This is a genomic window from Paraburkholderia elongata (assembly GCF_013177735.1).
Lineage (GTDB): Bacteria > Pseudomonadota > Gammaproteobacteria > Burkholderiales > Burkholderiaceae > Paraburkholderia > Paraburkholderia elongata.
The window spans coordinates 1-57,671 of the sequence record NZ_WOEZ01000150.1; the positions used below are offsets into that span (position 1 = coordinate 1).

50 protein-coding genes and 1 pseudogene (1 of these 51 running past the window's edge) are annotated in these 57,671 nt (G+C 61.0%); 30 read left to right on the top strand and 21 right to left on the bottom strand.

Features of this window, described 5'->3' with window-relative positions:
- From GNZ13_RS27215 to GNZ13_RS27240, 6 genes are all read left to right on the top strand, one after another.
- Nucleotides 1-604: tyrosine-type recombinase/integrase (locus tag GNZ13_RS27215; protein WP_172170348.1), on the top strand; the 604-nt coding region annotated here is incomplete at its 5' end.
- Nucleotides 605-1,043: 439 nt separating this feature from the next.
- Nucleotides 1,044-1,988, top strand: coding sequence for a tyrosine-type recombinase/integrase (locus GNZ13_RS27220; RefSeq protein WP_172170350.1), 945 nt, complete (start codon nucleotides 1,044-1,046; stop codon nucleotides 1,986-1,988).
- A complete protein-coding gene (locus GNZ13_RS27225) occupies nucleotides 1,985-2,989 on the top strand; it encodes a tyrosine-type recombinase/integrase (protein ID WP_172170352.1) in 1,005 nt (334 codons plus the stop codon). The genes GNZ13_RS27220 and GNZ13_RS27225 overlap by 4 nt, the downstream gene beginning before the upstream one ends.
- Nucleotides 2,990-3,216: 227 nt before the next feature.
- Nucleotides 3,217-3,345 carry a transposase domain-containing protein gene (locus GNZ13_RS54375; RefSeq protein WP_172170354.1) on the top strand — a complete coding sequence of 43 codons (129 nt, stop codon included), beginning with the start codon at nucleotides 3,217-3,219 and terminating at the stop codon, nucleotides 3,343-3,345.
- A 14-nt stretch (nucleotides 3,346-3,359) separates the two neighbouring features.
- Nucleotides 3,360-3,848: a hypothetical protein gene (locus GNZ13_RS27235; protein ID WP_172170356.1), complete on the top strand. Its 489-nt coding sequence runs from the start codon at nucleotides 3,360-3,362 to the stop codon at nucleotides 3,846-3,848.
- 529 nt (nucleotides 3,849-4,377) lie between these two features.
- Entirely contained in the window at nucleotides 4,378-5,295 is a 918-nt protein-coding gene (locus tag GNZ13_RS27240; RefSeq protein WP_172170358.1) for an NAD(P)-dependent oxidoreductase, read from the top strand.
- Nucleotides 5,296-5,379: 84 nt separating this feature from the next.
- Here the strand turns inward: GNZ13_RS27240 and GNZ13_RS27245 are convergent, their stop codons facing one another.
- The 3 genes from GNZ13_RS27245 to sauS form a co-directional block, all read right to left on the bottom strand.
- The gene (locus GNZ13_RS27245) at nucleotides 5,380-6,762 is read right to left on the bottom strand and encodes an MFS transporter (RefSeq protein ID WP_172170360.1); all 1,383 of its coding nucleotides are present in this window, start codon (nucleotides 6,760-6,762) and stop codon (nucleotides 5,380-5,382) included.
- A 170-nt stretch (nucleotides 6,763-6,932) separates the two neighbouring features.
- Nucleotides 6,933-8,600 (bottom strand): AMP-binding protein, encoded by a 1,668-nt coding sequence (locus GNZ13_RS27250; RefSeq protein WP_172170362.1) that lies wholly within the window; start codon nucleotides 8,598-8,600, stop codon nucleotides 6,933-6,935.
- Complete coding sequence (gene sauS, locus GNZ13_RS27255) at nucleotides 8,597-10,042, bottom strand: acylating sulfoacetaldehyde dehydrogenase (RefSeq protein WP_172170364.1); 1,446 nt, start codon at nucleotides 10,040-10,042, stop codon at nucleotides 8,597-8,599. Before sauS ends, GNZ13_RS27250 begins: the two co-directional genes overlap by 4 nt.
- Before the next feature lie 201 nt (nucleotides 10,043-10,243).
- Here sauS and GNZ13_RS27260 point away from each other — a divergent pair, with 201 nt between their 5' ends.
- Together GNZ13_RS27260 and GNZ13_RS27265 are read left to right on the top strand one after the other, a co-directional pair.
- Entirely contained in the window at nucleotides 10,244-11,008 is a 765-nt protein-coding gene (locus GNZ13_RS27260) for an IclR family transcriptional regulator (protein WP_172170366.1), read from the top strand.
- A 138-nt stretch (nucleotides 11,009-11,146) separates the two neighbouring features.
- A complete protein-coding gene (locus tag GNZ13_RS27265; RefSeq protein WP_172170368.1) occupies nucleotides 11,147-11,899 on the top strand; it encodes an IclR family transcriptional regulator in 753 nt (250 codons plus the stop codon).
- A 76-nt stretch (nucleotides 11,900-11,975) separates the two neighbouring features.
- Here the strand turns inward: GNZ13_RS27265 and pdxR are convergent, their stop codons facing one another.
- Complete coding sequence (gene pdxR, locus GNZ13_RS27270; RefSeq protein ID WP_172170370.1) at nucleotides 11,976-13,502, bottom strand: MocR-like pyridoxine biosynthesis transcription factor PdxR; 1,527 nt, start codon at nucleotides 13,500-13,502, stop codon at nucleotides 11,976-11,978.
- Between the two features lie 300 nt (nucleotides 13,503-13,802).
- Here pdxR and tauA point away from each other — a divergent pair, with 300 nt between their 5' ends.
- The 6 genes from tauA (at nucleotide 13,803) to pta (ending at nucleotide 21,420) form a co-directional block, all read left to right on the top strand.
- Nucleotides 13,803-14,861: a taurine ABC transporter substrate-binding protein gene (tauA, locus tag GNZ13_RS27275; RefSeq protein ID WP_172170372.1), complete on the top strand. Its 1,059-nt coding sequence runs from the start codon at nucleotides 13,803-13,805 to the stop codon at nucleotides 14,859-14,861.
- A 32-nt stretch (nucleotides 14,862-14,893) separates the two neighbouring features.
- Nucleotides 14,894-15,709, top strand: a complete 816-nt coding sequence (locus GNZ13_RS27280; RefSeq protein WP_172170374.1) for a taurine ABC transporter ATP-binding protein — start codon at nucleotides 14,894-14,896, stop codon at nucleotides 15,707-15,709.
- Entirely contained in the window at nucleotides 15,702-16,622 is a 921-nt protein-coding gene (locus GNZ13_RS27285; protein WP_172170376.1) for an ABC transporter permease subunit, read from the top strand. The genes GNZ13_RS27280 and GNZ13_RS27285 overlap by 8 nt, the downstream gene beginning before the upstream one ends.
- A gap of 208 nt (nucleotides 16,623-16,830) precedes the next feature.
- Nucleotides 16,831-18,288 carry a phosphonoacetaldehyde dehydrogenase gene (phnY, locus tag GNZ13_RS27290; protein ID WP_172170378.1) on the top strand — a complete coding sequence of 486 codons (1,458 nt, stop codon included), beginning with the start codon at nucleotides 16,831-16,833 and terminating at the stop codon, nucleotides 18,286-18,288.
- A 170-nt stretch (nucleotides 18,289-18,458) separates the two neighbouring features.
- Entirely contained in the window at nucleotides 18,459-20,261 is a 1,803-nt protein-coding gene (gene xsc, locus GNZ13_RS27295; RefSeq protein WP_172170380.1) for a sulfoacetaldehyde acetyltransferase, read from the top strand.
- Between the two features lie 121 nt (nucleotides 20,262-20,382).
- A complete protein-coding gene (gene pta, locus GNZ13_RS27300; RefSeq protein ID WP_172170382.1) occupies nucleotides 20,383-21,420 on the top strand; it encodes a phosphate acetyltransferase in 1,038 nt (345 codons plus the stop codon).
- A gap of 102 nt (nucleotides 21,421-21,522) precedes the next feature.
- On the opposite strand, the gene GNZ13_RS27305 is transcribed toward pta, so the two are convergent.
- From GNZ13_RS27305 to GNZ13_RS27320, 4 genes are all read right to left on the bottom strand, one after another.
- On the bottom strand, nucleotides 21,523-23,280 hold the full coding sequence (locus GNZ13_RS27305; protein ID WP_172170384.1) for a cobaltochelatase CobT-related protein: 1,758 nt from the start codon (nucleotides 23,278-23,280) through the stop codon (nucleotides 21,523-21,525).
- Complete coding sequence (locus tag GNZ13_RS27310) at nucleotides 23,280-24,269, bottom strand: AAA family ATPase (RefSeq protein WP_172170386.1); 990 nt, start codon at nucleotides 24,267-24,269, stop codon at nucleotides 23,280-23,282. The genes GNZ13_RS27305 and GNZ13_RS27310 overlap by 1 nt, the downstream gene beginning before the upstream one ends.
- A gap of 144 nt (nucleotides 24,270-24,413) precedes the next feature.
- A complete protein-coding gene (locus tag GNZ13_RS27315) occupies nucleotides 24,414-25,718 on the bottom strand; it encodes an MFS transporter (RefSeq protein ID WP_172170388.1) in 1,305 nt (434 codons plus the stop codon).
- A 23-nt stretch (nucleotides 25,719-25,741) separates the two neighbouring features.
- On the bottom strand, nucleotides 25,742-27,409 hold the full coding sequence (locus GNZ13_RS27320; protein ID WP_172170390.1) for a GMC family oxidoreductase: 1,668 nt from the start codon (nucleotides 27,407-27,409) through the stop codon (nucleotides 25,742-25,744).
- A 217-nt stretch (nucleotides 27,410-27,626) separates the two neighbouring features.
- On the opposite strand from GNZ13_RS27320, the gene GNZ13_RS27325 reads away from it, so the two are divergent.
- Nucleotides 27,627-28,472, top strand: coding sequence for an IclR family transcriptional regulator (locus GNZ13_RS27325; protein ID WP_172170393.1), 846 nt, complete (start codon nucleotides 27,627-27,629; stop codon nucleotides 28,470-28,472).
- A gap of 98 nt (nucleotides 28,473-28,570) precedes the next feature.
- Here GNZ13_RS27325 and GNZ13_RS27330 read toward each other — a convergent pair whose 3' ends face one another.
- The 7 genes from GNZ13_RS27330 to GNZ13_RS27360 all read right to left on the bottom strand — a co-directional run bounded on the left by GNZ13_RS27330 (nucleotide 28,571) and on the right by GNZ13_RS27360 (nucleotide 36,513).
- Nucleotides 28,571-29,998: an amino acid permease gene (locus GNZ13_RS27330; RefSeq protein ID WP_172170395.1), complete on the bottom strand. Its 1,428-nt coding sequence runs from the start codon at nucleotides 29,996-29,998 to the stop codon at nucleotides 28,571-28,573.
- Nucleotides 29,999-30,240: 242 nt separating this feature from the next.
- On the bottom strand, nucleotides 30,241-31,656 hold the full coding sequence (locus GNZ13_RS27335; RefSeq protein WP_172170397.1) for an NAD(P)/FAD-dependent oxidoreductase: 1,416 nt from the start codon (nucleotides 31,654-31,656) through the stop codon (nucleotides 30,241-30,243).
- Between the two features lie 19 nt (nucleotides 31,657-31,675).
- Nucleotides 31,676-32,080 (bottom strand): nuclear transport factor 2 family protein, encoded by a 405-nt coding sequence (locus GNZ13_RS27340; protein ID WP_172170399.1) that lies wholly within the window; start codon nucleotides 32,078-32,080, stop codon nucleotides 31,676-31,678.
- A 155-nt stretch (nucleotides 32,081-32,235) separates the two neighbouring features.
- The gene (locus GNZ13_RS27345; protein ID WP_172170401.1) at nucleotides 32,236-33,201 is read right to left on the bottom strand and encodes a CobW family GTP-binding protein; all 966 of its coding nucleotides are present in this window, start codon (nucleotides 33,199-33,201) and stop codon (nucleotides 32,236-32,238) included.
- Nucleotides 33,194-34,855: an amidohydrolase gene (locus tag GNZ13_RS27350; protein ID WP_172170403.1), complete on the bottom strand. Its 1,662-nt coding sequence runs from the start codon at nucleotides 34,853-34,855 to the stop codon at nucleotides 33,194-33,196. Before GNZ13_RS27350 ends, GNZ13_RS27345 begins: the two co-directional genes overlap by 8 nt.
- 44 nt (nucleotides 34,856-34,899) lie before the next feature.
- Nucleotides 34,900-36,285, bottom strand: coding sequence for a sodium:solute symporter family protein (locus GNZ13_RS27355; RefSeq protein WP_172170405.1), 1,386 nt, complete (start codon nucleotides 36,283-36,285; stop codon nucleotides 34,900-34,902).
- 18 nt (nucleotides 36,286-36,303) lie between these two features.
- A complete protein-coding gene (locus GNZ13_RS27360; RefSeq protein ID WP_172170407.1) occupies nucleotides 36,304-36,513 on the bottom strand; it encodes a DUF3311 domain-containing protein in 210 nt (69 codons plus the stop codon).
- A gap of 490 nt (nucleotides 36,514-37,003) precedes the next feature.
- Between GNZ13_RS27360 and GNZ13_RS27365 the strand changes: the two genes are divergently transcribed.
- Nucleotides 37,004-37,804 (top strand): PhzF family phenazine biosynthesis protein, encoded by an 801-nt coding sequence (locus GNZ13_RS27365; protein WP_172170409.1) that lies wholly within the window; start codon nucleotides 37,004-37,006, stop codon nucleotides 37,802-37,804.
- 246 nt (nucleotides 37,805-38,050) lie between these two features.
- On the top strand, nucleotides 38,051-38,566 hold the full coding sequence (locus tag GNZ13_RS27370) for an AAA family ATPase (RefSeq protein ID WP_172170411.1): 516 nt from the start codon (nucleotides 38,051-38,053) through the stop codon (nucleotides 38,564-38,566).
- A gap of 679 nt (nucleotides 38,567-39,245) precedes the next feature.
- Here the strand turns inward: GNZ13_RS27370 and GNZ13_RS27375 are convergent.
- The 3 genes from GNZ13_RS27375 to GNZ13_RS27385 all read right to left on the bottom strand — a co-directional run bounded on the left by GNZ13_RS27375 (nucleotide 39,246) and on the right by GNZ13_RS27385 (nucleotide 41,378).
- Entirely contained in the window at nucleotides 39,246-39,623 is a 378-nt protein-coding gene (locus GNZ13_RS27375; protein WP_172170413.1) for a hypothetical protein, read from the bottom strand.
- Nucleotides 39,624-39,818: 195 nt separating this feature from the next.
- Nucleotides 39,819-40,157 carry a hypothetical protein gene (locus GNZ13_RS27380; RefSeq protein ID WP_172170415.1) on the bottom strand — a complete coding sequence of 113 codons (339 nt, stop codon included), beginning with the start codon at nucleotides 40,155-40,157 and terminating at the stop codon, nucleotides 39,819-39,821.
- Between the two features lie 108 nt (nucleotides 40,158-40,265).
- Nucleotides 40,266-41,378 (bottom strand): integrase core domain-containing protein, encoded by a 1,113-nt coding sequence (locus GNZ13_RS27385; protein WP_172170417.1) that lies wholly within the window; start codon nucleotides 41,376-41,378, stop codon nucleotides 40,266-40,268.
- A 429-nt stretch (nucleotides 41,379-41,807) separates the two neighbouring features.
- Here GNZ13_RS27385 and GNZ13_RS27390 point away from each other — a divergent pair, with 429 nt between their 5' ends.
- The 4 genes from GNZ13_RS27390 (at nucleotide 41,808) to GNZ13_RS27405 (ending at nucleotide 47,240) form a co-directional block, all read left to right on the top strand.
- Nucleotides 41,808-43,418 carry a S10 family peptidase gene (locus tag GNZ13_RS27390; RefSeq protein ID WP_172170419.1) on the top strand — a complete coding sequence of 537 codons (1,611 nt, stop codon included), beginning with the start codon at nucleotides 41,808-41,810 and terminating at the stop codon, nucleotides 43,416-43,418.
- 213 nt (nucleotides 43,419-43,631) lie between these two features.
- Nucleotides 43,632-45,176: a S53 family peptidase gene (locus GNZ13_RS27395; RefSeq protein ID WP_172170421.1), complete on the top strand. Its 1,545-nt coding sequence runs from the start codon at nucleotides 43,632-43,634 to the stop codon at nucleotides 45,174-45,176.
- A gap of 29 nt (nucleotides 45,177-45,205) precedes the next feature.
- A complete protein-coding gene (locus GNZ13_RS27400) occupies nucleotides 45,206-45,778 on the top strand; it encodes a hypothetical protein (RefSeq protein WP_172170423.1) in 573 nt (190 codons plus the stop codon).
- A gap of 13 nt (nucleotides 45,779-45,791) precedes the next feature.
- Complete coding sequence (locus GNZ13_RS27405) at nucleotides 45,792-47,240, top strand: alkaline phosphatase family protein (RefSeq protein ID WP_172170425.1); 1,449 nt, start codon at nucleotides 45,792-45,794, stop codon at nucleotides 47,238-47,240.
- Between the two features lie 366 nt (nucleotides 47,241-47,606).
- Here GNZ13_RS27405 and GNZ13_RS53915 read toward each other — a convergent pair whose 3' ends face one another.
- Nucleotides 47,607-48,413, bottom strand: coding sequence for an integrase core domain-containing protein (locus tag GNZ13_RS53915; protein ID WP_328807297.1), 807 nt, complete (start codon nucleotides 48,411-48,413; stop codon nucleotides 47,607-47,609).
- Between the two features lie 1,124 nt (nucleotides 48,414-49,537).
- Here GNZ13_RS53915 and GNZ13_RS27415 point away from each other — a divergent pair.
- Nucleotides 49,538-49,729 (top strand): hypothetical protein, encoded by a 192-nt coding sequence (locus GNZ13_RS27415; protein ID WP_172170427.1) that lies wholly within the window; start codon nucleotides 49,538-49,540, stop codon nucleotides 49,727-49,729.
- Nucleotides 49,730-50,066: 337 nt separating this feature from the next.
- On the opposite strand, the gene GNZ13_RS27420 is transcribed toward GNZ13_RS27415, so the two are convergent.
- Both GNZ13_RS27420 and GNZ13_RS53920 read right to left on the bottom strand, forming a co-directional pair.
- A complete protein-coding gene (locus tag GNZ13_RS27420) occupies nucleotides 50,067-51,467 on the bottom strand; it encodes a hypothetical protein (RefSeq protein ID WP_172170429.1) in 1,401 nt (466 codons plus the stop codon).
- Between the two features lie 280 nt (nucleotides 51,468-51,747).
- A complete protein-coding gene (locus GNZ13_RS53920) occupies nucleotides 51,748-52,560 on the bottom strand; it encodes a peptidoglycan-binding protein (RefSeq protein WP_172170431.1) in 813 nt (270 codons plus the stop codon).
- Nucleotides 52,561-52,811: 251 nt separating this feature from the next.
- Here GNZ13_RS53920 and GNZ13_RS27430 point away from each other — a divergent pair.
- The 8 genes and pseudogenes from GNZ13_RS27430 to GNZ13_RS27465 form a co-directional block, all read left to right on the top strand.
- Nucleotides 52,812-53,021: pseudogene (locus tag GNZ13_RS27430) on the top strand (penicillin acylase family protein); the annotation flags it as partial.
- A 55-nt stretch (nucleotides 53,022-53,076) separates the two neighbouring features.
- Entirely contained in the window at nucleotides 53,077-53,340 is a 264-nt protein-coding gene (locus GNZ13_RS27435; RefSeq protein WP_172170433.1) for an ArsR/SmtB family transcription factor, read from the top strand.
- A gap of 377 nt (nucleotides 53,341-53,717) precedes the next feature.
- Nucleotides 53,718-54,749 (top strand): alpha/beta fold hydrolase, encoded by a 1,032-nt coding sequence (locus GNZ13_RS27440; RefSeq protein ID WP_328807298.1) that lies wholly within the window; start codon nucleotides 53,718-53,720, stop codon nucleotides 54,747-54,749.
- A gap of 10 nt (nucleotides 54,750-54,759) precedes the next feature.
- Nucleotides 54,760-55,644, top strand: a complete 885-nt coding sequence (locus GNZ13_RS27445) for an acetoacetate decarboxylase family protein (RefSeq protein ID WP_172170435.1) — start codon at nucleotides 54,760-54,762, stop codon at nucleotides 55,642-55,644.
- Nucleotides 55,641-56,132, top strand: a complete 492-nt coding sequence (locus tag GNZ13_RS27450) for an anthrone oxygenase family protein (RefSeq protein ID WP_172170437.1) — start codon at nucleotides 55,641-55,643, stop codon at nucleotides 56,130-56,132. The genes GNZ13_RS27445 and GNZ13_RS27450 overlap by 4 nt, the downstream gene beginning before the upstream one ends.
- Nucleotides 56,120-56,497, top strand: coding sequence for a hypothetical protein (locus GNZ13_RS27455; RefSeq protein ID WP_172170439.1), 378 nt, complete (start codon nucleotides 56,120-56,122; stop codon nucleotides 56,495-56,497). Before GNZ13_RS27450 ends, GNZ13_RS27455 begins: the two co-directional genes overlap by 13 nt.
- A 2-nt stretch (nucleotides 56,498-56,499) precedes the next feature.
- A complete protein-coding gene (locus GNZ13_RS27460; RefSeq protein ID WP_172170441.1) occupies nucleotides 56,500-56,910 on the top strand; it encodes a DUF4345 family protein in 411 nt (136 codons plus the stop codon).
- Nucleotides 56,907-57,671: the beginning of a patatin-like phospholipase family protein gene (locus GNZ13_RS27465; RefSeq protein WP_172170443.1), read on the top strand. The gene runs 780 nt beyond the window's last position; only the first 765 of its 1,545 coding nucleotides appear in the window; its start codon is at nucleotides 56,907-56,909; its stop codon lies beyond the right edge, outside the window. Before GNZ13_RS27460 ends, GNZ13_RS27465 begins: the two co-directional genes overlap by 4 nt.

Sequence of the window (57,671 nt, forward strand, 5' to 3'; positions counted from 1 at the left end):
GCGCCTCGCCGGACTGCCCGAGGTTCTCACGCCTGTCGAGACCGGGCAACTGCTCAACGCTTTCGATCGCGACAGCGCCACGGGCATGCGCGACTTCGCAATTACGCGCTGCCTGCTGGACCTGGGCTTGCGACGAGCGGAGGTCGCGCACCTGCGCCTGGATGACATCGACTGGCGCGCTGGAGTGTTGAGGATTCGCGGCAAGGGCAAGCGAACCGACGTCGTGCCGCTTCCACGATTGACCGGCCAGGCGATCGCAACGTATCTGGAACACGGACGTCCGCAGACCACACGGCGCGAGGTCTTCGTCCGCCATCGGCCACCGCTCAATGCCGCGGCTAACGTGGACATCGTCCGAAGCGCCGTTCGTAACGCTGCCGAACGCTGCGGTCTGCAGCAGCGCGTGCGCGGCACGCATATATTCCGACACACCATGGCATGCCGGATGGCACAAGGTGGTGCGCCGTTCAAGGAGATCGCCGACCTGTTGCGTCACCGCAGCCTCAACACGACGACGATTTATTACCGGCAGAAAATTGTTATGTGCAGTCTCGATTCAAGCTCGCTGATAGCAAAGGCTTCCGGGCGTAGGAACTCGACATAAATGTTTGAGCGGGATGTGGAGGGCCGCAGCTAACAAACGGCGTGCGTGGCCTCCGTGACCCTACAGCGAATGTAGCCAATCGAGCAAGGACTTGTTCTGCTGCAAGGACGGGATCTTCGGAAGCGGCGCATCGTCCGCCACTTTCTCGAGTGCATTCCGCTTCAGTTGCGCGAGCATAGATCTCAGTCGTCTTCACATCCTCGTGACCCAGGAAGTCGCGGATGATGGCGATCCCGATGGCCGCTAGGAGCCCCATCAGGAATCTTTATGTGCAGTAACCCAAAGCTGACGCTTTGCTCACGAAGCGTTTGCCTTGGCTACTCTACATAACAACTTTCTGCCGGTAATAGAGGAAATGTGCTGCAGCACATTTACTCTACGCGAAGGTCGATCTTCCCGCGCTTCGGCGCGTGGCTCTCCCATGGCCAGGGAGGCGGCCATGAACGCACGTACATCATTCTCGACTTGGATCGACGATTACCTGGCCGTTCGCCGACGTGCAGGCTTTCGGCTTGAAACTGAAGGCACGCAGCTCAGGCAATTTGCGCGCTTCGCCGAACAGGTTGGCCATTCTGGTCCGCTGACGGTACGACTTGCCGTTCAGTGGGCCAGCAGTTCACACACTGGCCGACGGCTAACGGCTGCACGCCGGATCGAGGTGCTTCGGCCCTTTGCCTCCTATTGTCGGCAGTTCGATCCCGCAACCGAGATTCCGCCGCGAAGCCTGTTCGGAGGTGCCCATCGGCGGTTGACACCGCATGTTTTTACAGACAATGAGATCCTTGATCTGTTGGCTGCCTGCGATCACTTATGTCCGCCCGATGGCCTGCGCGGTGCGAGCTGTAAGACAATCTTTGGATTGATCGCGGCAACAGGCCTGCGCGTCTCGGAAGCGACGGGGCTAACCCGTTCGGATGTCGATCTCGAGCAACAACTGCTACACATTCGATGCGCCAAGTTTGGCAAGCCGCGTTGGGTGCCGATACACCCCACCGCGGCAGAAGCGTTACGCAGCTATGTCAGGAAGCGCGACCGCGATCCTCTCGCTGGTAACACCGACGCATTCTTCGTGTTCGATTACGGTCGACCTGCCTCGACACGAAGCGTCGAGCGTGCCTTCAAGGTATTGCGGACAGCCTTGAAGTGGCGCGCTCGAGGGGACCATCCCGCACCGCGGCTGCAGGATCTCCGACATTCGTTCGTCTGCCATCGATTGCAGGAGTGGCATGCGCGCGGATTGAACGTGGATCGCAGCATTCTAGCCCTGTCGACCTACCTTGGACACGCCAAGATCACGGACACGTATTGGTATGAAACAGCCACGCCCGAGCTGCTGGCGATCGCAGCCCGGCGCTTCGTGCACTGTTATGGAGGTACATCATGAGCCATTCCGCCACACAGCCCTTTGCCGTCCTGGTACAGAAGTTCTTTATGCAGCGTTTGCAGCAGCAGCGGCACGTGAGCCCTTGCACTATGACGGCGTATCGCGACAGCTTCCGATTGCTCCTGGCCTTTGCTTATCAACGCTTGCACAAACGGCCCAGCGATATCACCATCGAAGACCTGGACGCGTCATTCATCCTCGACTTTCTCCGGTACCTCGAACAGGACCGGCGCAATTCCATCCGCAGCCGGAACGCGAGGTTTGCCGCCATCCGGTCGTTCATGGAATACGTTTCATTCGAGGAGCCGTCAGCCATGGCGATAGCGCAGTCGGTACTGGCGATTCCCATGAAGCGGTTTGAGCAACCACTGGTAGGATTTCTGTCCCGTGAACATATCGAAGCGATTCTCGCGGCTCCAGATACCAGAACATGGACGGGGCAGCGAGACCACATCATGCTGGCAACGCTTTACAACACGGGCGCTCGTGTTTCGGAACTCATTGACATGCGCGTGTCCGATCTCGTGCTCGGGCCCACCGCATGGGTTCGTATCCATGGCAAGGGCCGCAAGGAGCGCTCAGTCCCGCTGTGGCCCGACACCGCCAAAGACCTCAAGCGCTGGCTACGGCAATATCCACGTGCCCCTCAGGAACCGCTATTTCCCAGTCGATCTGGCGCTGCGCTCACACGCATCGGTTTCACTGACCGGTTGAAACTCGCTGCCCAGATCGCCTCACGCCAATTTCCGGAGCTCGTCCGGCGTCGGATATTTCCGCACCTCGTTCGCCATTCCGTTGCCATGCACATGCTGCAGTCGGGCGTTCCCGATACAGTCATCGCGCTGTGGCTTGGACACGAAAGTCCCACTACCACCCATCACTATGTCGAAGCGGACCTGCAGATGAAAGAACGGGCATTGAAGGCACTCCAGGCACCATCACGCAAACCCCTTCGATACCGACCGAAAGATGATCTCCTTCGGTTCCTGGAGACTCTATAGTTATGGATGGTTCGTAGCTGGCGCACCACAGATCACGCATTCACATTGATGCCGTTGTCCCGCAAATACAGGGCTCCGGCATCGATCGTCGGTTGTTCACTCGATACACTTCCAGCGAACCTTCGATAACTGCAAACTGACGATAAGCCCTTTTATAGAATCGTTTCTATAAAAGGGCCAACTGGATGTTCGCCGGCTCGCCGCGTGGCGCTCGAGCGGCAGCCACGATGTATTCACTGATCGGCACGGCTCGCCTGAACAGAATCGAGCCCTATGCGTGGCTTGAGCGCACGGTTGAGCAGTTACCATCGTATCCTTTCAACCGCGTGCACGAACTGTTGCCGCTCGCCCGATAAACACCTTACCGCCCATGGACATTCTCGACTCGCTTCGGCAGGCGCCCAGCGCCGAGTTGTATCGCCTCTATCTCGCCATCGGCAAAATGCTGGACGACCCGCGACGTATTCTCGAAGTTCGTCAACGCTTGCACCTGGGAATGGAGGTCAGTTATATCGGGGGCGATCCGCTCGCACCACCTTCGCATGGAACGGTGGTGGAGTTGCGGCAAACCCAGGTGGTGATCCAGGACAACCAGAGCCGTCAGCGTTGGTCGGTACTATACGCGGCGGTTATCCCCGGCACTGCAAACGGCCCAACTCACACTCCGCCGCCGCCACCGCGAGCACAACGAGAGGAATTCTTCATTGGCGACACCGTTGGCTTCACCGACAAACATCTGAGTGAGCGAGTCGGCATCATCGTCAGGCTCAACGCGAAAACTGCGTCTATCGCCGTCAGTGAATCGGAAGGCCATTGGCGGGTCTCGTACGCTCTATTGCGAAAAATTGTCGACATCTAACCGCGCGATATCGTCAACACGGGTTCCGCTGACGGATACATATCTCGAAGTGAATAGCAGAACCAATGGCACGTCGAAACCGTCCGCCAGCGCAACCTTGCGAACTAGCGCGATACCAAATCCATCTCCCCGTCGGTTGGTCGTCGATCGAAGGTCTGTTTCCGGACGGAGCGAAGGCCTTGTGGGTCGCGTTCCGTTGCCACCGCATCCCTGAAACGATTCGGAGCAACGCCAGTCAACGCTCACAGGTCTCGAATCGGACGACACAAAGATATATGAGCCTAGATATATACCCAAGCCTCAGGCTGCTACGCAAAGTCAAAAACGAACACGTTCGTTTTCGTTTTTGACTTTATTGTCGTGGGATAACTTATGTTGCTTCACAATAAGAGCCCTTCGGACCTTCATCGCGAATCCGCGAACGTCTTAACTTCCGTCACGAACGGACGTCTGCACGGATCGAGTCGAAATGGAGACATCGCTGAGATAATTGATTTCCCCACTATCCGAACAGCCCGGAGGAACTCCAATGAACCATCCAGCAGCCCCCTCTTCGAGCGACGCAGTACGCCGCGTCACCTTTCTCGGCCTCGGCGTCATGGGTTATCCCATGGCCGGGCATCTAGCGAAAGCCGGCCTCGACGTGACGGTTTACAACCGTACCGCGCAAAAAGCGGAGCAATGGGTCGCCGAGTACGGCGGACGCGCTGCACGCACGCCACGCGAAGCCGCGGACGGCGCCGATCTGGTACTGGCGTGCGTGGGCAACGACGACGATCTGCGCAGCATCACCCTCAGCGACCAGGGCGCGTTTGTGGGCATGGCGCGTGGCACGCCCTTCGTCGATCACACCACCACTTCGGCTAACGTCGCCCGGGAACTCGCGGACATCGCGGGCACGCAGGGTTTGCAATTCATCGACGCGCCCGTCTCCGGCGGCCAGTCCGGCGCGCAAAACGGTAAGCTGACGATCATGTGCGGCGGCGACGCAGCGGCGTTCGAACGTTGCGCGGCGACGCTGCACCATTACGCGGCCGCCGTCACGCTGATCGGCCCGACAGGCGCCGGCCAACTGGCCAAAATGGTCAATCAGATCTGCGTCGCCAGTATCGTGCAGGGCTTGTCCGAAGCCATTCATTTCGGCGAGAACGCAGGCCTCGACATGGCCCGCGTCCTGGAGGTGATCGGCAAGGGCGCGGCGGCTAGCTGGCAGATGGAAAACCGCGGCAAGACGATGATCGAAGGCAAGTTCGATTACGGCTTCGCCGTCGACTGGATGCGCAAGGACCTCGGTTTCTGTCTCGACGAAGCAAAGCGCGTTGGTGTATCGCTTCCGGTCACCGCGCTTGTCGATCAGTTCTACGGCGACGTTCAGGCGCTGGGCGGCTACCGCTACGACACCTCGAGCCTCATCTGGCGTTTGCGCAAGCTCACGCCTGCCGGCTAACGAGCGTCGCGAGCGAGCGGGCGCCTGCCGTGCGCTCACTCGCCTGAGCGCGCCCGAACACGTCCGAACACGCCCGATCACGCCTTATCTGCGCCAGCGCAGCGGGCGGCGCAGATGGTGCCGCTCCAGCCGCGCCGCGCCGCTCGCCTGAAGAAACGCGGGCACGCCGTCCAGCTTTCTGCCTTCGCGCCGCTCGCGCTCCTCGTCGGCCTCGACCGTCCTGGTCGGATCGATGAAGAGCGCGGCCACAATCCCCACCCCTAGCAAACAGGCGGAAATCGTGAACGGCACGTTATAGCTGCCGGTTGTCTCGATCAGATAGCCGAACACCACGGGCGATATCATGCCGGCGACGCCGAAGCCCGTGTTCATCATGCCGCCCGCGGTGCCTGCGTATCTGCCGCCGATGTCGAGCGGCAAGGTCCACAACACAGGATTCGTGATCTCGAGAAAGAAGAACGACGCCGACAGGAACAGCACCGCCATCAGCGGATTGGTCGCGGACACCATCGGCAGAAGGAAGACGAGCGAACCGCCCATGCCCACCACCAGCACGGCGCAGCGCGCAAAACGCAGCCGGCCGGTGCGCTTGTAGAGCCGGTCCGAGACGACGCCGCCCAGGGTATCGCCGATCACACCAGCGAGCAGCGGCAACGCAGTGAACAACGCCAGTTGCTTGAGATCGAAGCCGCGCGCCTCCTTCAGGTACGAAGGCAGCCAGGTCAGATAGACCCACAGCAGCCAGCCGTAACAGAAGTCGACGAACGTGACGAGCCACATACGACGAATCAGTTTGCGCCACGGCGTGGCCGCACGCTTGGCGCGTTCGCAGTCGCCGGCGCGATAGCCGATCTCCGCCGTTTCCTCGGGCGTCACGCGCCGGTTCTGCTCCGGCGAATTCGTAAAGACGCACAGATACAGCACCGTCCACGCGAGACTCGCGACGCCGAGCAGAATGAACGCGTCGCGCCAGCCGCCCGCCACCACCACCGCGAGCACGAGCGGCGGCGTAACCGCGCCGCCGAGGCGGGCGAAGCTATGTGTGATGCCTTGAGCGAAACCACGCTCTGCCACCGGCATCCAGTAGGTAAAGGCACGCGTCGCCGTCGGGAACGCGCCGCCCTCGCCGATTCCCAACGCGAACCGCAGCGCGACGAGCATCGCCACACTGCCGGCGAATCCGGTGGCGAGCGTCGCCGCCCCCCAGATCAGCGATAGCACCGTCAGCACCAGCTTCGGCCCGTACTTGTCCGACAGCCAGCCGCCGATGACCTGCATGAACGCGTACGGATAAGCGAACGCGGAAAACACGAGGCCGAGCTGAACCGTCGTCAGCCCCATTTCGTGCCGGATGATAGGGCCGGCCACGGCAATGTTCACGCGGTCGATGTACGAGATGAAATACATCAGGCACATGACGGCCAGGATGATGTGGCGCGTCTTCACACGCCGCTTGTGCGTTTGCATGCTGTCTCCTGTGTCTCTTATGTGACGCCGGCGGCGTCTGTGGTCGTTCGATCCGTACGTCGTACTGCGTCGAGTCGCGTGCGCCTCGACGCGCGCCCTCCTCCTGTGCTTGCCGACGCGATCAAGGCGTGCCGATGCGCATGCCGATGGACGCGCCGATGCACGCGCCGTCAGGTGGGCACGAGCTTCAGGCGCTGCACCTTGCCCGAGGGTCCGCGGGGCAATTCCGCGACGAAGCGAAACTCCTTCGGCGTCTTGTAGCGGCCCAGCTCACGCAAACAGTGCTCACGCAGATCCGCGATGTCGAGCGCGCCCTGCCCCTGCCCTTGCTCCACGCGAGGCACGATGAAGGCGACGATCTCCTGCCCGTAGGCGCTATCCGGCACGCCCACCACCGCTGCATCCAGCACGCCGGGGTGTTTGAGCAACGCCTCATCGATCTCGCGCGGGGCGATGTTTTCGCCGCCCTTGATGATCAATTCCTTCGCACGGCCGTTGATGTAGAAGTAACCGTCGCTGTCGCGATAGCCGAGGTCACCGGTACGCAGCCAGCCGTCGGCGGTGAAGGCTGCACGCGTTTCCCCAGGGCGCTTGTAATAGCCACGCATGACCTGTTCGCCACGCAACACCAGTTCGCCGCACTCGTTGGGCGCGCATTCGCGCCCGTCACGGTCGATCACTTTCGCTTCACCGCCTGAAGGCAGGCCGATACTGCCGATTCTTCGGTTCCCTGGATCGTATGGATTGCTGAACACAGGCGCGGCGGTTTCGGTCATGCCCATCGTTTCGATGATGCCGATCCCGAAGCGCGCCTCGAACGCCCGGTGATGATCGACGGGCAGCGCCGCCGACGCACTACGGCAGAACCTCAGCGCGGACAGGTCGAACGTGCAGGGTTCGTCGTTGTTGAGCAGATAAGCGACGATCGTCGGCACCACGTTGATCCATGTGCAACCATGGCGCGCGACATCGCGCCAGTAGGTGCGCGCGGAAAACCTCGGTGCCATGACCACCGAGCCGCCGTGAAAGAGCGGCGCAAGCAGCGTCACGACGAGACCATTGATGTGATAAAGCGGCAATGCGGCGAAGACCCGGTCGCCGGTACCGAGCCGGTGCTCATGCGAGATGTTGCGAGCATTGGCCAGCAGGTTTCGATGGTCCAGCAGGACGCCCTTCGGTGCGCCCGTGGTGCCGGACGTGTACATCAGCAGCGCCACATCGCTTGCATCTGGCTCGCTGGTTGACGACGCTTTGGAATCCCAGGCGGTTATAGATGGCGCGCCACGCGTACCCTCTGCCGATGCCCTTTGCGCGGCAGTAACACCTGCCGTTTCCACCAGCGCGGCTTCGACGCAAGCCGGCACCGGCGCCACGGCTGCATCGGGCTCTGTGCGAATCAGCGCAACGGAGCGGGTGATGCCCTGCTCGCGCAACCCGTCGATCGCGCTCTGCATCGCCGCGTGCGTATCGCCGGAAACAAACACCATGCGCGTGTCCGAATGCTCCACGATGTAGCGCAACTGCGACGGCTGGCACAACAGATTGAGCGGGTTGGCGACGAGCCCGCTGTACATCGCCGCGAGCAGCAGCCTTGCCGTATGGATACCGTTGCCCATGAAGACCGAAACGACATCGCCTGCCTGCAAGCCTGCTTCGTGAAAGACCGTCTCAAGCGCGCGGCAGTCGTCGCGCAGTTCCGCGAAGGTCAACATGTCGGCACGCGCAGCAGCAGCGCCACCGTCCTCGGCACATTCAGGGGCCGCCAGCAGGAACGGCTTGTCGGGATACTGCGCGGCGCGCTCGTCGATCAGCGCACGGATGGTGTGAGGCGTGTTCATTTGCCATACCTCACGAAAAAATCACCAAGGACGTCGTCCAGTTCGGGGACGCGCTCCTCGATCGGGTAGGCCACACGCGTAATGTTCAAGTAATGATGAAAGTTAAGATTGCTCGAGAAATTGTTGCGGCCCCACGTTCCGCATCCCATCGAAAGCGAGAATGGCAAGCCGTTATCGAAGTTGCCGCCGGTCGCGAGGCAATGCGCCTGATTCACGATCACGCGCGCCACCGGCAGCGTCGAACCAAGCTGCACTGCCTGCCCGGGGTCGGTGGAATGCAGGCCGACCGAGTGCCCTGCTCCCATGTAGGCGTAGATGCCACGCACGATGTCGGCAGCGGCGTCGAAGGTCTGCGCGCGATAAACGGTCAGTACCGGCGCGAGCTTCTCACCCGAGAACGGGTAGTCAGCGCCGAAGCCGGTTTCCTCCACCATCAGAAATGCGGGCTCACGTGCGGCGATCTCGTCGAGGCCCGCCGCCTGTGCAATCGCCGTGGCCGAGCGCGCCGTGCAGTGCGCCGATAGCTTGCCGTTCGACCACAGGGCGGCCTGCAACCGCGCCTTTTGCGCGGCGTCGAGCATCACGCCACCGCAGGCCGTCAGTTCGACCAGCATGTTTGGGTACACCGCCGCTTCGATGACAACGCTGTTTTCGGATGAACAACTCGTGGCGTTGTCGAAAGTTTTCGAGCGTGCAATCTTGTGCGCTGCATCGTGCAAATCGGCAGACGCGGTGACGATCGAAGCAACGTTTCCCGCGCCCACGCCGAACGCTGGCGTCCCGCTTGCGTAGGCCATCCGCACGTTCGCCTGCGACCCGGTCGCCACGACCAGATCGCACTGCCGCATCAGTTCAGCGGTGGCCGCCTTGCTGATCGGCGCGGGCAACATCTGGACGAGGTCGGCCGCGAGTCCGACTTTGGTGAATTGCGCGTGAATGAAATCGATTAGCAGCGCGCACGACGAATAGCCCTTGGGCGACGGCGCCACGATGACAGCATTGCCGCATTTGAGGGCGTTGACGATCTTGTTGATCGGCGTGGCCGCCGGATTGGTGGACGGCGTGATCGCCGCCACCACGCCGACTGCCCGCGCGATTTCGACGATACCGGTGGCGTCATCACGCTCGATCACCCCCGTGGTCTTCTGCCCGCGCAGATCGCGTAACAGCCCGAGCGTCTTACGATAGTTCTTGCGGAACTTGTCGTCCGCGTTGCCTAGGCCGGTGTCGCGCACCGCCAGCTCGGCAAGCTGCCGGTTGCGGGCGGGCTCCATGATCGCCCACGCGGCGGCGGCGGCGGCGGCATCGAGCACGTCCTGTCCCGCGACCTCGAATACGCGCTGTGCGGCGCGCGCACGCGCAACCAGTGACGCAACCACGCGTTCGACCTCGCTGTGTGCGCTCGCGTGCGTAGCTTCGGCTTCTGTGGCCCTAACGTTCATACGGTTCACTCCGGACGGAAAGAATTGGTGTTGCTACCAATCTAGTGAGCCGTAGCTGCTTCGGAGTCCCGTTTTTTGAACTATCCCTCGCGCCGAGCCGGCGGGAATCGAAAAGTGCAATATTCGGGACTTTCCATAGTCCCGAAAACTAAACAGACCGATGCACAATCCAACTTACAAATACGACGTTCAGGAGACAGTGTGTCGACTTCGAATCAATCGAATGCGGCGGCCGTGCGTGCATTTCGCGTACTCGAAACGTTGGCTGAGGCAAGCGGCCCGCTTTCCATGACGGATCTCGTCCATGCCCTCGAACTGCCCAAGCAGACCGTGCACCGCATTCTGGTGCAGTTGATGGATGCGTGGCTGGTCACGCGCAGCGCCGGCGACCGGCTGTATGAGTGTTCGCCGCGCGTGCGGATGCTGGCGGTCAATGTGCTGATGCATGCGGGGCCGGCCGCTGCCCGCCATGTGCTGCTTGAACAATTGGTGGCCAAAATCGGCGAGACCTGCAATCTGACGATGCTGGCCGGCAACGATGTGGTCTATGTGGACCGGGTGGAAACGGAGTGGCCGCTGCGCATGCACCTTCAACCGGGCTCGCATGTGCCGCTGCACTGTTCGGCAAGCGGCAAGCTGTTGCTCAGCTTTCTTCCCAAGGACAGGCGCGAACGGGTCATCGAAACTTTGCCGCTACGCGCCTATTCCGAGCGGACGATTACGGATCGCGGCGAGTTGCGCAAGGAGCTGACCATCACGCGACGGCGCCAGCTCGCGATCAACAATCAGGAACATCTGCAAGGGCTCATCGCGATCGCTGTGCCGGTCATGCTGGACCGCAATCGCGCGTGCGCGGCCATCGCCGTGCAGGCGCCGGTCGGGCGCGTCGTACTTGACGATCTGCTGGCCTTCGTGCCCGATCTGCGATTCGCCGCGGAGGAAACCGCCAAGACGTTCCGGGAGTAGCGCGCGCCGCAAGGCATTCCGAAAAACGGAATAATCCGCACTGAAATAGCGCACTGAAATCGGCCGATCCCCGCGAAAACCACCACCGGCAAGGCCACGCGGTACAATGGCGCCGATCCATTTTTCGGAACGGCAGACATGACTAAAGCAGAAACGCCTACCCTGCGCGCATTCGCCCTGCTCGAACATCTCGTGCGCGCCGACGGTCCCGTGTCGCTTGCCGACATTGCCCAGGACGTCGACCTGCCGAAGGCTTCGCTGCATCGCATGCTGGCTTCGCTCGAGGCTGGCGGCCTCGTGATCCGCGAGCCGGGCCAGAAGAATGCCTACGTGATCGGGCCGCGTCTCGCGCAACTCGGTCTTGGCGTCATGATGCACTCGGGTGCCCGCCGGCTGCGGCACGCGATCCTGTCGAACCTGGTTGCCGATCTAGGCGAGACCTGCAACCTCACGATGCTGCACGAAACCGAGGTGCTGTATCTCGACAGGCTCGAAGCACCCTGGCCGTTGCGGCTCGATCTCAAGCCCGGCTCGCACGTGCCGGCGCATTGCAGCGCGAGCGGCAAGCTGCTGCTGGCCATGCTGCCGCGCGAACAACGCACCGCCCTCGTCCGCACACTGAAGCTCGAACGCTTCACGCCGAATACCATCACGGACCCCGAACTGCTCGAAGCGGAACTGGACCGCACCGCGCACAAGCGCATCGCCATCGACAACGAGGAATTCGTCGCCGGCATCGCGTGTGTGGCCGCGCCGGTGATGGATGAGAACAACACCTGCATCGCGGCGATCGCCGTTCATGCGCCGGTCTCGCGGGCGCCGCTGTCGCGCGCTCTCGAATTCGTGCCACGTCTGCAGGAAGCCGCTCAGCAGCTCGCCAAAACGTTCTAGCCCGCTTGTTGTGCCGCTTGTCGTGCCGCCGTTGCGATGCTGATCGCGACGCTTCTGGCGCCGCTCGTTCAGCCGCCTATTCCACGGGCTGCTGCGCGCGCACCAGCTCCGCGAGCAGGCGCACGCCCGCATCGATCTTCTCGAGCTTGATGGCCGAAAAGCCCATCCGGAAGCAGTGGTTCTGCTCCAGTCCGGTCATGAAAAAGACCCGCCCCAGTTCGATCAGAATGCCGTGTGCCTGCGCATCCGCGGCGAGACGTGTCGCATCGAGCCACGGCGGCCCCTCGACCCAGCACGACGCGCCGCCCCCCACCGGCACGTAGCGCGCTTCGGGAAGATGCGTGTCGAGCGCCGTCATCAGCGCCTGGGCGCGCTCCCGATAGGCGTGAGCAAGCCGCCGCAGCAGCGCATCGTGGTGCCCGAGCGCGAGAAACGTGGCAAAGGCGCGCTGAATATAGGCTGCCGGGTGCCGCACCATCAGGCGCCGCAACGCGCGCAGTTCGCGCACCAGTTCACGCGGCCCAACGATATAACCCAGCCGCAAACCAGGCGCAAAAGTCTTCGACAGGCTGCCGATATAGATCACCCGGTCCGCTGTATCCAGGCTCTTCAACGCCGGGTGCGGTGAGCCGGAGAAGTTGTTTTCGCTTTCGTAGTCGTCTTCGATCAACACGAAATCATGAGCCTGCGCCTGTTCCAGCAGCGCATGGCGCCGCTCGATGGGCATGGTGGCCGTGGTCGGACACTGGTGGCTCGGCGTCACATAGACGTAGTCGCATTGCGCGAGCAGATCGGCATCCTCCACCGGGCGCACGCCGCCGCCATCGACAGGCAGTGGCTGCAGCCGCGCATTGCGGTTCTCGAAGATATTGCGGGCATCTGGATAGCCGGGGTTTTCAAAACCGATCGTGGTCCGCTCGCTCGCGAGCAGATCCGCGATCAGATAGAGCGCCTGCTGGCAGCCGATCGTCACGACGATTTCGTCCGGCATCGCAAACACGCCGCGCCGCGGCAACACTCGCGTGCGAATCTGCTGGATCAGCGTATCGTCGTCGCGCTCGATCAGGTCCGGCGCCCAGTTGCGAATCTCCATGACCGACAGCGCTTTCATGCAGCATTCGCGCCAGTCGTTGGTCGGAAACAGCGACTGGTCGAATTGTCCGTAGATAAAGGGATATTCGTAGCTCAGCCAGTTGCCCGGCTTGACGATGTTGCGCTGCGAGGACGGCCGTCTTCTGACGCGCTGGTCCCAGTCCGGCCTCGCAAGCGCCTCATTGGCCGCCTGCGCGGGGGTCGTTTGCAGTGGCGCAAATTCGTGCCGCCCTTCGAGGATGGCCGGGTTGACGAAATGCCCGCTGCGCTCACGCGAAATCAGATAGCCTTCCTCAACCAGTTGCTGGTACGCGAGCACCACCGTATTGCGGGCGACGCTCAGTTGATCGGCCAGCTCGCGGCTGGACGGCAACGCGTGATCCGGCAGCAGTTGCCCGTCCAGAATCGCGGCCACCAGCATCTGGCGAATTTGGCCCTGGAGGCTCATATTAGACTCGGGTGAACGCTGGAACCGCTGGGTCCATAGGGCCACCGAGGTGCGACTTGCCATGCTTTCTCCTGATTTTTTGTAGGCGGGGCCCGCCCGCACGAAGGCGGACACCGGCATTGTGGACGTGCAAAAAAACGCCTGCCAGCCACTCTCGGGCGGTTGCCGGCGGGACCGGCGCGGCGGCCCATTCTGGTGCAGCGGTGTGGACTCAACGATCAGCCACGTCTGGCCCTAACCCGCAACATTTATTACTGACGATACTCGCATCATCCCATTGCCGGCGATTGGGACAAGCCCCCGTCGGCGGGCGTTGGATTCACGTGTATTCGCGTACCTACACGGCCATTCTGGAGACCTAAGATGAAAAGCGATCACCCCAAAAAGCTGTCCCGCTGGTTCGGCGATTTGACGCGCCGCGTGGCTGTGGCGGCATTCGCCGCGCTCGCCTGCGTGGTGGCGCCAGCCAGCCACGCGCAGGACAAAGAGGTCACAATAGCCTATCAACAGATCGTCGACCCATGGGTCGTCGCGATCGCGAACGGCTCGATCGAGAAAGAGACGGGCTACAAGATCAACTGGCGGCAATTCGAATCCGGCGCGAAGGTCGCGACCGCCATGGCGTCGGGCGACGTGAAGGTCGGCGTGATCGGCTCGAGCCCGCTCGCGGCGGCGGTCAGCCAGGGTCTCGACCTGCAGCTCTTCTGGATTCTGGACAACATCAACCAGGCCGAAGCGATGGTCGTACGCAACGGCTCCGGCATCACCAAACCGGCCGATCTGAAGGGCAAGACGATCGGCGTGCCGTTCGTGTCGACGACGCACTATCACACCATGTTCGCGCTGCAGCATTGGGGCATCAATCCGTCCGAGGTGAAGATCCTCAACATGCAGCCGAACCAGCTGGTCGCGGCGTGGGAGCGCGGCGATATCGACGCCGCTTACGTCTGGGACCCGGCGCTTGCGCAATTGAAGAAGAGCGGCAAGGTCCTGATTACGTCCGGCGACCTGTCGAAGCTCGGCAAACCGACCTTCGACGGGATCGCCGTCGATCGCCAATGGGGCGAGGCGCACAAGGACTTCATGGCAAAACTCGTGAAAGCCATCGCCGATGCGGACGATCAGTACCGCAAGAATGCGGCGCAATGGAATGCCACCTCGCCGCAGGCCGCAGCCATCGCGAAGATGATCGGCGGCTCGCCGGCCGACGTGCCGGCGTCGCTCTCGCTCTATGCCTTCCCGACGCTCCAGGAGCAGGCCTCCTCGCAATGGCTGGGCGGTGGCAGCGCGGGCCGCGCGACTTTCGCGCTGAAGGACACGGCCAACTTCCTGAAGGATCAGAAACAGATCAGCGCGGTATTGCCCGATTACTCGAAGTTCGTGACCCCGGCTTACGCCGAAGCAGCAATGAAACTCAAATGATGTAAGCCGGTTCTGTCGATTCAGGAGGCAACATGGAAAGCATGAGAGTCAAGAATGTGAGCGTGGTCTTTCCGGGCCGCAAGCCCGGCCAGACGGTGCACGCGCTCGACGACATCAATCTGACGATCAACTCGGGCGACTTCGTCGTCGCGCTCGGTGCATCGGGTTGTGGCAAGACCACCCTGCTCTCGCTTATGGCGGGCTTCATTGCGCCGACCAGCGGCGAGCTGCTGCTCGGCGGTTCGCCGATCGCAGGTCCAGGCGCTGACCGTGGCGTTGTGTTTCAGAAGCACGCCCTGTTGCCCTGGCTCAACGTGATCGACAACGCTGAGTTCGGCCTGAAGCTTCAGGGCGTGCCGAAAACGCAGCGGCGCGAGATCGCCACGCGCAATCTGGCGCTGGTCGGCTTGCAGGACTTTCACAAGCACATGATCTATCAGCTCTCCGGCGGGATGCAGCAGCGTGTCGGCATCGCCCGCGCGCTGACCTGCGACCCCGCCATGCTGCTGATGGACGAGCCGATGGCCGCGCTCGATGCGCTCACCCGCGAAACCATTCAGGAACTGCTGCTCGACGTCTGGACGAAAACCAGCAAGATGTTCTTCTTCATCACGCACAGTGTCGAGGAAGCGCTCTTTCTGGCCAGCCACCTGATCGTGATGTCACCGCGTCCCGGGCGCGTCACGCACACCTATGAGCTGGATTTCAACCGACGTTTTCTCGAAACACGCGACGCGCGCGCGATCAAGTCGAGCCCCGATTTCATCGAGATGCGCGAGCGCGTGCTCAGCATCATTTACGGCGACGAGAAAACGCACGCCGCCGAAGCCGAGGTGACACATGTTTAGTTCAAAACGGGCTCATGCATTTGCGCACGGCCAGCAGGCCCCGCTCGGATCCGACACGCCGATCGAGCCACCGCGCACCCCCGGTCGACGTCCACGGCTTCTCGCCAAAAAACCCGCCAAGCCAGGCGACACGTTCGGCGTACCCGGCCAGGGCAGCAGCATCGTCACGAGCCTCGTGACGGTCGCCCTATTCGTCGGGCTGTGGTTTGTCGCGACTAACCTTCACTGGATCAAACCGCTCTTTCTGCCATCGCCGCAAGCGGTGTACGCGAAGTTCGTGTATGTGGCCACGGAGGGTTTCGCCGGTTCCACGCTCGCGCAACATACCGGCATCAGCTTGCTGCGCGTGTTCGGCGCCTTCGCGCTCGCCTGCGTGACCGCGATTCCAATCGGCGTGATGATGGGCGTCTCGCGCTTTGCGCGGGGCATGTTCGATCCACCCATCGAGTTCTATCGGCCGCTTCCGCCGCTCGCCTATTTGCCGCTCATCATCATCTGGTTCGGCATTGGTGAATTCTCCAAAGTCTTTCTCATCTACCTGGCCATCTTCGCGCCACTCGCCATCGCGGCGCGATCCGGCGTGCGGTCCGTGTCGATCGAGCAGATTCATGCGGCCTATTCGATGGGCGCCTCGCGCACGCAGGTGGTGTTGTATGTGATCCTGAAATCCGCGCTGCCGGAGATCTTCACGGGTATGCGCATAGGCATCGGCGTCGGCTGGACGACGCTGGTTGCCGCGGAAATGGTCGCGTCAACGAGTGGCCTCGGCTTCATGGTGCTCAACGCTGCGGAGTTCCTCGCCAGCGACGTGGTGATCATGGGCATTGTCGTCATTGGCTTCTTTGCTTTGTGCTTTGACTTGCTGATGCGCCATCTCGAGCGCGTGCTGGTGCCGTGGAAAGGCCGGGTGTGATCGGCGGAGCGCGATCGATTCAGCGCGGCCGATAGCGGCCGCCTTCGTCCGATCGCGCCCTATCGCGTCGTATAGCGCCGTGTAGTGCCGTGTAGTGCCGCGCAGCGCCCCACGCCAGCGTGGACTCAGCGATTGGCGGCGGCTGGCACTACTCGGCTAGCGGTGCCAGCCGCAATACTTCAGCTGTCTGTTATCGCTGGAGCGCAGCATGAATTCGATCGAGAAAGTCCGGCCGTCGCCGCAGGTTCGTCATGAAGCGCTGCGCATCGGCGGAGAAAGAATCCGGCATGCGGAGATCATCGAAGTCTTCAATCCCTATAACGGTGAACTGGTCGGCACGGTGCCCAAGGCGACACTCGCCGACGTGCGGCACGCCTTTGCCTGGGCACACCAATATCGGGCACGCCTGACGCGCTACGAGCGCTCGCAGATCCTGCTGCGTGCAGCGGACATGGTCCGTCGGCGTACTGAAGAAATCGCCGATCTGATCACCGCCGAGTCCGGCCTGTGCAAGAAAGACTCGCTATACGAAGCAGGCCGCGTCGCCGACGTCATGACATTCGGCGCCAATGAAGCGCTGAAGGACGACGGCCAGGTGTTTTCCTGCGATCTCACGCCGCACGGCAAGAAGCGCCGCGTCTACACCCAGCGCGATCCGTTGCTCGGCGTCATCTCAGCGATCACCCCGTTCAACCATCCGATGAATCAGGTGGCGCACAAAATCGTGCCCTCCATCGCGACCAACAACCGGATCGTCGTCAAACCCTCCGAGAAGGTGCCGCTCTCCACCTACCTGCTCGCGGACATCCTTTACGCGGCCGGCCTGCCGCAAGAAATGCTGCAGGTCATTACCGGCGACCCGAAAGAGATCGCCGACGAACTGATCACGAACGAGCACGTCGATCTGATCACCTTCACGGGCGGCGTGCAGATCGGCAAATCTATCGCCAGCAAGATGGGTTATCGACGCGCGGTGCTCGAACTCGGCGGCAACGATCCGATCATCGTGATGGAAGACGCCGACCTGGAAGAAGCCAGCACGCTCGCCGTCTCCGGCTCCTACAGGAACTCCGGCCAGCGTTGTACCGCGGTCAAGCGAATACTGGTGCATGAAGCCGTGGCCGACCGTTTCGTCGAACTGCTCGTGGAGAAGACCCGGGCCATCCGTTATGGAGACCCCGCCGACCCGGCGACCGACATGGGCACCGTCATCGACGAAGCCGCAGCGGAATTCTTCGAAGCTCAGGTGAACGATGCGATCAGCCGCGGCGCGACCTTGCTGCTCGGCAATCTCCGCGAAGGCGCGCTGTATTCGCCGACGGTTCTCGATCATGTGAGCCCGGACATGCCGCTCGTCAAATACGAAACCTTCGGGCCGGTGTCGCCAGTGATCCGCTTTCGCGATATCGACGACGCAATCCGGATTTCCAATTCGACTGACTACGGGCTCTCGTCTTCCGTCTGCACAAATCGCCTCGACTACATCACGCGCTTTATCGCCGAACTGCAGGTGGGCAGCGTGAACGTGCGTGAAGTACCCGGCTACCGGCTCGAGTTGACACCCTTCGGCGGCATCAAGGATTCGGGTCTTGGCTACAAGGAAGGTGTCCAGGAAGCGATGAAAAGCTTCACCAACGTGAAGACCTATTCGCTGCCGTGGGATTGAGCCGTGTGCCCGGCGCATTCCGCCCACCTCAAGATATAGATTTTTAGAGACAAATCGTACCGTTTATTTCGCATCACCTATTGACCATCGCAGGTGCATGCTCTACATTTTAGATAACACCTTTTCGGAACAAATTGTTCCGGTTTCGTTAAACATCGGAGACAGTCCTCATGAGCGATCACACCCCCATCAGCGGCCCGCAGGCCATGACCCCGTCAGAAGCTTTCGTCGAAACCCTGGCCGCGAACGGCGTGACCGACATGTTCGGCATCATGGGCTCGGCCTTCATGGACGCCATGGACATCTTCGCGCCCGCCGGCATCCGTCTCATTCCCGTGGTGCACGAGCAGGGCGCCGGCCACATGGCCGACGGCTATGCACGCGTATCGGGCCGCCATGGCGTGGTGATCGGCCAGAACGGCCCGGGCATCAGCAATTGCGTAACCGCCATCGCCGCGGCCTATTGGGCGCACAGCCCCGTGGTTATGATCACGCCCGAGGCGGGCACCATGGGCATTGGTCTCGGCGGCTTCCAGGAAGCGAAGCAGCTCCCCATGTTCCAGGAGTTCACCAAGTATCAGGGCCACGTCACCCATCCCGCGCGCATGGCTGAATTCACCGGCCGCTGCTTCGACCGTGCGCTGGCCGAGATGGGCCCGACCCAGCTCAACATTCCGCGCGACTACTTCTACGGCCAGATCAAGGCCGAGATTCCGCAACCGCAGCGCCTCGACCGCGGCCCCGGCGGCGATCAACGCCTGAACGAAGCGGCTGAACTGCTCGCCGAGGCCAAGTTCCCGGTCATCATCTCCGGCGGCGGCGTGGTCATGGCCGATGCAATCGAGGAGTGCAAGGCGCTGGCCGAGCGCCTGGGCGCGCCGGTCGTCAACAGCTACCTGCACAACGACTCCTTCCCGGCCGACCACCGGCTGTGGTGCGGCCCGCTCGGCTACCAGGGCTCCAAGGCGGCGATGAAGCTGATCCAGCGCGCCGACGTGGTGATCGCGCTCGGTTCGCGCCTGGGACCGTTCGGCACGCTGCCCCAGCACGGCATGGACTACTGGCCGCAGAACGCCAAGATCATCCAGATCGACGCCGACCACAAAATGCTCGGCCTGGTGAAGAAGATCTCCGTGGGCATCTGCGGCGACGCCAAGGCCGCCGCGGTTGCACTCACGCAGCGCCTCGAAGGCCGCACCCTCGCCTGCGACGCCTCGCGTGAAGAGCGCGCCGCTCACATCGCTGCGGAGAAGGCGGCGTGGGAGAAGGAACTGGATGGCTGGACGCATGAGCGCGACCCCTACAGTCTCGACATGATCGAGGAGCAGAAGAATGAGCGCACGCCCGGAGGCGGCACCTATCTGCACCCGCGCCAGGTATTGCGCGAACTCGAAAAGGCCATGCCGGAAGACGTGATGGTCTCCACCGACATCGGCAACATCAACTCGGTGGCCAACAGCTACCTGCGTTTCACCAAGCCGCGCAGCTTCTTCGCCGCGATGAGCTGGGGCAATTGCGGCTACGCGTTCCCCACCATCATCGGCGCCAAGGTGGCCGCTCCCCATCGCCCCGCTGTCTCCTACGCCGGCGACGGCGCCTGGGGCATGAGCCTGATGGAAACCATGACCTGCGTGCGTCACAACATTCCGGTCACCGCGGTGGTCTTCCACAACCGGCAATGGGGCGCCGAGAAGAAAAACCAGGTTGACTTCTACAACCGCCGCTTCGTCGCCGGTGAACTCGACAACCAGAGCTTCGCGGGCATCGCGCGTGCGATGGGCGCCGAGGGTGTCACGGTGGACCGGCTCGAGGACGTCGGCCCGGCGCTGAAACGTGCAATCGACGCACAGATGAACCACGGCAAGACCACCATCATCGAGATCATGTGCACCCGCGAACTCGGCGATCCGTTCCGCCGCGATGCGCTGGCCAAGCCGGTGCGTCTGCTGGACAAGTACAAGGACTATGTCTGATCCGTCCGTTGTCTGAAGGTCCGGGGGCGGGGAGCACATTTCCTCGCGCCCGCCGGGCCGGAAACGGGATTTCCCCTGCCGTTTCCGGCCTCTTTTTCAACCGTGACCGCCACCCAGTGCCATGAAAGCCATCAATCGCATCATCGAACGCGCCCGCACTTCGCCGAGACGCATCGTGCTCTGCGAGGCCGAAGATCCCCGCATGCTGGAGGCGGCGCAACGCGCGACGCGTGAAGGGATCGCCCGCATCGTGCTGGTGGGCCCGAGCGCGCCCATTCGCGCGGCGGCTGCCGAGCACAACATCGAACTGTCCGGCATGGAATTGGTGGATCCCGCGACCTCGCCACTCGGTCCCCCGCTTGCCGAAGCGCTCTTCGCACTGCGCAGCAAAAAAGGCATGACGCCGGAGGAAGCCAAGCAGGAAATCCTCAAGCCTCTCTGCTTCGCCAACCTGATGGTGCGGCTCGGTCATGCCGACGGTTCGGTGGCCGGCGCCGTCCACACGACCGCCGACGTAGTCCGCACGGCGATCCAGATCATCGGTATTCATCCTTCGTTCAAGCTGGTGTCGAGCTTCTTTCTGATGATGCTGTGCGAGCCCTTCCACACGCTCAAAGGCGGGCTGATCTTCTCCGACTGCGCACTGGTGGTGGACCCGGACGCTGGTGAGCTGGCCCAGATTGCAATGGCAGCGGCCGACAGCGCGCAAAACCTGCTGATGGAGGAGCCGCGCGTGGCCATGCTGTCATTCTCGACCAGTGGCAGCGCCCGGCACGCGGCAGTTGACAAGGTCGTGGAAGCGACGCGCCAGGTGACAGCCTCGCGCCCGCATCTGGCGATCGACGGCGACGTGCAGCTGGACGCGGCACTCGTCTCCGAGATCGCCATGCGCAAGATCGAGCACTCGCAGGTGCAAGGACACGCCAACGTGCTGATTTTCCCCAGCCTCGAGGCCGGCAATATCGGCTACAAGCTGGCCGAGCGGATCGGGGATGCGAAGGCAATCGGCCCCTTGCTGCAGGGCCTGAAAAAGCCTGCCAACGATCTTTCGCGCGGCTGCAGCGCGGACGATATCTACTACGTGATCGCGGTGACCGCCGTGCAGGCGCAAACCGCGGCTGAGCCGGCGACCGCCCACACCACGCCGCTCGCGTCATGACCAGCTCGTGTTCGGCGTGCTGGTTGTGACTGGTTGCGCTCTTATCCTGCGTTCTCTGCGCCAGTTATTCCTGCTGTAATTCCTCTAAGGCCGCGGGACCGGCTACCTCCTGCCGGCCTGCCCGCGTGCGCCGATCCAACCCGCAATCTCAGCGAACAACTTCATGTCGGGCGGCACCGAGAGGTCCACCGCCAGACAGCGGCGGTAATACGGGCTGAGATCCAGCCCGACGCCCAGGCCCAGCACTTCCACGTCGCGCGAGGCTTCGTGGCGCGCCACGACGGCCTTGAGATGATTGTCGAGATAGAACGTGTCGTTGGCCTGGCCCGTCGCGCTGTCCATGGGACTGCCATCCGAGATCACGATCAGGATCCGCCGCGCCTCGGGACGGGCGACGAGACGCGCGCAGGCCCAATCGACCGCTTCGCCATCCACGCCCTCGCGAAACAGGTCTGCCTTGAAGAGCGCGGCAATGTCGGCGCGAGCGCGTCGCCAGCTCCGGTCGGCGTCCTTGAACACCAGATGAGACAGTTCATTGAGCCGCCCCGGATGATGAGGGCGGCCCTGCGCCAGCCAGTCGAGCCGGGCCCGGCCGCCGTTCCATGCGCCGGTGGTGAAGCCCAGGACCTCGGTGGTCACGCCGGCCTGGTCGAGCGCTCGCGTGAGGATATCCACCATGATCGCCACCGGCTCGATATGCGCTTTCATCGAGCCCGAGCAGTCGACCAGAAAGCCGACCACGCAGTCCGCCACGAGCGTGTTCCGCTCCAGCCGGAACAGGCGCCGTTCAGCGGGAGAACTGACCAGTTGTGCGAGGCGCCGCCCGTCGATGCGGCCGTGCTCTTCACCGAACGACCACCCATCGCGTTGCGGTATCGCCAGCGCCGCCTTCAGCGCGTGAGCCAGCCGCGCCACGTTGATGCCCTGCGCGGCGACGCGTTCGTCGAGCCGTTCGCGAAACTCGCTGAGCAAGGCTTTGCGGACCAACGCGCCCGCAGATAGCTCGCGGTCATAGCGCGTCGTATAGGCGCGATAGCCCTGCTCCGATGCCTCGAGCACGCGGCTTTGGCCGGTCAGCGCAACGGCCATGTCCTTGTACTCGTCGTCCTCGACGTCGAACCAGAGCGAGAACGCCGTGCGCGGGGCTTTGTCGTCGCTCTCCTGAGGGTCATCCTGTGCATCGTCCAGCGCGTCTGCACGGGCGGCACGGATCATCTCGCCCACCAACCTCGCCAGTTCGAGCGCGTGGACAGCGAACGCGCCCTGCTCCTGCCGATGCCGGCGCAATCCCGCCAGCGACACGCCCAGCACCGGCACGATCGCCGCGCGCGTGGCTTCGATCAGGTCTTCGGTTTCTTCGAGCACAGGCCAGCCCGTCAGATGCGACCACGCAATCTGCGCCACCGTGTACAGGAGAATGCCGAGGTGGTCCTCGGCGAGCCCGGAGCGGTAGAAAGCCCGCGACCAGGCCTCGAACCGATCGCGCAGGTTCTGCACCAGGCCCGGCATGCCCAGCGGCGTCTGTGTTTCGCACCTCAGTTGCTCGAGCAGTTCGAACACCAGCCGCTCGACGGGATCGGTCGGGTATAGCCGGCTGTGCAGCGCCGCGTCGGAGTGCATGAGTCGCAGGGCCGCGCCATCGGCGGCGCCGCGCAAGGACGCGAAGTCGTCTTGCTGCGGGTCGGTGCGCAGATGCGGTGCGTGCAGGGGCAAAGGCCGCAGATCGCGACACAAACGGCCTTCGCGGTAGTGCAAAGCGGCGTCGCCAGTGAGCGCGCGCACGGCCGCCGCGCAGAGCGCCTCGCGCTGCTCCGCGCGGAGGGTCGCTTGCCGCTGGGTCACCTGCCTGTCCGACGCCATCAGCGGATGCCCGCTGGGTGGTCTTCAACGTTGGCGTCGGCCTCGAGTTCGGTGCCGAAGCAGCGCTGAAAATACTCGGCCACGATCGACCGCTCGGCTTCATCGCACTTGTTCACGAAGGTCAGGCGAAACGCCATCGCGGGATCGCGGAAGATCTGGCAGTTCTCCGCCCAGTTGATCACCGTGCGCGGCGACATCAGCGTCGACAGGTCGCCGCTGGCGAAGCCCTTACGGGTAAGCTCCGCCACGCTCACCATCGATTCGATCAGCGCGCGTCCCGCCTCGTCAGCAAGTTCCGGGACTCGCGCAAGCACGATGCCGGCCTCTTCCGCGCGCGGCAGATAGTTGAGCGTCGCCACCACGTTCCAGCGGTCCATCTGCGCGTGATTCAACACCTGCGTGCCGTGATACAAACCGTTCAGATTGCCCAGCCCCACCGTATTGGTCGTGGCGAACATGCGGAAGTACGGATGCGGATGAATTACGCGATTCTGGTCGAGCAGCGTGAATTTGCCGTCGCGCTCGAGAATGCGCTGGATCACGAACATCACGTCCGGACGCCCGGCATCGTATTCGTCGAAGATCAGGGCGACCGGGCGCTGCAATGCCCATGGCACGATCCCCTCCTGAAACTCCGTGACCTGCAGATCGTCGCGCACCACGATCGCGTCTTTGCCGACCAGATCGAGGCGGCTGATATGGCCGTCGAGATTGACGCGCACGCACGGCCAGTTGAGGCGGGCCGCAACCTGCTCGATGTGCGTCGACTTCCCGGTGCCGTGCAAGCCCTGCACCATCACCCGGCGATCACGGCTGAAGCCGGCCAGAATCGCCAGCGTCACCTCCGGATTGAAGCGGTAGACCTCGTCGATCTCCGGCACGTGGTCGTCACGCTCGCTGAAAGCGGGCACCATCAGGCTGGAATCGATGCCGAAAACGGTCCGTACTGCGACCATTCTGTCGGGTTTGCCAGTCACGATATCAGTCACTTCATTCTCCTCCCCGCTGCGGGAACGTTCGCTCGCCTCAGTCGGGTAATTTCAATTTTCGGTACATTTTGTTCCGTTTTATTATAAACAGAATCTCACGCCTTGGGCGGCGCTTCGTCCGCATTCGCCTGGCAGGCCGCTCGGTCAACGTACAGTCGCCATCTCGTCGAAGGGTTTCGTGCGCCGCTCCATCGCTCGCGCCGACCATGCCGAGAGCAGCGCCGACAAAATCACGTAGCCGCACACGTACCAAGGTTTGCCACCATCCAGGCGCAGCAGCGCCGTCGCGATGATCGGCGTGAGGCCGCTCGCGAAAATACCCGAGAACTGATACACGAACGAGATGCCGGTATAACGCACCTCCGGATCGAACAGCTCGGCAAAGAGTGCGGCTTCCGGACCGTAGACCATGGCGTAGAAGATGCCGAACGGAATCACCACGCCGAGCCAGACGGCCAGCGTATTGCCGGCCTGAGTCTCCATCAGCCAGAACGCCGGCAACACCGAGACGCCACAGATCAGCGAGCCCCAGCGATACACGCGCGCACGTCCCATCAGGTCCGACATCCTGCCGAAGAAAGGAATGAAGAAGCACATCACCATCGCCGCGATCATCACGCCGGTGAGTGCTTGCGTGCGACTCATCGAAAGATGCTGCGTGAGGTAGCCGATCATGAACACTGCGAAGATATTGAAGAACACCCCGTCGATCCAGCGCGCGCCCATGCCGAGCAGCACCGAACCGCGATAACGCGTGATCATGTCGACGAAAGGGATTTTCACGGCGCGGCGGTTGCGCTTGAGCGCGAGAAACTCGGGCGTCTCCATCACCTTGACGCGGATGTAAAGGCCGAGCACCACGAGCAGCAACGAAGCGGCAAACGCGACCCGCCAGCCCCATGAGAGGAACGCCGCTTCCGGCAGCAGCCGGGAAATGCCCGCGACGACGCCCGACGCGAGGCACAAGCCGATCGACAAACCGATCTGCGGCAGGCTCGCGTACAGACCGCGCCGGTTCGGCGGGGCATATTCATAGGCCATCAGCACCGCGCCGCCCCATTCGCCACCGAGCCCGATGCCCTGCAACACGCGCAAGGCGAGCAGCAGAATGGGCGCCCAGATGCCGATCTGATCGAAGGTCGGCACGAAGGCGACCCCCGCCGTCGAAATCCCCATGATGACGAGCGTGCAGATCAACGCGGACTTGCGTCCGATCTTGTCGCCGAAGTGACCGAAGATCACGCCGCCGAGCGGCCGCGTCACGAAGCCGACGGCGAACGTGCCGTAGGCCAGCATCGTCGAGACGAGCGGATCGTGAGCGGGAAAGTAAAGCTTGTTGAACACAATGCCGGCCACGACGCCGTACAGAAAAAAGTCATACCATTCGACCGTCGCGCCGATCACGCTCGCGAATGCAACGCGGCGGATAACCCGCTTATCGATTGCCATAGCGCCTCCTCCAATGTTTTGTGTCAGTACTGCGCTTCCATGCGCGGCGATTGCGATTGCGCTTGCCCGGCCGGAAGGTCGCCCAGACGAGCATCCTCGAGGATCATGCTGGACGCCTTCTCAGCAACCATCACAATCGGTACGTTGGTATTGCCCGAAACCAGCGTGGGCATGATCGAGCAGTCGACCACTCGCAATCCTTGCGTGCCATACACGCGCAACCGTTCGTCGACCACCGCGCCCGGATCGCTCGCGACGCCCATCTTCGCGGTGCCGGAGGGATGAAAAATGGTCTGGCCGTATTCGCGGCAAAAGTGCAGCAATTCATCGTCGCTTTGCGCTTCCCGGCCAGGACGCACTTCGCGTTTCATCAGCGATGCCATGGGCTCCGTGGCGGCGACACGACGCGCGAAACGCACCCCCGCGACCGTCGTGCGGCGATCGAGATCGGTCGCCAGATAATTCGGCTGGATCGACGGGGCGTCGCGCATGTCGCTCGTGCGGATCCGCACGCTTCCGCGCGACTCTGGCCGCAACTGGCAGATCGAATAGGTGCAGCCTGGAAACGCGTGGACATCGCCGCCCGCGGTGTCGGCTGAGAGCGTGGAGAAGTGGAACTGGATGTCGGGCGTTTTCGCCTCATCCGGCAAGGCGCGGCAAAACATGCCGCCCTGATTGATGCCGACGGACAGCGGGCCTTCGCGAAACAGCGCCCATTGCAAACCCATCTTTGCGCGACCCGTCCAGGAGTGCAGCAAGTCGTTCGTCGTGATGGGACGCGTCACTTCATAGGTCAGACGTACCTGCAGATGGTCCTGCAGATTCTCGCCGACGCCCGCTCGATCGGCGACCACCGGAATACCCAACTCATTGAGCAATGTCGCCGGCCCCACGCCCGACACCTGCAACAATTGCGGCGACTGCAGCGCGCCTGCGGTCAGCACCACCTCGCGCTGCGCGCGCACTTCGTGAACCTTGCCGTGCTGCACATAGCGAATACCCGTAGCACGCGTGCCGTCAAAGAGAATCTTCGATGCCAGCGCGTCAGTCTCGATCTGCAGATTCGGACGGCTGCGCGCGGGTTTGAGGTAGGCGACGGCCGTCGAACAACGCCAGCCATGCCGCGTGGTCAGCTGGTAGTAGCCGACGCCTTCCTGATCGCCCTGGTTGAAATCGTCGACCGTTGGGACGCCCAGGCGATTTGACGCGGCGATAAACGCGTCCACGAGTTCGTGGCGCTGTTTGATCGTAGAGGCCCACAACGGACCGCCCACGCCACGTGTCGGCGACTCGCCGAGCTCGTTGTGTTCGAGCCGCCGGAAGTAAGGCAGGCACTCCTTCCAGCTCCAGCCACGATTGCCGAGCGCGGCCCAGTGGTCGTAATCCTCTTTCTGGCCGCGAATGTAGATCAGCCCGTTGATGGAACTGCAGCCACCCAACGTGCGCCCGCGCGGCCAGTAGAGCTTGCGGTCGTGCATGTTCGGATCCGGGTCGGTGTAAAAGCCCCAGTTGTAGACCGGATGAAACATGGTTTTGCCGTAACCGATCGGAATATGGATCCACAGAAAGCGGTCGGGCGGACCGGCTTCGAGCAGGCATACCGAGTAGCGGCCATTCTCAGAGAGGCGGTTGGCGAGGACACAGCCAGCCGATCCCGCGCCGACGACCACGTAATCGAAACTCCGTACCATTGATGTCTCCGTGCCGATGCCTTTACTTTTAAAACGGATCATTTCGTCTCAATTTATTGGATGGCAGTTTCGACTTCAAGCAAATCCGGTTACGATTGATTAATCCGGTACGAAAACCGACTTTTTCGTTTCACTATTCAATCTGCCCGCACGCGTTCATCCGGGTTGTCACTGATCCGTTCGGGCTGCATTCACCTTCATCCGCCTCGGGAAGGACATGAGAGACACCACGCACCTCCCCTCACCCGCTCACGAACCCGCCGACGACACCCGCGTCCTGCGCGCACTTAGCGTGCTAGAACAACTCGCGTCGGCCGGACAACCGTCGTCACTCTCGCAGTTGTCCTCACGTCTGCAGATTCCGAAGGCGACCCTGGTGCGCCTGATCGATTCGCTCGAAGCACGCGGTTACGTCACGCACATGCCGGACTCGCGCGGGGCAGATCGCGCCATTACGCTCGGACCACGCGCCGCGCAGCTCGCCCTGACCACGCTCGCGAACAGCACGTTTACGCGTGCGTGCCGCTCGTTGCTGCGCACGCTCGTGGAGTCGCTCGGCGAGACCTGCAATCTCACCGTACTCGACGGCGATACCGTGCTGTACGTCGAGCGCGTCGAGACGAGCGAACCCTTGCGTCTGCATCTGCAACCGGGGACGCGCGTCCCGCTGCATTGCACCGCCAGCGGCAAGCTGTTTCTTTCGCAGATGACGCCAGCCGAGCGCGGGCTCGTCATCCGGCGCTTGCCGCTCAAATCGATGACGTACCGCACCCTGACCGATATCGATCTGCTCGAAGCGGAGCTCGACCGCCTCGCCATGCGCGGCATCGGGGTCGACAACGAGGAATTCGTGCGCGGCATGGTGGCGGTCGCGGTGCCGGTGCGCAATGTCGAGGATGGCCGTGTGCTCGCAGCATTGGCCGTTCATGCGCCCACGGCGCGCGCCAGTCTGGAGGATCTGTTGAAAGCAGTTCCGAAGCTCAAGGAAATCGCCGTGCGCATCGGACCGCTGCTTCAGCCTGCAACGACGGTAGCAGCGGCGGCGGTGGCCGTGTCGAAGTAGAGAGCGCCCGCCACCAACCTGCCACTAGCTGGGAGCAGCGGCGATCGCGAACGAACCACCGCTGCGCCTGCAGTCAAACAGCACGCGTTAGACAGGCCTCAATGGGTGTGAGGCTGATAGTCCACGAATTCCGGTTCCGCTGAAACTGCCCCGCTTTTCCGGGCCCGCCACGCATACGCCACGAGCAGCACGCCGAGACTCACCACCCCGAGCCACAGCGGCGTACGCTGGTCCGGTATGAACGCCATGGCCACCAGAATGCCGATCATGCCGACGATCGCGAAACAAGTCAGATACGGGTAGCACCACATCCTCACGCGCAGCATCTCCGGCGCTTCGCGCTCAAGGCGGGCGCGCAGCTTCAGTTGCGACACTGCGATCAGCACGTAGACAAAAATGGCCACCGTGCCGTATGAATTGACAAGGAACGCGAACACCGTGTCCGGCGATACGTAAGACATGACGACCGACACATAGCCGAACAACGTGCCGATCAGGATCGCACGAACCGGAACGCCGCGGCGATTGACCTTGGCGAGCGCAGCCGGCGCATCGCCGTGACGGGTCAGCGCAAAGATCATCCGCGACGCTGCGTAAAGGCCGGAATTGAGCGCGGACAGCACCGCGGTCAACACGATTGCGTTCATGACATTCGCCGCGGCCGGGATACCCATTGCACTGAGCGCGCTCACATACGGCGTGGCCATGCGCGGCGAATCCCAAGGCACCAGGGCAACCACGAGCAGGATCGAGCCGACATAGAAAATCAGCACGCGGGTGATCACCGAATTGGTGGCTTTGGCGACGGCCTTGACCGGCTCATGCGCTTCGGCGGCGGCAATGGTGACGATCTCGGCACCGAAGTAAAAACCCGTCGCCGCAACGGCGCCGCTCAGCACTGGCCCGATCCCCTTCGGCATCAGCCCGCCATGCGAAAGCAGCGTCGGCATCACGGCGGTGGTGTGCATCGACGCGGGCCACAGACCCAGCACATAGAGCGCACCGAGGAACAGAAACAGGATGATCGCCGCCACCTTGATGGACGCGAACCAGAACTCGAACTCCCCGTAGCTACCGACCGAGATCAGGTTGGTCGCGGTCAACACGACCAGCAACACGAGACTGATCGCCCACGCCGGCGTATCCGGCAGCCAGAATTGAACCAGTTTCGCGCCGGCCACCGCCTCGACCGCCACCACAATGACCCAGAAATACCAGTACATCCACCCAGTCAGAAAGCCGGCCAGTTTGCCCGGCCCGCGCTTGCCGGCAAAGGCGAGGCGCGCGTATTCGTAAAACGAGCCCACCGCCGGCATGGCACACGCCATTTCTCCGAGCATGCGCATGACTAGCACGATCAGGCCGCCGGTAATCAGAAACGACAGAACCGCCGCCGGGCCGGCCTGCCGGACCACGACGCCGCTGCCGACAAAGAGGCCCGCGCCGATCACGCCGCCTAGCGCGATCATGGCCATATGGCGCTCCTTGAGGCCGGTCTTCAGTTCACTTTTATTCGATACCTGCATGTCACCTCCACATCCTGTTGGTGCCGGCGCTGGTCGTGCGGGAGCTGCGTGCGCGGTTGCGTGCAGTCCCGGAACCTGAGCGCCGTCAATTCGGATCGAGCGAGGACGCTTGCGCGCCTCGCTGCATCGAGTTTTTTCTCATGACTTAACGCGCAGACCTGTGTGGCTGCGCAGCGCCGTGCGCGTGAGGCACGACGACTGGCGAATGACGTGCCGCGGGTTGCGCCGCACGCAGAGCGCGTTTAGGGTTTCTCGTCGCGCCGGAAATACAACTGGTAGAGCATCCGTTGCCCGATGCGGCGGAACGGTGCGAACGGATGGCCGGGCAACGGGGACGTGAAGATCGGCAGCGTCTGCTTCGACCCTTTACCCGCTATCCGTTCGGCGAGGCGGCGCCCCGCCTGCTGGGAATACGACACGCCGTTGCCGCCGTAGCCCAGTGCGTAAAACACCGACTGCTTCGGATCCGGCTGACACACACGCGGCATCATGTCGTGGCTGACATCCACCCAGCCCCACCACGAATAGTCGATCTGGACACCGCGCAACGCCGGGAACTTGCGGCCCATTCCTTCGACGAGCAACTCGTAATGGCGCGGATTCGGTGCATCCGCACCGGTGATCGCGCTACGGCTGCCGATCTGCAGCCGGTTGTCCGGCAGGAAGCGATAGTAGAAACGCAAGGTGCGCGTATCGGTGAGCACCTGCGTCGTTCGAAAATTGCAGGCGTCGATTTCCTGCTGCGTGAGCGGCCGCGTCACCATCGAATTCGACAGGATCGGCATCACCCGGCTCGTCAGCGAGGGATGGAGGGTCGGCGCCGTATACGCGCCGGTCGCGATACCTACAGACCGGGCCCGTACGATGCCGCCGGGCGTGCGCAGATGATGAATGCCGTTGATGGTTTCCCAGCCGATCACCGGGCTCGCCGGATGAACCCGCGCGCCCGCTTCGCGCGCCAGCCGCAGATAGCCGTACGCGAGTTTCAACGCGTGGATGCCGATGCCTTCGGGTTCGTGGAGCGCGCCTGCCGCCTCGCAATCGTTGACGTACTCGCGACGGAACGTGGCCTGGTCGATGAGTTCGGACGGGTAGCCGAAAACGTCTTTCCAGACTTTGGCTTCGGCGGCAAGTTTGGCCATCATGCGTGGCCGGTGCGCAATCAGAAAGTGGCCGCCTGGTTGCGGATCGCAATCGATTTGGGCCACCAGCGACTTGAAGTTGTCGAAGCCTTCCTGGATCTCGTCGTGCATTTTCAACGCGACGTCTTTGCCCCAACGCTCGATCCATTGGGAACGCGACAGACGTCCCGACGCATTCTGCCCTTGCCCGCCGTTGCGGCTGCTGCAACCCCAACTGGTTTTGTTGGCCTCGAGCACAACCGCCTTGATGCCATGCTCGCGCGCGAGACAGAGCGCCGTCGCGAGTCCCGTATACCCTGCGCCGATGATCGCCACGTCCACGTCGATATCTTTCGTGATCGGGCCATCGTCGGGCGGCGGCGGGCCGGCGGTCGCGGCCCAGTAGGTGGGTGCGTATTGCTTGCCGTGCCCCGGTCCGGGCGAGACCAGCGGGTCGTATCTCGGGTCATACTGTGTCGCGCTGTCCCGCTCTGCGGACAGACCTTCACCGACCCGTGTAATGACACTGTGCGCCATGTGAAGCTCCTCGTCGGCGTCAAACGTTCTGCTTCGGACGTTCCTTGCGGAACGCGCGCTTGACTGCAATCAGACCATCGCGGAACTCGAAGAGATCGCAGCCTTCTGCTTCGATGCGCCAGCCTTCCGCATGCGTCCCCGTGAACACCCACTCGGACACGCCACGCTCTCCGAGAACGTAGTGACGGCCGTCTCCCCAATGCGCATCCGGGAAGGTCTTGAAGACCGCTTCGAACGCTGCACGCACCGCGTCGCGGCCGACGAAACGCGTGCCATACACTTCGCTTCCGCCGGCGCCGTCGAACACACAGTCTTCGGTCATGAAGTCCATCAGCGCGTTCGCATCGTGACGATTAAACGCGTCGGAAAATGCGGCGAGTGTGTCCGCTGTGACCTTCGGTGCGGACGTTTCTGTTGTGGCCATGCATGTCTCCTGCTTGGTGAATTGGGTGCGACTCGTGAGCTTGCCTAAGCGGCGATCTCTTAGGGAAAAGTGTAAGTTTGGTGTCCACCCGACGGTAGGGCCAGTGCGCTGGTTTCGCCTGGTGCAGCGCGTGTCGAGAACACGCGAGGTGGGTGCTAGTTCAGCACTTGCGTGCTTTCGAGGCAGCGCTTCACGGTGCGCTCATCTTCGTCGCTGAAACGGCCGATCAGGACGATCGTCGATTCAGCCGCTGGGTGACCGGCGAATGGCGTGATGAGAATGCGGCCGCCCACCACATGGAGTTCCTGCGGAGAAGCATCCTGGTCGAGCCAGACGATCCCCTTCGCTCTCAATAGCGGAACAGACAGGCTGCGAAACACCTCCCTGAGTTTCTTCCTGTCGAGCCGGAAGTCCGATCGAAAGGAAAAGCTGCAGATGCCCTGATGGCTATTGAGGCGCTCGCCCGCCGCGAGAGCCAGTCCGCCGGTGCGATGGCGGGGCGCGACACTCGCGTCGAAGATCAACTCCAGCGGGATGGATCCGTTTGCCGATTCGAGCAGGATGGACGTGGTTGCCAGCAACGACACTGCATCTGCCGCCGCCTCTTTGTCCCGTTCTGTGACGAGGTCGGTCTTGGTGAGCACGAGCGCCGTCGCACCCGCGATCTGCCGGCGCACAATATCGCCGACATATGGGTCGAGCAAGGTCGCGCCGATTTGCTCCGCATCGACTGCCACGATGATCCCGTATAGCCTGAATGCCCGATCGAGCAAGCCGATCTGCGCGATCTTCACGGGATCGGAAACACCGCTGGCTTCGATGATCAACAGTTCGGGACGCTCGGGCCGCGCGCCGATTTTCACGAGCGCGTCGACGAGCCGGCCGCCGATGGAGCAGCAGATGCAGCCGTTCTCCAGATTGATGACGTCGTCCGTGCGTTCGCGGATCAGTGCGGCGTCGATATTGATATCGCCGAAATCATTGACCAGCACGGCCACTCGGCGCTGTCCCGCATTCGAAAGCACATGGTTGAGCAAGGTCGTCTTGCCGGCACCCAGATAGCCGCCGAGCACAACCAGTGGAATGGGTGGCCGCACGCTCGCGGCCGCAGCGTCATTCATTTTTTTCCGGCGACTGAAACACACGGCCGCCCAGCACCGTGCCCCACACTTCGACGTCTTTCAACTGCTCGGCCGCGACCTCGGTCGGATCGTCGGCCAGCACGGCGAAGTCCGCGAATTTGCCCACCTCGATACTGCCGATCAGATGATCCATCTTGAGCGTATAGGCCGCGCCCAGTGTGATCGCGCGCAATGCGTCCGCCACGGGGATGCACTCGCTCGCGCCCAGCACACGACCGCTGGCGGTCTTGCGCTGTACCGCACACCACGCGGTGAACAGCGGGCTCAACTGCGTGATCGGCGCATCCGAATGAAAAGCAAAGGGAATGCCGAGACGTCGCGCCGATCCCGCCGGGTTCATCCGGTTCGCCCGGTCGGGGCCCATGGTCTGCGCGTAATGGGCGTCGCCCCAGTAGTAGATATGGTTGGAGAAAAAGTTGATGCACATGCCGAGTTTCGCCGCGCGGGCCAACTGGCTCGCGTCGGCCATCTGACAGTGCTGCAGCGTGTGGCGATGATCGCTGCGCGGACAGGCGTCGAGCATTTTCTCGAGGGCGTTCAATACCACCTCGGTAGCCTCATCGCCGTTGGTATGGATATGGAGCTGCAGCCCGGCGCGGTGAAACGGCGTGAACACCTCCTCCAACTGGCTGGGCGGAATCAGCCACAATCCGTTCGGCTGCCCGCCGACATAACCCGGCCACTTCAGCCGCGCCGTGAAGCCCTGAATCGACCCATCGACGATGAATTTGACCGGACCGAACCTCAACTTTTCGGTGCTGTCGCCGATGGCCGACAGCACTTTTTCGACGCCGTTGTCGGGGCTTCGCTGCGGCGCAAACGCGGGCACGATCCTGACCGGATACTGCGGATCGGCCGTGACTTCGCGCAGGTTGCGATTTCCCAGCGCCGACAAATCGTTGACCAGGTCGGTCGCGGTGGTCACGCCGGCGAGTTGCGCGACCTTGCCGAAATTCCAGATGGCCTCGGTCTTTTCACTCGCCGCAATGGAAAGCTGGCTGCCGATCACCTGGTACACGGGGAACATGGCGGCGAATTCCTGCAGCTCGCCGGTCGGCTGGCCATCTTTGTCTTTATCGATCCCGTCGACGTCGGTGTTCTCGTCGATACCGGCGAGCGCCAGCATGGCGGTGTTGACGTTCATCAGGTGCACACTCGCGTGCAGCACGACAATGGGCCGCTGAGTCGAAACGGTATCGAGTTCCTTGACCGACAAGCGGCTCGCGCCGAAGAAAATCGGATCGAAGCCCCACGCGAGCAACGGCGCCTCCGCGTCCGTCATGGCGCGTTGCGCTTCGGTGAGCCGCCCGATCACCTCGTCCAGCGTTCTCAGACCGCGCCACAACGTGCCGTCGGGACCGCGCCGGTCGTAGTAGCCGAGATAGACGGCGTCCCACATCGCGCCTTCCATCAGATGGCAATGCCCTTCGACGAGACCCGGCATCAACACCTTGTCCTGGAACGTGTCGACGATCTCAGCCTCGCCCCACCGGCTGACGTCCTCCAGATTGCCGACCGAGAGAATTTTGCCGTCTCGCACCGCAACATGCGTAGCGTGCGGTTGGGCCGGATTCATCGTCAGAATCTTTCTGGCGACGAAAACGGTGATGGGACCTCGTTCAATCGGATTCATAGATAGGTATAGGTGTTCTCTGATTCAGGAGGCAGGCCGAACGGTCAGGACAGAGCATGCACCGGTTTACGCTTCCAACTATGGTTCAGCAAGGCAGTCACGGCGATATTGATCACGAGACACAGCAAGCCCAGGTTGAATCCACCGAGCTCGGCATGAAGGAGGTACAGGATGATCGCGAGTATCTGCCCGGTCAGAATACCCGTTGCAACGGCGGCCGGTTTGACGCGAAGCGAAAACAGAATGACCATCACGCCCGGGAAAAACTGCGTCACGCCGTAGTACGCAGTATTGATCAGCGTGAGCATCAGATTTGGCGTCAACAAGGTCATTACGATCGAGACCAGCAGGTAGGCGACGATCACCGTTTTCGCAGTGGCTTTCTGCTTGCTCTCGGGCATCTTCGGCAACAGATTGCGTGTCACGAGCGGGCCGATGGCGAGGCAGATGCCCGTCAGCACCAACAGACCGGACAGCGCGGCGCCGGCCGCGACCAGACCCAGCAGCCAGCCCGGCAGCAGCCGGATCGCCGCTGCAAAGAACGCTTCATTCGGCGACGCGAGGTGCAGGTTCTGACTGATCGCGTAGTACGAAGCAATCACCAGAAACGGATACATCAACATGTACAGCGGCATGGCAACCTGGGTACGCCGGATCGTATTCGGACTGGTGGCCGTGAAGAAAACCTGCACGGCGAACGGCATCACGTAGAACCCTAACGACTGGAACAGCATGGTGCTCATCGAAAACGTCAGTTGACTGGCGTTCATACTGTTGCTGACGTGCAGGCTCGCGGCGTGAAAAACTTCCGTGACGCCGGATTCCCACGAGACCGCGAGCCCGGTGATCACAATCGCCACGACCGTCAGCACGTCCTTCAGGATCGCAATGTACGCCGACGCCCGCACCCCCGAAATCGCGATGTAGGTGAAGGCCAGCATCGCTGAGATCAGGATCAGATAGAGCGGCTGGAAATTCCAGCCGAGGCCCTTGAAAGCGGCAACGAGCCCCGTGAATTGCAGCTCGCCCCAGGGCAGCAAAAACAGGATCGCAGATCCGGCGACGATCACCTCCAACGCACGGCTGCCGAAATGGCCTTTGAACAGGTCGGGCAGTGTAATGGCGTTATAGCGTTTGCCGGCCTCCCAGATTTTCGGTCCGATGAAATAGCCGACGGGATACGCCAGCAGGATATATCCCAGGAACCAGACCCCATAAGTGGGCCCCTTGGCATAGATGCCGCCTGGAAAGCCGACCATCGTGCCAATACTGTAGATTTCGCCCGCAGCAAGGAAAAAAACCAGATACGCGCCAAACTGACGGGACGCGACAAAGAAGTCATGAACGCTTTGTGCGCTATGCCCTTTTTTGGACCGTATCGCCAGATACAGCGAGAAGAGAATCAAACCGAGAAAGACAACGGTGGACATCCGGGCTCTCCTGCTGCTTCAGTGGGTTTGCGGATCTGCATCGTCCGCGCGACGATCGAACAGACGCCAGCACACCTGCAGGCAGAGCGACGTCAGGACGAACCACGCGAAGATCCACGCATAGATGAACGGCACGCCCAGGACGAATCGATCGACTGAAGCGACCCAGGGCAGCAGGCCTATCACGCCGATATAGGGGATGCCGATCCCAATCAGGAACTTGAGCATGAAGTCTCCGTCTGCTGTACGTGAGATTCGTGAGCGATGAAATCATCTCTGCTGCATCTGCCTGCCATTGAGGGACCGGACCGGGTGGTGGCGGTCCGCGGCGAGCGGATGTGGCACGATGGCCATATCAGACGAATTCAGTATCGGTGGCCGAAAATGCACCTGACTAGTACCAGCGACAATAAATCGCCTGGTCCACATGCGGGACCCTGAGCGGGCATTGCACCCGCTCGTCCGGAGGTGGCAAGGTCGTTCTTACTGTCGGTCGCCACAGGTCCTGAAAAGGTGGCGTTTGAACGTCGGCATCGCCCAGACAACGGACCTTCGTGTTCGGACGACGCCCGCTGCGTCGTCGGCCCAAGTGAACGGTCGCTTTTTGTACTGAGCATCGCAATCTGTACATGTTCGCCAGCTTAGCGGGCTGATATCGTTGTCTACGAATAACACCGCAAATCGCTGACTAACTTCCCGCTGTGAACAGCCACATCTCATGAAACTGCCGATCTATCAGATTGACGCATTTACGGATAAGGTATTTAAGGGCAACTACGCTGCGGTAGTGCCACTCGAACGCTGGTTGCCCGATAGTTTGATGCAGGCAATCGCCGCTGAGAACAACCTGTCCGAAACAGCATTCTTCGTGAAAAATGCCGACGGCGCGTTCGACATCCGCTGGTTCTCTCCACTTACTGAAATCGCTTTTTGCGGACATGCCACGCTGGCAAGCGCATATGCGATCTTCAAGCGATGTGATGATTTGGAAGTCATCGAATTTGTTGCGAAAGCGGTCGGTCGGCTTGTCGTTTGCCACACGCATGACGGTCTGATCGAAATGAGCTTCCCGCAGCGCCGGCCTGAGATACTGAACGAAATACCCGCAAACTTGATCCAGGGGCTTTCGATACGGCCTCAAGAAGTGCTGATAAACCAGCAAGCCTATGTTGCCATCTACGGAACAGAACACGAGGTGCGATCCGTCGTACCCGAACTCAATCTGCTGTCGGCACTTGGTCCGCTCGATGTCGTCGTGACAGCGCGCGGAGATGAGCATGATTTTGTGTCCCGCTACTTTTGGCCTGCCAATGGCGGAGATGAAGATCCGGTGACCGGATCTATTCACGCGGCGCTTGCGCCATTATGGTCTGACCGTTTGGGCAGGTCAGAACTCGTGGCCATGCAGGTGTCACGCCGCAGCGGGTTACTTCATTGTCGCGTACAAGACGACCGGGTGTATATCGCTGGTCAGGCTGTTCAATATCTTGAAGGGACAATCGAAATCCCGGAAGCGTAGGTGCGACCGTTGTACCTTGGAAGCGGCCGTTGAAGTCGCGTTAGGTCGAAGGGCGGAAGTGGGTCGACATATGCCGATCGCATGAGGCACTGACCGGCCACTTGCGGTTTCCATGGCGGGGACAGATTTACCCTTGTGAGTGCGAGACCATATCGGCGGAATAGCTCTCGACTTGAAAGTTCGCAAGCAACCCGCCCAGAAGGCGGGTTTTTGCTTTCTGGGCTCCTATCTGAGGACCTGGAAATCATGAGCAAGAGTGAGGGTAGTTCGGACGAAGCAGCCGTTCTTCATATGGTCTGCGGCAAAATCGCGTCGGGAAAATCAACGCTGACGAAACGCTTGGCGCACACGAAGAATGCCGTGGTCATCAGCGAGGACATCTGGATGACGCATCTCTATCCCGGAGAACTCCGCACGCTGGATGACTATGTACGTTGCTCGGGACGCATTAGGCGGACGCTCACTGACCACGTCCAGGCACTCCTCGCGGCCGGGATGTCTGTGATCCTCGATTTTCCCTTCAATACCATCGACAGCCGTTCATGGGGGCGCGAGTTATTTAACGGCGCCGGCGTGGGACACCGACTTCACTACCTCGACGTCAGTGATGAGATTTGCAAAACTCGGCTCAAGGCTCGGAACGCATCGGGCCAGCATCCGTTCGAAACGACCGATGCCCAGTTCGACGAGATAACGCAGTACTTTGTCCCGCCTTCGACAACCGAAGGGTTTCAGATCGTGTTGCACGCTGCTACGCAATAAGCCGCGTCCGATCACTTCGAGCGAGAGAGCCGACTTCGGCTACTGGAGGTCGGTTGCTCACGCGAGAACGGACATCCACAACTGCTCGGGCGACAGTCCCTTGTGGGTCGCGTGCCGCCGATCGACCTCGGGCAGTGACCGGCCAGGAGCATATGTAATTGGGCGGTCACGAAGGTGGTCGGACACGCGCATGCTCATCGTAATCATCCCCAGTATTGCCACTGAAAGCCTCCACAGGAATCGGAGGCCAAGCGTGGCATGCCGTCGGAGTAAGCTGCGACATCTGTCTTTAGCTCAGATGCGACATTACTACTTGGGTCTGACAACCAATGATGTTGATTCTTGGCACCTACGGCGAGGCGTTGCGCGACAAAGGGAATGGCCAATGTCAGCGTTTATCGACACCTGAGTAATGTTTTCAAGGAAAAACCAACAGGAACCGTTGCGTCGCATGCGTGGCCGTTTCTGTTGCGCAGAATCCGGCTGGAAGCCTTGAGCTGCCGTCGCCGGATGCCCGAAAAACGCAACACCCTAAAACATACCAACAGGGTTGATAAATATAATTATGTAAACTATAAAGGAATGCGAAATATATAGGCACCTGAATCAATGCTGCGCCTACTCCTTCGGCAGGTGCCCGGCCCGAATAGTAACTTGCCAAGGCTTGCCGATACGGCGATTACGGGATCGGGGAATGGTCCGTTCCCATCAAAAACCCCCTCAGCTGCCGCTCTGCTTCGAATACTTCGTGAAGAGGGGCCCTTGCGAGCTGGGCGTCATACAGCGCCAGCAGCGCTTCAAAGTCGCTGATTACCTCAGAAACGAGCCGCCACTCACCCGTCTCATGAGCGTGCGCCAGGGTGTTCTCGACCGCGTATTCGGCGATCTTGAACTGCTCCACCAGTTGGTTGCCGTAACCAGCACGCTGCAGATACCAGCTCAGGTACACCGCGCGCATAAGTTCATTGACCAGATGGCTGTTGCCATGTCCGTCGCGACATGCAACCAGCGCAAGATGACAGGGCAGCGACCGTTCACTGGCGGAGGCGCGATCCATCGGCAATAGAAGCGCTTTCGTCAGGGGCCTGCGGGCCCGGCTGTGGGGCCTGTTTCGCTTGGAAGACATTTTCTCGACATGGCGACACCGGGAAGCGGTTGATTATAGCGAAGCCTTATCGAAGCTACGGTCGAGTCTCACCATCGCTAAGGACTTCAAGACATAACGGTCTGCCCCCCGGTTGCGGAGCCGCCGTCAGTCCGTCAATGCCACCTGGGCCGACACCTTGCCGGGCAACTGTGGTGGGATGCGCGCGATGCCCCACGCGGTGAGCAGCGCGTCAAAGGAGGGCGTGCCTGTATCGCGGGCCGCAGGCAGCCGGTGACCGGTCAGCCGGTACTGGACGCGCTCGTTCGCAGGCGCGCCGGGACGCCTGATCCGTTCGAACACGCCGTGCCGCACACCGTACTGGATCGCGTCGGACGCGTCGCGCGAATTCATTACGCCTGCAGCGACGATGCGTGCGACGGTGACCGGTTGGGACTGTTCACGCAGATACGCGATCAGCTGTTCGGCATGGCGGTGGCTTTTCATGTGTTGTTGGTTCCTGCCTGCTTGTGTTACCGAGGGCGGTTAGTCAAGATCGAACAGCTGCCGGTCCGCTGGACGGCCCAGCGCCTCGTCCATCATCTGGCGAAAGTCCTATGCTCCGCAAGAATCGGATCTAGTGCCAGCGGCTACCAGTGAATACTCGTGGTGCAGCCCGCCAAGAATCGTTTTCGCGTGCACAACAAGGCACCGGTCAACGTGATGACGGGAATTCTCATGGGGGATCTGTGCAAGATCGGTCGGCGGATCAGGGACTCCCGGTCCCAGAGACATATGAGGACGTCCGCGGTTGTAGTGCTCCGTCCAGCTTTTCAGGATCGATCCCAGATGCGACGCGGAGAGCGGTATCAGCCAGTCCAGGCACTCGCGCCGAATCGTGCCGATGACCCGCTCGCAGATCGCATTGGTCGTCGGCGTCCGGGGTGGCGACTTCAGCACGGTCAGCCCGAGTCGGCTGATGGAATCGTCCAGTTGCCCGGCAAAGATGCTATCGCGATCATGGAGGAGGTATCGGTAACGGTCCCCGAAACCGATTGCTTCCCGCAGTTGTTGTAGGGTCCAGGCTGCCGAAGGGTGGGGCGTCACGTTCATATGCACCAGCCGGCGCGACCCATGTTCGATCATCACAAAGACGTAGAGTTGGCGAAAGGTCGCGGTGACGACGAGGAAGAAGTCGCATGCAACGATTGCATGGGTGTGATTGCGCAGGAAGGTCGACCAACGCTGATCGCCACGCGGGAAACTGGGAGGGCGCCTGGGCATGTACTTTCTGACAGTGCGTGGCGAAACCCGGAGCCCAAGTTTCAGGAGCAGTTCGTTGGCAATGCGCTCTTCGCCCCAGAGCTGATTCTCGACCGCCAGGCGCCGAATCAACCGGCGCAGTTCCAATGGAATCGGCGAGCGCCCCGGACGTGACCTGACACGCCACAACAATCGGAAACCGGCGCGGTGCCAACGAACGAGCGTCTCGGGACGTACCACCACGAGCGCCGCGCGCCAGTCGAACAGCCTGGATAGCCAGGCGAGACTGATCCGCGTTGCCGCATCGACGCGGTGTGGCTTCACCCCGCGCTCCTGATCTAACGCGAGTTGGCGGCGCAGGAAAAGGTTTTCGGCCACCAGGGCACCGCTCGGACGAAACAGCAGGACGGCGAATCGGCAAACGTCCGATAGCAGTTGAACAACGATCTTGATGAGCGCAATCATGCGTTCATCATGCCATATGCGATCCAGCGCCGCTGGACACCCTCAGCCATGCCTTGATCGAGTTTTTGCGGAGGACACCCTGGTTGATTGCAGCCGCGAGGGGATGCTTTCCGAGAGACGTACTCGTTACGGAATGGCCCGATGAGAATCTGCATCGCGCCGTCGAGACGCACTGGATTTCCTTCCGACGCAGTCCTATAACTTTTAAAAAATCACGCATGCAGTCGTCTTGGTTTCATACCAACCAATTCGAACGACTCCAATAATAGCGACCTGGTCTCTTTGGGCGCGAGTTGTCTTTCACCGTGCTTTCGTACGGAGCCTGGTTTTAGGGCCGGGCCCGCCACCATTTAAGGTGGTATGAACGGGGGCGCATGGGTGCGAACCTGAGACGAGTGTTGAACGTACGACAAGGATTGGAGGTCTGCAATGAGTACAACCACGCGGAACGAGCTTCAGCCCGATCAGCCGCTCGTCGATACGACGCCGTACGGGTATGGTCCGGACGATTCGATCAGCGATGTCACGGAGAATGCTGCGATCACTCATCACACGCTGAAGATCAACGAAAAGTCGATTTCCTATGCAGCGCGAGCGGGTCACCTTGTGACAACCGATACATATAGTGCGCGGCCGGCCGCCAAATTATTTTATGTGGCATTCACCGTCGATGGCTCGACTCCGTCCACGCGTCCGGTCACCTTTTTCTATAATGGTGGTCCTGGCTCATCGTCGGTTTTCCTGCTTCTAGGGTCATTCGGACCGAGGCGGATAAAGACCAGCATGCCGAGCTTCACCCCGCCGGCTCCATATGTGCTGGAAGACAACCAGGACAGCTTGCTTGATCAGTCTGACCTGGTGTTTATCGACCCGGTCGGCACGGGTTACTCGACAGCGATTGAACCTGCGACCAACAAAGACTTCTGGGGAGTTGACCAGGACGCAAGCTGCATCAAGCAGTTTATAAAGCGTTACCTGACGGTGTTCAACCGATGGAATTCCCCCAAGTACCTGTTTGGGGAATCTTACGGAACGCCGCGCACGTCTGTGCTCAGCTGGATGTTGCATGAAGACGGCGTGGATCTGAATGGGATAGTTTTGCAGTCGTCGATCCTCGATTATTCGCAGGCGGGTAATCCGGTCGGGATCCTCCCGACGTTTGCGGCTGACGCGTGGTTCCACAAGAAAGTATCGGTATCGCCGGTTCCCTCCGATCTGGCCGGCTTCATGGAGAAGGTAGAAGAATTCGCAGGTGGTCCTTACGCCGATGCGTTATCGGCTTTTCCCAACGTCGATCCGAACGTCCTGCAGTATTTGAGTGACATGCTCGGCATTCCGCCGGTGGTCCTCCAGTACTGGAGGCTCGACCCTTCAACGGGAAATGGCTCGGTGTTCCTGACGAGCCTCCTTCTGGATGCCGGGCTGGCCGTAGGTGCTTATGACGGCCGTGTTACTGGGGAGGACACCGGCATTGCCGAATACGTCGCGCCGAATTCAGGCGGTAACGATCCCACAATGGCCGCCGTGGGTGGCGTGTATACAGCGATGTGGAACGTGTACCTCAACGAGGAATTGCAATACACATCAATATCACCCTTCATGGACCTGAACGACCAGGCGTTCGCTAACTGGGACTTCGGCCATATCGACCCAACGGGCGCCCAAAGAGGCGGCATCGGAAGTCTATACACCGCTGGGGATCTCGCTGCTGCGATCGCCGTCAATCCATACCTGAGGGTGTTTTCGGCGAACGGGTACTACGATGCGGTTACGCCATTCTTTCAAACAATACTTAACTTTCAGAACATGCCGCTAGGCAGCGCGCAGATCCAGAGCAACCTGACGGTCAGGAATTATCCGTCAGGCCATATGATTTACCTCGACAATGCGTCAAGAACTGCGATGAAGGCAGACCTTTCCTCATTTTATGGGGAGGCGGAGACGCATGTAGCCGCTATCAAGGCGGCGGTACTACCCGAGCAGACGACACTAGCCGGCGCTGCGAGATATCGCAGGCGTTCGAGCCGCACTCCATACTGAGCCCTTAAAAGAAGTGATTGGTCACCCAGCGACTCGCATGTCGACCGTGGGGCAAGAATATGAAGCCGGGGATTTCTTGAGTGGAAGCAGATAGTGGCAACGCCGAGTGAGGCAATCATGAACGTATCGCATCGTAAGCTACCCGGGAGCCTGAGACGCGCATTGCCCGGTGCCAAAGTGCTGGGGCGAGCAAATTTGCATGGCGTCATTGAAGTGACACTCAAGCTTAGGCGAAAGCAGGCCTTGCCAGAACTGGAGGCACGCCCGGCGGTGGCGCTCTCCCGGGACGAACTCGCATCGAGGTACGGCGCATCGCAAGACGACATCGATAAGGTTACACAAATCCTGTCGGGATACGGTATCCAGACAGTCAGTTCGAGTGTCGGCGCGAGGACGGTTCGGATGTCCGGGCCGATAAGCGCGATGGAGTCCGCGTTCAACGTGAAGCTTTTCAACTACGCGCACGCGAGCGGGAATTATCGCGGGCGCATCGGGTACCTGTTCGTACCTGACGAACTCAAGGATATCGTTCAGGGCGTTTTCGGCCTCGACAATCGCCGTATTGTGAAACGACGGCGTCAGCCGGTTCGCGACACCGGCGCGCGACAAACCCTTTCGTCGTCGCCCCCGACGTGGCATGTCCCACAGCAGTTTGGAAGCCACTATCACTTCCCGCCCGGTGACGGTGCGGGACAGACGGTAGGCATACTGGAATTTGGCGGCGGGTATTTTCCCGGCGATCTCAGCAAGTTCTGTGAGAAGGCGGGCGTCTCGATACCGAAGGTGACTGCGGTCAGCACGGACGGAACGTCTACAGAGAGTAAAGACGGCGCCGAGGGCGAAGTGATGCTCGATATCGAGGTTGTTGCGGGGCTATGTCCGAAAGCCAGCATCGTGGTTTATTTCGCCGCATGGACGGAGGCGGGCATGATCGGCGCCCTGGATGCCGCGAGGCAGGACAAGGACAACAATCCGGGCGTGCTATCGATCAGCTGGGGCGCGCCCGAGGGCACGGATATCTGGTCCGATCAGGCCATGTCGCAAATCAACGAAACGCTGAAAGAGGCGGCCTATCTCGGCATGACGGTGTGCGTCGCAGCCGGCGACGATGGCTCGAGCGACGGGCTCAACGATGGGCACGCGCACGCCGATTTCCCGTCCTCCAGTCCCTACGTTCTCTCAGTGGGCGGAACGACCATCGTCGATCTAACAGGGGCCGCAACGGACGTCGTGTGGATGGAGGGGGACGGCTTGCGGGCCGACCAGGGCGGGAGCACGGGTGGAGCGGTCAGCGACGTATTTCAGCGTCCGGATTGGCAAAGCAGCATCACGATCCAGTCGGTGAATCCGGGCGCCATCACGGGCCGATGCATACCCGACGTGGCCGCCAACGCAGACTGGAATGCTTCTCCCTATCTGCTGGTGGTGGATGGCCATGCGGAACCCAATGGCGGAACCAGCGCGGCGAGCCCGCTATGGACGGCGTTGATCGCATTGATGAATGGCCAGCTCGCAGGCGGCAAACGCGTAGGCTATCTGACACCCATGCTTTATCAGGCAGCGGCGGGTTCTGCAGGCGCGCAAACAGTCGGGGCGGCCGGCTGTACGGACGTGACCTCAGGCAACAACAACACCGCTTCGACAGGCGGCTATAGCGCGGGGCCCGGATATGACGCGGCATCGGGATGGGGTACGCCTCACGGGCAGAATCTGCTGGCTGTGATCCAGGCTACGTTGTCGTCTACGCCGGCTTCCTGAGTCGCGCGGTTACCCCGTTGGAGGAAAACATGGCACGTGCACAAAAAATCATGGTGATTCGCCATGGCGAAAAGCCTCAAGGCGCTTTACCACCTTACGGCGTGACGACTGACGGCGAGCAGGATGTCAATTCGTTGCTGGTGACGGGATGGACCCGCGCCGGTGCGCTGGCAGTCCTGTTCGCACCGAGCCGCGGGTCGCTGCAAAGCCCGGAACTCGCGCAGCCACAAACCGTCTTTGCGGCAGCCGACGATGCGGGCAAGGCGAGCGAAAGACCATTCGAGACGGTGAGCGTCGTCGCCCAAAAACTGTCGCTCAACATCGATATGACCTACGCCGTCGGCCAGGAGACCCAACTGGCGGCCGCTGCGACGTCATGCGACGGCGTCGTGCTGATCGGCTGGGAGCACAAGCACATTCCGCTCATTGCAAACGCGATACTCGGCAACACGACCGCGCCGCAAACCTGGCCGGGCGACCGGTTCGACGTGGTGTGGGTGTTCGACCTCGACGCTGGCAGCGGTGCGTATCGTTTCACCCAGGTACCCGAACTGCTGCTCCCCGGTGACAGCCCCGAGCCGATTCCAGTGTCTGCCAGCTGAGGGGGTGTGTGCCATGAATGCCGCATTCATGTCGATCAAACATATTGTCGTGCTGATGCTGGAAAACCGCTCTTTCGATCATATGCTGGGCTACCTGTACGCGGATCAAGGCAATCGGTCTTCCAGCGGGCAGGCCTTTGAAGGACTCAGCGGCGACGAGACGAACCCCGATAGCGCCGGTAACGGCGTTATCGTGTTCAAGATTGCGCCAACGGATCAAAGCGCGTATTTCATGCCCGGTGCCGATCCGGGGGAGGGCTATGTCGCGACCAACATGCAGCTCTTCGGGGCCGCAACGGTCTCATCGACACAAGAGCCCGGCAACAGCGGGTTCGTCCGGGATTTTGCCCAGACGCTTCAGTGGGAGACGCGCAAGGGTTGGTCGATCCTCCCAGGCACGGTCGCCAGAAACATCATGGGTGTCTTTACACCGGACATGCTTCCGGTGCTCTCGGGACTGGCCCGTGGCTATGCAGTCTGTGACCACTGGTACGCGTCTGCGCCTACAGAAACCCTGCCAAATCGCGCCTTTGCATGTGCGGCGACGAGTCAGGGACACATGGACGACGCAACCAAAACCTATACCTGTCCCAGCATCTTTGGCAGGCTGACAGAGGCCGGACAGAGCTGGGCCATCTATGGATACGATACACCGCCGCTCACGCGCCATAATTTTCCGGATGTGACCAACGCACCTGAATCGCACTTCGGGCTCTTCAGCGAATTCAAGGCTGCTGCACTGGCGGGCACGCTGCCCGCCTACAGCTTTCTCGAGCCGAGCTGGAGCCCGACAGGTAACAGCCAGCATCCAAACTACGATGTCGCGCTGGGCGAGCAACTGATCTACGACGTCTATCAGGCTGTCTCCAAGGGGCCGAACTGGAACCAGACCCTCCTGATCGTGACCTATGACGAGCATGGCGGTTGCTATGACCATGTGCCTCCGCCCGCGACCGCGGTACCGCCGGACACGCTCGCAGGCGAGTTCGGATTCGACTTCAAGCGTTTCGGCGTGCGCGTGCCCACCGTGTTGATATCACCATGGATCGAGGCGGGCACCGTATTCCGTGCACCCGACACAGCAGCGCCGCTAGACCACACAAGCATCCTGAAGACGGCAGAGACGTTATGGGGCATGCCGGCCCTTACCGCACGCGACGCAGCAGCCTCAGATCTCCGCGGCGCATTCACACTCACAGAGCCGCGCACCGATGATCCGCTTGCCGGGGTGACGGTGCCGACATCGGGTACTCCATTCCCGGGTGGCGATGCGCCTTCTCACCTTCAAATGATTCAGGCTGAACTCGTATCGCAACTGCCAGTAGCCGACGAACTCGGGGATACGCACGCTCAAATGCCGGCCTTGAAAACGAGTCAAGACTACACGCAATACATACAAACGCGAACGGCGGCCTGGAAAGCGCAACGCCAACGTGACAGTACGGAAACTGCAAAACATTAAGCCGATTTTTCTCCGGTACATCAACGCTGTCGATTTGCAGGGACGATGTGCGGCTTGTGCAGATGCGTCCGCACTTGCCGCGAACCAGAGCCTGTTCCTGAGGCTCGCTGACGCTTGCTTGGCGATCGCGGTCTAGGTCGCCGACGACAACAACTCCCGGCCACACTCTTCGCTCGAGTACCGAACACCGGCGGCTTTTGCCGCCCACCGCAACGCAACTGGCCCTTGCGCTGCACTTCTCGAAGGCTCCCGCTCAGGCCGGTTGCTCATCCCGCGCTGAAAGGCGTATCAACCACCCAAGCTCTAATTGCCTGTCCTTCCCGAAAATGCATAGCGTGCGATTGAACGAAGCCTGGACCACGCCGGTTACGCTGCCAGCCGCACATAATGGTGATGCAAGCCGCCAACATCCGGGAACTTGACGACCGTGCCGCGATCGGGCGGCTGCACTGGTCTCGGGTCGGGACAGGCCATGTCGAGTGACAGGTGTGTACGCCAACGATGGTAATAGTCGAAGTACAGGTGGAGGATGTGCCGCAGGTGGCGTTCGTTCAGGACAATGTCGTGATCGAGGCAGTCTCGGCGGATGCTGCCGACCAGGCGTTCGACGTAGGGATTCTGCCATGGGCTGCGAGGGGCGGAGAGGACCTGTTCGATGTCCATGCTCTCGACGCGTCGCCGAAGGGGCTCGCCATAGATCGCATCGCGATCCCGGAGCAGGTATTTCGGCGCGCTATCCCAGGGGAAAGCCTCGACGATCTGTTGAGCCGTCCAGTGCGCGGTCGGATTCTCCGTGACATTGAAGTGAATGACCTGGCGCCTGTCATGTGCGAGGACCACCAGCACGAACAGCACCCTGAAGCCTACCGTCGGCACGGTGAGGAAATCGATCGATACGAGGTCGCAGACAAGGTTTTTCAGGAACGCCTTCCAGGTCGGCGAGGGCGGTGCGGGGTGGCGCCGGCGATACTTCTCCACGGTCGACTTCGCCACCTCGATGCCGGGCTTGCGCAACTCGCCCAGGATGCGCGGCGAGCCCCACCGGGGATTGGCTGCCGGGAACTTGCGGATCAACTCACGCATGTCCTGGCTGATCGGTGGTCTGCCCGGCGTGCCTTTGTCACTGATGCGCGTCCAGTGGTCGCGGAATCGCTTGCGCTGCCATGCGATCACGGTAGCGGGCTTTACGAAGACGAGGACCTCCCGCCACCTTGACCAGCGACGCGACAGCCAGGACCAGAAGATGTGGTCGGCTGGACGCTGGGCGGCGACAATGACTACGACCGGACGTCTTGCTTGACGCTGTCCAGGACGCAGACGTGGCCGGGAGACGGACCGCCGATAGACCATCAACTGGTGTCACAATGCGACGATCTGGAGCTGCTGACAGCCGCGAGCAGAACCACGTGGCCAGGCACGCAATCAACGCACGGGCGAGGGGTGGCATGATTCGAAATCCTCCGGGTGACGACACGGCCAGGAATGCCAGAGTGAGGTGGATTGCCCAGACGAACAACAGAATCACCAACTTCGAGTTTTCGGGGATGACAGCCCTTCAGGGCCGAGAAATCGAACCGATCGCGTCGCCAATCGCGCATTCCGGAATTCAGCAACAACGTTTCTGCGAAAACGGCGGCTTCTTCAACATAGCCATAACAGTATTGGGACTAAGCCGCCATTCGGGCCATCACAGAAACGGCCTTTCGCGAATTGCGGCTTTCAAGAAGATCGAGCGGTCGAGATCGCCCCACCAATGATGTTCGATTCTGATTTGCAGAATTCGGCTTCGCGTCCAGGCTCGTCACGCAGTAGCTGGACGGGGTATTCCATTGATCTCGCCCACCATCCGACAAGCGGCGCCCGGTGACTACTTGCGCCAGACGTCATCTTCCCATTCGCACTAGACCCTATCAGCTGTCACATGCGATGAAATAGAAACATTCTGGCAATAGGAGCACGGCCACTTTGATCGACGAAATCTATCTGTGCTTCCACTCGAATTCTGTCATTCGGAGCCGGGTGAATCGAAACAGCGGTCCGACGAACATTGTTCTTAAATTCCGCGCTTACGAGGCGTATCCCGGGGGTGGTGCGTGATCCCACGTTGCTGGCGTATCCTTCAGCCTTGACCTCCCCCCAATCGCAATCGGTGGGACGACATTTGGCCCACGCATGGACGTATGTTGAGGAACCCGAAACTCGTATCTGGATTCTTGTAATTCCATTTGTCGACGGGTCGACGTTTGCCCAACTGCCGGCAAAGTAAGAGAGATTGCTCTCGGCATCCGGCGACGTTGATGGTGTCGATGGTTGCGCAGGCGTTTGCGGAGATGCCTGAGTTTGCGCTGGCGCCGGTGTTTGCACTGGGGCTGCAATCGGCGTTGGTGTTGACGCTGGTGTCGGCGCCGGTACCGAAGTCGGCCCGGGGGCCGACGGGTGGAAAAGACCTGTCTGGGCGAGAACCGCGATTAAGCCGCCGATTGCTGTAATAGCCGTTGCCGAAGCAGTCAAGATACCGGGAAGGGTGCTCCACCAGCCTTGAGTTGTTCGATCGTCGTTCATGGCATTGCCTCCCACGGTTTCTCCAGATACAGGCCTGTCGAGCACTGTCACCGCAAGGGGAATCTGCTGACACTGATCGGCATGCATTTAGGTCTGGAAACACAGGTCTGTCGTGTTGTTGAGACTTTACTGTTTGCCCTGTCACTATTTGTCCGAAATCGCCGGCCGGCACCAGCCTGTTCACCTGGATTTCGGCATGCAGGCTGAGTCCGCATCGACAAAAGCAGGCAGCGGCTCAACCGACGGAAGCTGACGGACCAGATTTCAGACCAGATTTAGCTTGCTTCGATCGGCTGCAACCTCGAGGGTTGACTCTATCATCGTTACGACAGTGTCGGCCAGGTCGTCATATTGGCGCTGAGCGTTCGCGGCAATTTCCTGTCCTGGCGGTAGTTCGGCCAGCAGCTTTCCGTCGGGTCCCGTATCTGTCTTTTGCGCCTTTGCCGCGGCAACGGTTTCGCCCGCAAGCCTAAGCTTGGTGAGGCTGTCGTCGAGATCGGAGACGGCCGGCGGACGAACAAGGATCCCCCCGACATATACCACCTGTGACAATCCGAGTATCCCAAGCAATGCGGTCGGGACGGAAAACGTAGCCAAATTTAACGCGCCTCCGCTGATCATGGAGGCGGCTACCGCAATGCTGAATATGATGGTTTGGAGCTTGTACACATCGAACTCACGGTTCGTCAGCACAAGATCCCGCCACTGTGGTCCACGTGGAACAGCGGGCGGCGTTAAAACTTCCCTCTTTTGCAGCCACGCCCAGTTTTCAAAACTGAGTCTGGTCTTCTGCTGATAGGTGATCTGCGCTGTAGCGGCTCCGATCCCTGAGATCCCCAGTAGCCCCACTATCGTTGGAGACAGGTCAACGAGCGTCCCGGTGCGCAAGACAAGCGCGAGCACAAGCCATCCAACCAGAAAGGAGAATAGTAGTACCTGTGTTTTTTGCACGCTTGCCTCGTTAAAGGCATTGGCCACGAGATGAATAGGGTTAAGGAAGTCGATGAGATCCATCTGTTTCGCACCGAAGATCGCGGGGTACTTCACGACAAGCGGATTAACGTGCTTTCTCGACACCAATACTGCACTCATCGCGAGGAGATAGACCAGCAGCGCCACGGGCGTACAGATCAAAAATGAGATGTGCGCGTCGCTCACTAGCGAGGAGGTCAGCGCCCAGCCGGTCATGCGATCGCCAGAGCATACGAGCAACACAAAGTACCGCTTGTCCCATAGAAACAGGTCTGGTTCGGAAAGTTGTACCCGTAGTAAGACACTATTATTCAGCCCGTATCCTGGTTTGAGGATCGGTGGTGGTGGTTCAACGGATATCACCGGGAGTTCGCCACCTACAGAATTTCTCCTCTGCGGGTCATCAATTTCAAAGACGCGGAAGATCCTGGGGCTTACGCCGTCTGTCAAAGACTGGTGAAGAACGAATTGGGCGTCGCTGTTAGACGGTAGCACTGCGGTGACCGGCAGTGCGACGGTTTGGGCAGCCTGAAGAAATGAACTCTTTGGAATAGCGTCAAAAGAGGAGGTGCTGCACGAGATCGGAGCTTCAGAGGTCGGTGCTGCCGCGTGACCGGGTGTCACGCATAGCAGTAACGCGCCGAACGCAAGAAATCTCGCTGCCACGGATTTTGTTGCACTATGTGCGCTCATGTCATCAGACCCTGCTGCCGTATCTCTCTAAACTCATTTCCGCTAGCCGCATAGGCTTGAACCGACATAATGTCGCGCAGTCGTCATCCGTACAAACGTACCTGAACATGAGCTGGGGAATTGTAGGTTTACATCGCAAATCTCGTGTTGCCAAAGGCAGGCTTCACTCAATCTTTGCTGGGTCTTGCGGATCTTCGCGAATGTTATAGTGGTCGAATCGGCCACCAGGAATGCAGCGAGAATGTTTCAACCCTCGCTGCTCCAACGCAGGGCAGGTGTTTCAGGCGCGGTCTGGAATCAACGCTTCGCCGTGCTGATAGGCATCAGTGAACCTGTCCAATCCGTTAGAGCCACCATTCACCAACTGACGCGCCAAAGCCATGTTGCCGGCAAGCAGCGCACTCTTGATTTGCAATTCGCGATCCGCGAGGAAGAGCGCTAGCAGACTGGATGCGATTTCCGGATCGCCGGCCAGATCCGGATTCGTGACTAAGTCAACTGATGGGTTGAGTTTAGGGCCGTACGTTTCATAATTGGATCTTCCGGTTAGCTGTACGTAGCCTCGGCCCTTGTATCTCTCTCCGTCTGGCGCGCCAAGATTGCCCAGGTCCTTCCGATTGTCATATAAGTCAAACGGATGACCCGACGGTGACGTATTGAAGCGGGATTGGCCCTCGCTTATCGGCTCGAAGCATTCTACTTCTGCCCGAACGGTCGACAACGCCATCAGGACCATCGGTTTGTCAGAAATGCTCCTCGTAACCAGAGCCGACAGGATTCCTGGCAAATTATTTTTGATGTTTCCAATCGGTGTAACCGGGAACATCTGACTGACAATCTCGACGGTGACACCAGGGATGGCACTTGGAAGTGCATTTGAATCGGATAGTCCGAGCGAGGTTAAAGTTCGAGGTCCCGCGATGCCATCTGCGAGGAGGCCCTCGCTTTGCTGAAACCCCATCACTGCAGCGACCGTGCCTTGTCCATAAACTCCGTCGATTGCACCTGGATTGGATCCATGGCTTAACAGAGCCTGTTGAAGCGCTTGCACGTCCGGCCCGGTGTCACCCTGACTAAGAGAATCTGACTGCATTTTCGTCTCCTGAAATATAAACGATTGCGTAAGACGTGAGGCAATTACTTCGCGGTCGCCCGATCTTCTGTCATAACAATAGGAAACCAGATGTGCTTCGGAGCTGCGACAAAGCTCTTTATGCGGTCTAGCGCACAAACCAGATCCGCAAGAGGGGCATTGCACTCTTCTTCGGAAACGAGTGGACTAAATGAACGGCTTTTGCGGAGGCCGGTATGCGCCTCCAAACGCCTTTGTCCGCATCGTTAAACCCGCCTTTCCGCGTGGTGGTCGACGTAGGCAATCGGAACAACTCGCGCGCGGTGAATCTGCGCGACCAGTCCGGCGATCCCGACAGCCCGCACTACCGCGATCTCGCGCCGCTGTAACTGAAAGGCGAATACTTTCCGCTGCTGGATTCGCGCAAGGTCGTCGAAGCGGCGACCGAAACGAAGCTGCAGCTGCTGCCGGCACGACCGTGAAAGAATCTCGACGGCCTGCTTGACATCGCGGAACGAGCTTTTAAATTAAACCGCGTTGGCCGACCCGACCCGCCGTGCGCTCCTTGCACGTCTGTCCGCGCGCGCAAGCCTGTCCGTCAGCAAACTCGCACAGCTGTTCGCGATGTCGTTGCCCGCCGTCATGAAGCATCTCGACGTGTTGTCGGATGGCGGTCTGATCACGCGCACCAAGACGGGCCGTACCGTCGCGTGCCGGCTCGGCGCCGGACCGATGGCATCCACTTCACGATTTGCAACGGTTCCGTCCAGGCGCTGTAGATTCTTGCGGGCGAGGCGTTGATTCGGCGCTGGAGCGTGAGACTGGGTTGGGCGGGCATGCTTCCTCCTCCACAAAGGCGGCAAGGCGATCGAGTGTGTCGGTCCAGAAGCGCTGATAGTGGGTGAGCCATTCCATCGCTTCCTCTCATCGCACACGAGTTTGCCGCGCCAGTTGCCGAGAAACGCGCGGGCATGTTCACCGGCGTGACTGTCGGCGAAGTCATAAACCACGGCCCGCATATCGGCGGTCCGACACTAGCCTGGCCTTCAAATTCCACGCAGTCCAATCGTCTAAAGCAGACAAGTCCGAACGACCAGCTGCGCGCGGCTGCAGCAAACGGCGTGGCTTTACGCGCGTGATCGTCCGTGGAAGTGGGTCATGTCAGTTCGGGAGTGGCCGTGAGCCAGACGACGGAACACATAGTGCAGTTCACTGCTGACGACGGCCAGCGGTGCAACCTGATCCATTCGTGCAGCGGGCGTACACCCGACAAAGGGCCGGTGCTGCTCGTGCACGGCGCGGGGGTGCGAGCCAACATTTTCAGACCACCGGTCCCAACGACTTTCGTCGATTTTCTTCTCGCGCATGGCTACGACGTGTGGCTGGAGAACTGGCGCGCCAGCATTGACCTGCCGCCTAACGAATGGACGCTTGACCAGGCTGCGTTGTACGACCACCCGGCAGCAGTGCGCAAGGTTGTCGAGGAAACCGGTTCGCCTGAGATCAAAGCCGTAATCCATTGTCAGGGCTCGACGAGTTTCACGATGTCGGCCGTCGCCGGCCTGATTCCGCAGGTGACGACGATTTTGTCCAATGCCGTATCGCTGCACCCGATCGTGCCGTGGATCTCGCGCCAGAAGGGCCGTTTCGCCGTACCGGTGGTGTCGCGACTGACACCCTACCTGAACCCGCAATGGGGGGAGCACGCGAGCGGCGTCGTGCCAAGGCTGTTGCAGGGTCTGGTGAAATTGACGCACCACGAATGCGACAACGGCGTGTGCCGCTTTTCGAGCTTCACTTTTGGCACCGGTTTTCCAGTCCTGTGGCGACACGAAAATCTGAACCCCGCGATTCACGACTGGATTCGGGGCGAATTTGGCAACGTGCCGTTTTCCTTCTTTCGGCAGATGTCTCGCTGCCTCGATGCCGGACATCTCGTATCGAACGGCGGGTTCCCAGGCTTGCCGCAGGATTTTGCCGCAGAACCGCCGCGAACCACGGCCCGATTTGCGTTCATTGCCGGCGAACTGAATCAGTGCTTTTTGTGGCAGAGCCAACAGGAGAGTTTCAAATGGTTCGACCGCCAGCGGCCGAATCATCACTCGCTACACGTGCTTCGCGGATACGGGCATCTCGACGTCTTCATCGGCAAGAACGCGTTGCACGACACCTTCCCGGTGCTGCTGGCTGAACTCGAACGAGAGATCTGAAGGAATTGGCATGGTCATTCCCACACGTCAGACCCGTCTTGCAGGGCGCCATGCGCTCGTCGACGGCATTCCGTTCACAATGCCTGTCCATTCGGAACAGACGCCAGCGTTGATGGCCGCGTTTTCAATCGACCCGGACGCGGCGCGCAGCCTGATTCCAGGTAACGAAGTGCATCCGTTCCGTTTGTGGAAGCGCGCTCTGCTGGTCGTGAGCGTGGTCGACTACCGTATCACCAACATTGGAAAGTACATCGAGTACTCCATCGCGATCGCATGCACGCACGGCAGCCGGCGGGCACCCAGGCTGTTGCCGGCTCTGATGATGAGAACCTTCGGCACCGGACAGTACGTGTGGGATTTGCCGGTATCGACGGAAATCTCCGTGAAGGGCGGAAAAGGGATCTGGGGCATGCCGAAGCATCAGGCCAGCCTCGACTTCGTGATCGGCGACGACTGGGTTAGCAGTCAGTATGACATGGAGGGGCAGATGTTGATGCGCATAGACGTGCGCAAGCCCGCGAGTGCGTGGCTGCCTTTGAATATGGGAGCCGCCAACTACTGTGCATTTCGCGGCATGCTGATGAAATCCCGCATCAACTTTCGCGGCAAACTCGGGTTCTCGCTCTTTAGCAAGGGGGCGTCGCGGCTCTTCATCAGCGATCACCCCCGGATGGCGCCGCTCAAGACCCTCGACATCGATCCGGAGCCCATCTTCGCCGGCTTCTTTCCCTCTACGCGCGGCGTGCTCGACGATTATTTCGAATGTTGGTTTGTCTCCGAAGCGCAACCGCCACTTAAGCCGATGGATGGCCTCGAAAGCACGTTCTTTCTCGGCCAGTCGCGGCAATGGCTTCCCGACCCGCAGCGCGCACCGGATTGGGAGAAAGGGCGATGAAGGACCGATTGCTGATCGCGAATCACGCATTGCTATTGCTGTGCGCGTCGATGTATCTTGGCACCGGCGCGTCGCTCGTACTGTTCTCATTTCCCATCGCACCGCAGATGACGCCTGCCAACTACTACCTGCAGTTCGTCCCTCAGGTGCAGGCTGCCACAAGCTTCTTCACTTCCATGACAAAGTTGATGCTCGTGTTTGCCACGATCATGCTGGTCGCCGAATGGCGTCAACCCACGCGCTGGGTGCCGCTTGTCGTGCTGGCAGCAATCATTGCTGCGACGGTTCTTACGCTGCTGTGGCTCTTTCCGTTGAACAACGAAATGGCAGGCCGCATACAGGACGCGGAGCGTCTGCAGGTGGTGTTGCAGGAGTGGATGCGTTTGAACCGGGTTCGCGTTGCCCTATGGTGCGTTCAGTGGACCGCACTGGTCTGGTACTTCGCCCGATGGACGCTACGCGCCAGGTATGCGACATGGACGCGCTGACCCTCGAGCGCTTTGGCGCCACGCTAATTGCCTTGCTGACGGTGCTGACCGGTGCGGCACAGATCGCAGCGCCCGCGCCGCTGCTCCGGCTGATCGGCGTCGAACCTACGGCGTCCGCCGCGCAGCTGTTCGCCACGGTCGGCATGTTCATGGTTCTGTTCGGCGCAGCGTTGCTGCACGCCCAGACCCGGCCGCAGGCGCTTCCCGTGTTGCTGTTGTGGATTGCGCTCCAGAAAATAGGCGCTTCGTTGATGGTGGCCTGGGGCGTGAGCAAAGGCGTGTTCGCGCCGGTCGCGCTGCTCGTCGCGACCTTCGACTTCGCGAGCGGCTTGTTGTTCTTCGATCTGCGGCGCCGCGGAGGATGATGATGGCCTTTATCACGCGTGTGTTCTTCTGGGGCTATGCGCTGATGCTGGTTGGCATCGGCGTGAGCGGTACGTTGATCGCGCCGTGGGAGCTGCGCACGGTCTTCGATCTGCCCATCGATACGCTGGCGGCACCCGCAGCGGCCACCCTGCTGAATCAATGTCGCTTCCTCAAGGCCATCGAGTTGTCATTCGGTCTCTTCTGCGTGACGTATCGCGGCGACATTTTTCACATCGGTGTCGCGCATCGACTATTCCTGATAGGTGTTTTTTCAGGCGTCGCGGCGCGTTTCACGAGCTGGATCGTCGACGGGCGCCCCCATACTGCATTTGTTGCGTTTACCGTCCTCGAAGCGACCACCGGCTTACTTGTCTGGTTCAGTGTGGCTTCGGTCTCGAAGGCGGACATATGACACTGTCTCATCAACCGCCGATTGCCGCCGGCGACGGTGCCACGCCGCGCGCACTCCTGCTTGCGGGCGGCGGCATGCGCGTCGCGTATCAGGCGGGCGCGGTCAAAGCGCTGGTGGATGCGGGACTGCGCTTCACGCACGCCGATGGCGCCTCCGGCGGCACGATCAATCTCGCCGCGCTTCTCTCCGGTGTGAGTGTGGACGACTTGTGTGATCGCTGGCGTGCGCTATCGGTGAAAAAGTTCGCGTCGCTGCGGCCGACGGCCGACTATCTGCGTGCTGCGGATCTGCCGGCACTTGGCAGCGCGGACAACATGGTGCAATACGTCTATCCTTCGCTTGGCATCGACGTCGGCCGCATCCGCGCCGCGACCGGCATAGACGCATCATTCAACGTCTGTAGATTCGACGACAAGACTGTCGTGCCGATTCCGCACCGCCAACTCGACCTCGCACGCCTGACGGCGGCCGCTTCGTTGCCGATCTTCATGCCAGCGGTACAGGCTGCCGGCAGTACCTGGACCGATGCGGTGTGGATCAAGGACACGAACCTGCTTGCGTGCGTCGAACGTGGCGCCCGCGAGTTGTGGCTCGTGTGGTGTATCGGCAATACGCCTGTCTTTCACAACGGCGCCTTTAACCAGTACGTGCACATGATCGAGATGAGCGCGGTAGGGGCGCTGAACTGGGAACTGGCGACGATCGCCGACATCAATACGCGCATCGCGCGCGGCGAAACGGTATTGGGTCATCGAGAGCCG

What these genes read in the sequence shown, in the direction of transcription:
- GNZ13_RS27365 (WP_172170409.1), top strand. Translation starts at nt 37,004, where the DNA reads ATGAAACTGCCGATCTATCAGATTGACGCATTTACGGATAAGGTATTT.
- GNZ13_RS27450 (WP_172170437.1), top strand. Translation starts at nt 55,641, where the DNA reads ATGAAGGACCGATTGCTGATCGCGAATCACGCATTGCTATTGCTGTGC.
- GNZ13_RS27375 (WP_172170413.1), bottom strand. Translation starts at nt 39,623, where the DNA reads ATGGATCGCGCCTCCGCCAGTGAACGGTCGCTGCCCTGTCATCTTGCG.
- sauS (WP_172170364.1), bottom strand. Translation starts at nt 10,042, where the DNA reads ATGAACGTTAGGGCCACAGAAGCCGAAGCTACGCACGCGAGCGCACAC.
- GNZ13_RS27235 (WP_172170356.1), top strand. Translation starts at nt 3,360, where the DNA reads ATGGACATTCTCGACTCGCTTCGGCAGGCGCCCAGCGCCGAGTTGTAT.
- GNZ13_RS27265 (WP_172170368.1), top strand. Translation starts at nt 11,147, where the DNA reads ATGACTAAAGCAGAAACGCCTACCCTGCGCGCATTCGCCCTGCTCGAA.
- xsc (WP_172170380.1), top strand. Translation starts at nt 18,459, where the DNA reads ATGAGCGATCACACCCCCATCAGCGGCCCGCAGGCCATGACCCCGTCA.
- GNZ13_RS53920 (WP_172170431.1), bottom strand. Translation starts at nt 52,560, where the DNA reads ATGCAGTCAGATTCTCTTAGTCAGGGTGACACCGGGCCGGACGTGCAA.
- tauA (WP_172170372.1), top strand. Translation starts at nt 13,803, where the DNA reads ATGAAAAGCGATCACCCCAAAAAGCTGTCCCGCTGGTTCGGCGATTTG.
- GNZ13_RS27285 (WP_172170376.1), top strand. Translation starts at nt 15,702, where the DNA reads ATGTTTAGTTCAAAACGGGCTCATGCATTTGCGCACGGCCAGCAGGCC.
- GNZ13_RS27240 (WP_172170358.1), top strand. Translation starts at nt 4,378, where the DNA reads ATGAACCATCCAGCAGCCCCCTCTTCGAGCGACGCAGTACGCCGCGTC.
- GNZ13_RS27350 (WP_172170403.1), bottom strand. Translation starts at nt 34,855, where the DNA reads ATGAATCCGATTGAACGAGGTCCCATCACCGTTTTCGTCGCCAGAAAG.
- GNZ13_RS27325 (WP_172170393.1), top strand. Translation starts at nt 27,627, where the DNA reads ATGAGAGACACCACGCACCTCCCCTCACCCGCTCACGAACCCGCCGAC.
- GNZ13_RS27220 (WP_172170350.1), top strand. Translation starts at nt 1,044, where the DNA reads ATGAACGCACGTACATCATTCTCGACTTGGATCGACGATTACCTGGCC.
- GNZ13_RS27345 (WP_172170401.1), bottom strand. Translation starts at nt 33,201, where the DNA reads ATGAATGACGCTGCGGCCGCGAGCGTGCGGCCACCCATTCCACTGGTT.
- pta (WP_172170382.1), top strand. Translation starts at nt 20,383, where the DNA reads ATGAAAGCCATCAATCGCATCATCGAACGCGCCCGCACTTCGCCGAGA.
- GNZ13_RS27245 (WP_172170360.1), bottom strand. Translation starts at nt 6,762, where the DNA reads ATGCAAACGCACAAGCGGCGTGTGAAGACGCGCCACATCATCCTGGCC.
- GNZ13_RS27460 (WP_172170441.1), top strand. Translation starts at nt 56,500, where the DNA reads ATGGCCTTTATCACGCGTGTGTTCTTCTGGGGCTATGCGCTGATGCTG.
- GNZ13_RS27320 (WP_172170390.1), bottom strand. Translation starts at nt 27,409, where the DNA reads ATGGTACGGAGTTTCGATTACGTGGTCGTCGGCGCGGGATCGGCTGGC.
- pdxR (WP_172170370.1), bottom strand. Translation starts at nt 13,502, where the DNA reads ATGGCAAGTCGCACCTCGGTGGCCCTATGGACCCAGCGGTTCCAGCGT.
- GNZ13_RS27280 (WP_172170374.1), top strand. Translation starts at nt 14,894, where the DNA reads ATGGAAAGCATGAGAGTCAAGAATGTGAGCGTGGTCTTTCCGGGCCGC.
- GNZ13_RS27455 (WP_172170439.1), top strand. Translation starts at nt 56,120, where the DNA reads ATGGACGCGCTGACCCTCGAGCGCTTTGGCGCCACGCTAATTGCCTTG.
- GNZ13_RS27360 (WP_172170407.1), bottom strand. Translation starts at nt 36,513, where the DNA reads ATGCTCAAGTTCCTGATTGGGATCGGCATCCCCTATATCGGCGTGATA.
- GNZ13_RS27315 (WP_172170388.1), bottom strand. Translation starts at nt 25,718, where the DNA reads ATGGCAATCGATAAGCGGGTTATCCGCCGCGTTGCATTCGCGAGCGTG.
- GNZ13_RS27370 (WP_172170411.1), top strand. Translation starts at nt 38,051, where the DNA reads ATGAGCAAGAGTGAGGGTAGTTCGGACGAAGCAGCCGTTCTTCATATG.
- GNZ13_RS27405 (WP_172170425.1), top strand. Translation starts at nt 45,792, where the DNA reads ATGAATGCCGCATTCATGTCGATCAAACATATTGTCGTGCTGATGCTG.
- GNZ13_RS27445 (WP_172170435.1), top strand. Translation starts at nt 54,760, where the DNA reads ATGGTCATTCCCACACGTCAGACCCGTCTTGCAGGGCGCCATGCGCTC.
- GNZ13_RS27420 (WP_172170429.1), bottom strand. Translation starts at nt 51,467, where the DNA reads ATGAGCGCACATAGTGCAACAAAATCCGTGGCAGCGAGATTTCTTGCG.
- GNZ13_RS27400 (WP_172170423.1), top strand. Translation starts at nt 45,206, where the DNA reads ATGGCACGTGCACAAAAAATCATGGTGATTCGCCATGGCGAAAAGCCT.
- GNZ13_RS54375 (WP_172170354.1), top strand. Translation starts at nt 3,217, where the DNA reads ATGTATTCACTGATCGGCACGGCTCGCCTGAACAGAATCGAGCCCTAT.
- GNZ13_RS27380 (WP_172170415.1), bottom strand. Translation starts at nt 40,157, where the DNA reads ATGAAAAGCCACCGCCATGCCGAACAGCTGATCGCGTATCTGCGTGAA.
- GNZ13_RS27225 (WP_172170352.1), top strand. Translation starts at nt 1,985, where the DNA reads ATGAGCCATTCCGCCACACAGCCCTTTGCCGTCCTGGTACAGAAGTTC.
- GNZ13_RS27340 (WP_172170399.1), bottom strand. Translation starts at nt 32,080, where the DNA reads ATGGCCACAACAGAAACGTCCGCACCGAAGGTCACAGCGGACACACTC.
- GNZ13_RS27305 (WP_172170384.1), bottom strand. Translation starts at nt 23,280, where the DNA reads ATGGCGTCGGACAGGCAGGTGACCCAGCGGCAAGCGACCCTCCGCGCG.
- GNZ13_RS27385 (WP_172170417.1), bottom strand. Translation starts at nt 41,378, where the DNA reads ATGATTGCGCTCATCAAGATCGTTGTTCAACTGCTATCGGACGTTTGC.
- GNZ13_RS27250 (WP_172170362.1), bottom strand. Translation starts at nt 8,600, where the DNA reads ATGAACACGCCTCACACCATCCGTGCGCTGATCGACGAGCGCGCCGCG.
- GNZ13_RS27415 (WP_172170427.1), top strand. Translation starts at nt 49,538, where the DNA reads ATGGTGTCGATGGTTGCGCAGGCGTTTGCGGAGATGCCTGAGTTTGCG.
- GNZ13_RS27355 (WP_172170405.1), bottom strand. Translation starts at nt 36,285, where the DNA reads ATGTCCACCGTTGTCTTTCTCGGTTTGATTCTCTTCTCGCTGTATCTG.
- GNZ13_RS27390 (WP_172170419.1), top strand. Translation starts at nt 41,808, where the DNA reads ATGAGTACAACCACGCGGAACGAGCTTCAGCCCGATCAGCCGCTCGTC.
- GNZ13_RS27330 (WP_172170395.1), bottom strand. Translation starts at nt 29,998, where the DNA reads ATGCAGGTATCGAATAAAAGTGAACTGAAGACCGGCCTCAAGGAGCGC.
- phnY (WP_172170378.1), top strand. Translation starts at nt 16,831, where the DNA reads ATGAATTCGATCGAGAAAGTCCGGCCGTCGCCGCAGGTTCGTCATGAA.
- GNZ13_RS27335 (WP_172170397.1), bottom strand. Translation starts at nt 31,656, where the DNA reads ATGGCGCACAGTGTCATTACACGGGTCGGTGAAGGTCTGTCCGCAGAG.